Below are 56046 nucleotides of genomic sequence, written 5' to 3'. Positions count from 1 at the left end.
CATGAAGCGAGCTTTCGACGCTTATCCGAACCACTGGGGATTGCGCCGTCCCGATCCCAATATCGATCACCGGCGAGTGCCCAATCTGCAAACGTTCTTCGAACGTCAGGGGGCGGCGCTGCCGGTCTCCGACCGGGCCGAAGCCTATCGCCCTGGTGATCTGGTCACCTGGATGCTGCCCGGAAATCTTCCGCATATCGGCGTGGTGACCGGGCAACGTTCCACCGATAGCGGCCGTCCCTTGATCGTTCATAACATCGGGCGCGGACCGCAATTGGAGAATCTGCTGTTCTCTTATCCCATCACCGGGCATTACCGTTATATCCGGCTTCCCAGCCAGGAGGCCTTGAATGGGGATGCCCGCTGAGGTGACGTCTCAGCGGCCCTGTCGTCGCTCAATGGCGGCCTGAATCAACGGCATCCGGTCATTGCCGAAGTACATGTCATCACCATCGACGAAAATCGTCGGTGAACCGAAGCCTCCCCGTCGCATGGCGGCCTCCGTATTCTCGCGCAGCTGGTCCTTGATGCCGGGTTCCTGGATGCCGGCGAAGAAAGCCTCCCGGTCCACGCCCAGCTGGTCCAGAATCGGAATCAACTGGTCGTCCTGAGCGATGTCCTTGCCGTCACGCCAATAGCTCTGGAACATAGCCCGGGCGAACGGCACCAGTTTGCCCTGAGGGGCGAGCCAGAGGCAGCCGCGCATGGCCTTGACGCTGTTCACTGGAAAGACCTCCGGCCAATTGATCTCCAGCCCCTGATAGCGCGCCCAGTCCTGCAGATCCTTACGCATATAGCTCGCTTTCTGCGGTACTGGTTTTTCCCGCGAAGCGTACACGGAGGGATTGATGGTATTGAAGATGCCGCCCACCAGAATGGGTTTCCATTCGATGCTGGTGCCGGTGGCCTTGGCGACGGTCTGAATGCTCTCGAAGCCCAGATAAGTCCAGGGGCTGGAGCAGTCGAAGTAAAACTCGATCATGGCGAAATCCTTGTGGTGTTATTCGTTGGTCGCGGTTTGGTTCTGGCCGAACAGGACTCGTTTGGCGTCGTCGGACATGGTGCTCTGGCGCAGCGCCTTGTCCACCGCCAGGCCTTTTTGCAGGGCTTCGCGGCCCCGCAACTGTGAGAACCAGCGTGCTACGTTGGGAAAGTCGTCCAGCGTGATGCCCTGGGCTTTGTGGGTCATCACCCAGGGAAAGATAGCCATGTCGGCTATGGAATAGTCGCCGGCCACGCAAGGAGTGTCAGAAAGAGCGTGATCCAGCACGCCGTAGAGACGTCGGGCTTCGCGGCCGTAGCGGTCAATGGCATAGGGGACTTTTTCCGGTGCGTATAACAGGAAATGACCGTTTTGACCCAGCATCGGGCCCAAGCCGCCCATTTGCCACATCAGCCACTGTTTGACCCGATAGCGTCCACGCAGGTCCGCGGGCAGGAAGCGGCCACTCTTCTCGGCCAGATACTCCAGGATGGCTCCGCTTTCGAAAAGGGAAACCGGCTCGCCGCCATCCTCCGGAGCGTGATCCACCAGTGCCGGCATCCGGCCATTGGGGCTGAGGGCGAGAAACGTGGGATCGAATTGCTCTCCCGCGCCGATATTGACCGGCACGATGCGGTAGGGCAGCCCGCACTCCTCCAGCATGATGGTGATTTTCCAGCCGTTGGGGGTGGGCCAGTAGTACAGATCAAGCACGAGCGTCTCCCGCAGTTGTTGTCATGGTTATGGGCGGCATGCCGCCGGGACCAAACCAATCTAAAACATTCCCACCGGTTTCGCGAAAGCAACGGACCGAAGGATGGTCGTCATGAGAGGAGCGGGTTGACGATTGAGAACGATCGTTCTACTCTCTTGGTCATGACCACTTCAGCACGGCAATCAACCAGAGAGTCTCCGGAAACAGTGAGAGCAAAGTTGCTTGCTGTCACCGAGCAGTTGATCTATAGCGGCGGGATTCACGCCACCGGCATGGATCGCATCGTGCGTGAATCCGGCGTGGCGAGGAAAAGTATTTACCGGTACTTCCCCACCAAGGAAGCCCTGGTGGCCGAGGCGCTGCGTGAGCGGGACGAGCGTTGGATGCGCTGGCTCGTCTCGGAATGCGAAACGGCGCCGCCGGGACCGCCACGTTTGCAGAGGATCTTCGACGCATTGACGGGCTGGTTTGCCCGGGATGATTTCAATGGCTGTGCTTTTATTAACGCTGCCGGCGAAGTCGCAGCCGGTCCCATTCATGACGTGGCCCGGGCCCATAAGCAGCGATTACGAGACTATCTTCGTTCGGTGCTGGCGGAGTGCGGGGTGACCGACGTGGAAACAGCGTCCGCGGACCTGTTGATTCTGCTCGACGGCGCGATTACCTGCGCTCGGGTCGGGGGAGATTACCGGGCGGCGCAACGGGCCGCGCGCATGGCGCGCCAGTTGATTCAGGATTGAGACGTTTTATAAGCCACTGGAGACCGATCATGACCACCGCACCACGCCCACCATTGCCCCCCTTTACCCGTGACAGCGCCCTTGAGAAGGTGCGTTTGGCGGAAGACGGCTGGAACAGCCGGGATGCCGATAAGGTCGCGATGGCCTACAGCCTGGATACCCGTTGGCGAAATCGGGCCGAGTTCGTGCATGGCCGGGATGAGGCGCGCGCTTTCCTTGAGCGCAAATGGAGCAAAGAGCTGGAATACCGTCTGATCAAGGAGCTATGGGCGTTCTCGGAGAGTCGCATCGCCGTGCGCTATGCCTATGAATGGCGGGATGATTCCGGCAACTGGTTCAGATCCTACGGTAACGAGAATTGGGAGTTCGACGATGATGGTCTGATGCGCCATCGATACTCCAGTATCAACGACCTGCCGATTGGCGAGCAGGAGCGTAAATTCCACTGGCCATTGGGACGGCGCCCCGACGACCATCCCGGCTTGTCGGATCTGGGTCTATAGCCGAAAAGTCAGGGCAGATTGAGTTGCCAGGACACACCGAAGCGGTCGGCGACCCAGGCAAAACGAGTACTGAATCCATAATCGTCCAAAGGCATCATGACCTCACCTTGTTCGGACAAATGATTATAAAGGGAGGTCAGCTCTTCTTCGCTGTCGCAGTCGATGAAGAAGGAAAACGACGGCGTGAAATCGAAATCATGAGGGACTGGTGAGTCGATGCAACGGACCACCTGCTGTCCCAGACGAAACATGGCCTGATACACCCTTCCGGCGGCCTCCGGCTGTGTCTCGTCATAATGTGACAGGCTGATGATCTCGCTATCGTCGATCAGAGAGACATAAAAGCGCAACGCCGCTTCGGCATTGCCCTGGAACATCAAAAAGGGAGTGATTGCCTGTGCCATGGCGCGCTCCGATAAAAAAGGCAAAAATCAGGAGCATCAGTCTAGTCATCATTGAAGGATGGAGACAATGCCGGAGACCGTGATTCGAGATGCTCGCCCCGCTGATGCCGAAGCCATGGCGTCCTTGTACAACCATTACGTTCGCGAAAGCATCGCGACCTTTGAAACGGAACCGGTAGCGGCGGTGGAAATGGCCCGGCGCATCCAGAAAGTAAAGGCATCGTCATTGCCCTGGCGGGTGGCGGAAACCACGGGTGGATTATCGGGATACGCCTACGCCACCCGTTGGCATGATCGTCACGCCTACCGGTTCAGCGTTGAATCCACGGTATACATTGATGCCGGGGTGGTTGGCCAGGGTCTGGGAGAGCGTCTGTACCTGTCTTTACTGTCGCAACTTCGTCATCAGGGGTTGCATGCGGTGATGGCGGTTATCGCCTTGCCGAACGCCGCCAGTGTGGCGCTGCACGAGAAAGTCGGGTTCCGGCAAAGCGGCTGTTTGCGTGCGGTGGGCCGCAAATTCGAGCGCTGGATCGATGTCGGATACTGGCAGTGTTTCCTGACGGACGTGCCGGAGCCATAGTCACCGCTCATGACAGGAACGGCGCAAATAGTATGTGTCCCCTTTTGCTGACGAGACGCCGTTCCCCTTCCGGTTGTTGACACCAGCCCGGCGGCTGCTTAAAAGGGGAAAAGGAAACAGTCTGTTTCTTGATGATGGAACAACAGAATAACTAAGGGATGAGAACCATGGAATTCAGTGATGGGCAAGACCCCTATACCCGCGACGATTTCAAAACGGAAATTGAAGAAGCCATTACTCGTCTGGAAAAGGCCAATGATGTGGCGCAGGAGGCGGTGAGCTTTCATCTGGCCCGGGCCTCCGGTTTGTTCTTCAGCCGCTTCGGCACCATGGATGAGTTCATGATGGCCTCGGAAGAGGTGAAGATGGGGTATATCGAGGAACTGAATCGCCGCGAGGATGAATACGCGGAAACGGACCGCTTTGCTTCCTACGCTTTTGCCCTGTTCAAGATGTGGGTGGGAACGGTGATCGAATGCGACCGCGAATTAATGGTTCTTTTCGTGGAACGACTGGGGCCGTTCATGAACCGGGGAGAGAAACTCATCCTGGAGTTGCTGGATGAGGAGGAGAATGAGAACACACACTAGTTCTCGGTTGCCCGCCGTCCGGGAGGCTCCCCAAGCCTGTTTGCGGGCCTAGGAGAAATGAATTCAGAAATTGCTACAACGCCGCTGTGGGAGCTAGCCTGCTGGCGAATGCGGTGTATGGTGTCGGGTATTCGCTTGCAGCGGCCCGGACAAGCTCCCACAGCGGCTTCGTAATCCAGTCTCACTGTCACGACACGCTCGCATACGCCTCTTCCTGCCTTGCTTGCCGCAGGGCACTCGCCCACCACCACAATTGTGCCAGCAGTTTGCAGAGATTGCGTGATGCCCGCTCCGGGTCTCGCGGATGTCCCTGTTTATCGAATTGCTCCGGCGCATTGGGGAAGCTCACCACCTGACGAATGGTGGTGGCGTGCAGTTCGGCGAACACCAATCGCAATTGCTCCACGGCCCGCAAGCCGCCGGATACGCCGCCATAGCTGATGAACGCTACCGGTTTGGCCTGCCAGACGCCATAAATACTGTCCAGCAAGTGCTTAAGAGGCGCGCTGAAGCTGTGATTGTACTCCGGGGTGGCTACCACAAAGGCGTCGGCACGATGCAGGCGCTGCTGCAGATCATTGGCGGCGGAGTCGTTCGGCGGCGCGTTGGTTGGGGCCGGAAACAAAGGCGAGGGATCGATGACGTCCAGTTCGAAGGCTTCGTGGCCGTCGATCTCGCGGGCTGCCCAGCGAACGATCGTGTCGCAGAATCGGCCTTCCCGAATGCTGCCGTAGATCAAGGCGATGCGAACTGGTTTGGCCATGTTGTTACTCCAGTGGGTTGGTGTGATGGGTATCGTGGTTGTGACTCTAAAACCTGAAGCAAGGTTTAGATCAAGGCAGGCCTCGCCTCTTGTAGTGATAGGCGCAAAAAATCGAGGTGTTGGAGTGGCATGACAGCGGTGAATGAAGACAAGGGATGCCGATGCCTCCGATGGTACTGGCATGCAACTTGCCTCCACTGATTCATGCTTTGGACAGTGGAACTCAACAAAGGGGGGGGAGATGGGATATCAAAGTACCATGCAGGAAAGAGTGGAAGCGGTCCGCCAGGCGTTGGCCGTGGACGTCTGTAGTCTATATCTCGCTTTTCCGGAAGCGGGTGAGCTGGAATTGGTGGCCAGCGGCGGGCTGGACCCGCAGGCCCTGGGGGCGCGGATGACGTTCTCGCAGGGTCTGACCGGTAAGGTGGCGCGTACCGGTCAGCCGGTGGTGGCAAGGCAGGTAGCCGATCATCCGGATTACCACCATGTGGCCAACTCCGGCGAGGAGCGCTTCAAGAGTTACCTGGGGATCCCTTTGCGCAATGAGGATCAACTGATCGGTGTGCTGGTGATCCAGACTGTGATCGCCAAGAGCTTTTTTCATAACGATATCCGTGAGTTACATCGCGCCGGTAGAGATGTTCGCGAGGCGCTGCTGGCGCGACAGGGAGTAGCGGGGATAACGGGTTGAGTACCTTGGGAGGGCGGAGGAGAATGTGGGGCCGTTGTCATCAATAACCATAACAGGAGGACATCATGCTCAGAGAACAACTTCCTTATCCAAAACATGAGAAGGTTATCCACGGCAAACGCCTGGCCTATGTGGATGAAGGCGAGGGTGATCCGATTGTTTTCCTCCACGGTAACCCCACATCATCCTTTCTCTGGCGTAATGTCATGCCGGAATTGGCCGGACAGGGCCGCCTGATCGCCCCGGATCTGATCGGGCAGGGCGACTCGGAAAAGCTGCCCGCCGGAGACGGGGCCGAAGTCTACGGCTTTGACACCGCTTATCACTATCTGGAAGGCTTGCTGGAGGCGCTGGGATGTCATCAGCGGGTCACGTTGGTGGTGCACGATTGGGGCAGTGCACTGGGGTTTCATTGGGCCCGCTGTCATCCGGGTGCGGTGAAAGGCATTGCCTATATGGAAGCCATCGTCATGCCGGTGACCTGGGAGGACTGGCCGGAGTCGGCACGGGGCATCTTCAAGGGGTTTCGCTCCGACAAGGGCGAGGATCTGATCCTCAATCGGAACCTGTTTGTCGAGGCGGTGTTGCCGGGCTCGGTCATTCGTGACCTGAGCGAAGTGGAAATGGCGGAATACCGGCGGCCGTTCCAGAAAGCCGAAGATCGCCAGCCCACTCTGAACTGGCCCCGGGATATTCCTATTGACGGCGAACCCGCGGAGATGGTTCGAGTGGTGGGGGATTACGCCGACTGGCTGGCGGCATCGCCACTACCGAAGCTGTTCGTCAACGCGGATCCGGGCTCCATTTTGATTGGCCGGCAGCGTGAATTTTGCCGCACCTGGCCGAATCAGACCGAGGTGACGGTGCGCGGCAATCACTTTCTTCAGGAAGACTCGCCGGTGGAGATCGGGCAGGCGGTGGCTCGCTGGTTGGAGGCCCTATCCAGTTCGTAAGCGGCGCCCGCCGGTGGATCGACATGCCGTTTTATGGTGATCGGAGTATCATGGCCCTCCCGGGAAGCATGCCGGCTGAACCATAATTCGCCGTTCCTTCTTCCCTTCAGACTGAACAGGATGCGCCAGTGAGTACTTTACCTTCCTGCCCGCAATGTGGCTCCGAATACACTTATGAGGACGGTGCGTTTTTTGTCTGTCCGGAATGCGCTCATGAATGGAATACCGAGAGCGAAAGCGCGGATGTGGAATCGATGGTCCGGGATGCCAATGGAACGGTCCTTGAGGACGGAGACACCGTGACCGTGATCAAGGACCTTAAGATCAAAGGTTCCTCCTCGGTGGTGAAAGTCGGTACCAAGGTGAGGAATATCCGCCTGGTGGACGGTGATCACAACATCGATTGCAAGATCGACGGTATCGGGGCAATGAAACTGAAATCCGAGTTCGTCAAGAAAGCCTGATTCCTTTGTTTACCCCCCCCCGCCGAGGGGGGTGTTTCCGTTTTTTAGTCAAAGGTCGAATTGAGGTAGGCGGCTGTTTGTAGGTTCCCTATTCTGTTGTTTAATCCGCCGCTGGCGGAATAACGATAACAACTGGGAGACCCTCATGTTGAATGCTGTCGCCAAACCCTTCGTACGTCTGGTGGAACGCTATCTGCCGGACCCTTATATATTTGTACTGATTCTGACGCTGGTGGCGTTTGCCGCCGCGATGCTGGTTGAAGGCAACTCCCCGCATGCCGTTATGGTGATGTGGGGAGACGGCTTCTGGGGCCTGCTGACGTTCTCCATGCAGATGTTGCTGGTGCTGGTCACCGGCTTCATGCTCGCCAGTACCCCTCTGGTAAAAGGCATTCTCAATCGATTGGCATCACTGGCCCGCACACCGGGGCAGGCTATCTTGTTGGTGACCTACGTGGCCCTGGCGGCCAGCTGGATCAACTGGGGCTTTGGCCTGGTGGTGGGCGGATTGTTCGCCAAGGCATTAGCCCGGCAGGTCCGGGTGCATTACCCGTTGTTGATTGCCGCCGCCTATTCCGGCTTTATCGTCTGGCATGGTGGTCTGGCGGGGTCCATTCCCCTGACCATCGCCACCGAAGGGCACTTCACCCAGGAGCAGATCGGTATCATCGGCACCGGCCAGACGATTTTCTCCTTCTTCAATCTGGCGATCGTGGTGATGTTGTTTATCGCCGTACCGCTGGTGAATCGATGGATGTTGCCACCGGAGGAGGAAAGCCATTACGTCGACGCTGAAACCCTGAAGGACGGTACCGAGGCGGACGTGGTGGTGACGCGGCCAGCCGAGCATCTGGAAAACAGCCGGATTCTGGCCTGGCTGATCGGCTTCAGCGGTATTGCCTACGCCATCAACTACTTTGCCGGTGGCGGTGGCCTTAACCTGAACATCGTCAACTTCATGTTCCTGTTCCTGGCCATCGTGCTGCACCAGACGCCGCGGCGCCTGCTCAACAGCCTCCAGGAGGCGATCAAGGGTGGTGCCGGCATCGTCATTCAGTTCCCGTTTTACGCCGGCATCATGGCGGTGATGACGCAATCCGGGCTGGCCGCCACCATCTCCAACGGCTTCGTTTCCATTGCCAGTGCCGACTCCTTGCCGTTCTGGAGCTTTATCAGCGCCGGCGTGGTGAATATTTTCGTGCCTTCCGGCGGCGGGCAGTGGGCGGTACAGGCGCCGGTGATGATCCCCGCTGCCCAGGAACTGGGCGCCGATCTGCCCCGGGTGGCCATGGCGGTGGGCTGGGGCGATGCCTGGACCAATCTGCTGCAGCCGTTCTGGGCGCTGCCGGTGTTGGCCATCGCCGGTCTCAAGGCGAAGGACATCATGGGCTTCTGTCTGGTGCAGCTGATCATTACCGGGGCACTGATCAGTATCGGTCTGACCTGGTTCTAGATGTCGTGGTATGGCTGGCCGGTCTTCGGGCGGGCCAGCCATTGTTCAAGGGCCCGAAGCACGGCGTCCGGTGCTTCCTCCACGGCGAAATGGCCGACTCCGGGCAGGATCGTCAATTCGGCATTGGGAATTCGTGCCGCCAGATCCCGGGCAATGGTGGTATCGCAGAAGCGGTCCGCGTCCCCCCAGATCACTGCCGTGGGCAGACGCAGGTTCGCCAGTCCTTCCTCCAGTTCCCGGCGTGGCGCGACCTCATAGTGGCGGAAGAAGCTTGTCCACCAGCGCCGTCCTGAGCGATGCCGAAGCCAGCCGATGTAATCTTCCAGTTCCGCCTCATTGAAACAGCCAGGCACATAGTTCCGCAGTGTCCGGCGATGCAAGTGGTACAGCGGTCCATAGGTGAACAGGAGCGCGAGAAGGGCGCGGCGCGCGCAATAGCATTGAAAGGCGGTGAGCCGATAGAAGGCCGGTGTGAACGACCGGTGTGCCCGGGAATTGATGATCGCCAGCCGTTTCAGGTTTCGTGGATAGCGTTGAGCGAAGCCCAGGGCCAGGAAGCCGCCATAGTCGTGGCCGGCCAGATTGAAGTGATCCAGCCCCAACGTCTGTGTCAGTTGGCGCAGGCGCTCCACCTCGGTGTAGTAATCGGCTTGATGATTCGAAGAGCGTTCGGACTGGCCCCAGCCAAACCAATCCGGCGCCACAACCCGGTGGCGCCTGGCCAGCGCCTCAATCTGATGCCGCCAGCAACGATGATTCTGCGGGTAGCCGTGCAAAAGCAGCAAAGGTTCACCCTGACCGCGCTCCAGATAGTGCAGCCGGAGACCGCCAACGGTAATGAAATGTTGCTGTACCGCCATCGCCTCACCATTTGTCAGTATGCGAAGCAAGGTTAAGCCGGTTCGAGGGATGGAGGCGATTACCTGGGAGGTAAAGAGCGGCGGTGACTTGCGGATCTTGGTGACTCTGGCGCTTGGTCTGTGAATCCGGGATGGTCCATTGCCGACTTGTGAATTCAGCGATGGCTACGAAGTCGCTGTAGGAGCTTGCCTGCAAGCGAATGTTTGGGGAGCGCCCCCAATTTGCAGGCAAACTCCTACAGCAACATCGTAGCCCCTCTGTGGGAAACTGCCCGGAAAGCCCGGGGGCAGCGCGATGTTACTCGTCCCAGAGATTTTCCAGGGTATAGGGGCTGCCTGGCTGCGCCCAGTTGGCGCCGGATACGTAACGACGGTGTTTATCCAGGGCGGCGATACGATCCATATCGCTGCCGTCCAGTTCCAGGTCCGCGGCGGCGAGGTTCTGGCGCAGGCGCTCGGGATTCACGGATTTGGGAATCACCGCGGTACCGCGTTGCGCGGCCCAGCGAATCAACACCTGAGCGGGGCTGGCCTGATGCCGTTCGGCGATCTCCACAATCACCGGATCTTCCAGCAACACCGGTTCATCGGCGGCCTTGAACGCCTCCGGGCGGTCAAAGGATCCCAGCGGCGAATAGGCGGTCAGATGAACGCCGTTGGCGTGGCAAAACGCCAGCATGCTGTTTTGTTGCAGGTAGGGGTGCAGTTCAATCTGGTTCATGGCCGGTTTGATCCGCGCTGTTTCAAGCAGCGTTTGCAGCTTCCTTATGCTGAAGTTGGACACGCCGATGTGACGTGTCAGACCCTCATCGACCAGGGCCTCCAGGGCAGCCCAGGTGACGGCTATCGGGCGCTCTTCCAGCGACAACAGATCTTCTCCGCTATTGGGGAAAACCACGCCGGGTTTATGCGCCACCGGCCAGTGGATCAGGTACAGATCCAGATAATCCAGCCCCAGGTCGGATAGGGTTTGCCGCAACGCCGGAGCCACGTCTTCCGGAGCATGAGCGCTGTTCCATAATTTCGAGGTGATCCATAATTCCTCGCGGCGCACTTCGCCGGCGCTCAGCGCCTCGTTCAGTGCCTGGCCCACTTCTTTTTCATTGCCATAAATGTGGGCGCAATCGATATGGCGATAACCGGCACGGATGGCTTCGCGCACCGCCTGATGGACCTCTCCGGGCTGAGACTTCCAGGTACCCAGACCGATAATGGGCAGGGTGTCGCCGTTCTCAAAAGCAAGCGTTTGCATGGAGTGACTCCTTGGCCTGTGTGTTGTCGTCCCGTTGGTTGGGAGCACGCCCGCTGCTGGCGGGTGGTGAAAGGTAAAAAAGGAAGGTGTTCCAGGTTAGACGAGAGACGTTGGTTTTTGAATGTGGCTTTATGGGGAATCGTTGCCTGATTCTGCTTGATGGCGTCCGGCCGATTGTGATGCGAGGAGAATGACCTTTGACCAGATTTACGGGGCCCGGAGTGATGGCGGGTCATTGGCTACGGGGCCTGATGCTGATCACTATGTTGTCGGCCCTGAGCGGGTGTGCCGGTTTGCCTTCCCTGGAAGGGCGCACCGCCACCGTGGCGCTGTCATCGGAATATGCGCGAACTTCCGCCATGGGGAAGGTTGTGACGCCGCTGGCGGATGCCCACCCTGGCAAGAGTGGTATCCATGCCCTGGTTGATGCGCGAGAGGCCTTTGCCGCCCGCATGCTGTTGGCGGACGCCGCCGAGCACACTCTGGATATCCAGTATTACATATGGCACGCCGACATCACCGGGACACTGCTGTTCGAGGCGCTGCACCGGGCCGCCGATCGTGGCGTGCGGGTCCGGTTACTGCTGGATGACAATAACACGGTCGGTCTGGATGAGATTTTGTCGGCTCTGGATGCCCATCCCAACATCGAGGTGCGGCTGTTCAACCCCTTTGTTTTGCGTTGGCCGCGGGCCTTCGGTTTTATTACGGACTTCTCCAGGGCCAACCGGCGCATGCATAACAAGTCCTTCACGGTGGACAATCAGGTGACGGTGGTGGGCGGGCGCAATGTGGGGGACGAGTACTTTGGTGCCACCGACGGCCCACTGTTCGCGGATCTGGACGTGCTCGCCATCGGGCCGGTGGTAAACGATGTTTCCGTTGATTTTGATCGCTACTGGGCCAGCCGTTCCTCTTATCCCGCCGACCGTATTCTGCCGGATAAGTCGGTCCCCGACCTGCAGGCGTTGGCGGCGTCGGCATCGCGCATGGAACAAACCCGTAAGGCTGACGCTTACATGCGCGTCTTGAAGCAATCCGAGCTGGTTACTCAACTGCGTAATGGCAACCTGCCGTTCGAGTGGGCGGCAACCCGGATGGTCTCGGACGATCCCGCCAAGGGTCTGGGTGAGGCGGCGCCGGAAGGGCTGCTGATGGCGCAACTGTCGGAGATCATTGGTACTCCCGCCGCCAGCCTGGAATTGGTTTCACCGTATTTCGTGCCCACCGCCGCCGGGGTGGAGGCGTTTACCGCTCTGGCCGAGAGCGGCGTTGATGTCCGGGTGCTTACCAACTCTCTGGAAGCCACGGACGTATCGGCGGTGCACGCCGGGTACGCAAAGAGGCGCGGGGATCTGTTGTCCGCCGGTATTCAGTTGTATGAGATGCGTGCCACGGTGGACGGTGTGGAGCGAAATAAAAGCGCGGGACCGTTTGGCAGCTCCGGCTCCAGCCTGCACGCCAAGACTTTCGCCGTGGATCGGGAACGGGTGTTCGTTGGCTCCTTTAACTTCGATCCGCGCTCCGCCAATCTCAACACCGAGCTGGGATTTGTCATTGAAAGTCCGGTGTTGGCCAAGGCGGTGGCACACGTCTTTGAAACGCGGGTGCCGGAAGGCGCCTACCAGGTCAAACTGGATGAAAGCGGTGAGCTGTACTGGGTGGAGAAATCCGCAGATGGTGAAAGGCTTTATCGCAAGGAGCCCGGGGCCGGGGCGATCAAACGATGGGGGGTGTCGTTGCTGTCCTGGCTGCCGATCGAATGGCTACTATGACAACGGTAGTGCTGTTTGCCATAGGCCGCGGCAACCCATACTTAAAGATAACATTCAAAAAAGGTTCATCGCGGAATGACGGGAATGAGTGTCTCCATCGGGGCACGGGTCTGCACGGAGGCCTTCCGGGATCGCTGTAAATACATCCCTGTAAGCTCCCGGTTTGACGTCCCTGTCAAACAGGGTCCGGAAGGCCTCCGTGCAGACCCGCTTCGAGTGAACCGCCGCGTTCCGGACTCCAACAACGACGAACCTTTCTGGAGAGGGGAGAGGATGCCCTCCATCCCGGTGTGGTGGTATGGTCGCGGTCGAAAGGACATCCTTTTCCTTTCCAGAAACGGCTGTCGGTCACCTCGAAGCGGAGCCGTGTTACGCCTTTGCGGGACCCTGCTTCACGGCGTTCCCGCAAAGGCGTAACACGGCTTCGCTGTCCCTGATGGAGGGTAAGGCCGTTTCCCGCTAAACCGCGATGAGCTTAAAAAAAGAGGGGCCATCGGGCCCCTCTTTGTTCTCCTCTTCCTGTTGCCAATCGTCGTAGTCCTCCAGGGCATCCCGCCAGTCCAGGCGCGGGCGCATCGTCTGCCGGCCGGGCTGGTGGGGACCGCCCTTGCGCATCAGCGGATTGCAGGCCGCGGGATTGCGCATCGGTTTACGCATCTTCTTCATATCGTTCTCCTGTCGCGGGTTTTCAGCCTTTTACACATAGCACTTGTTTCAACGTGTGCACGATGTCGACCAGGTCGGTTTGATCCGCCATAACCTGATCGATGTCCTTGTAGGCGCCGGGGATCTCATCCAGCACGCCTTTGTCCTTGCGGCATTCCACGCCCCGAGTCTGGGCTTCCAGGTCGGAGCGGTTGAATCGCCGCTTCGCCTCGCTCCGGCTCATGGTGCGACCGGCACCATGGGAGCAGGAGCAGAACGATTCGGCATTGCCCTTGCCACGAACAATATAGGAGCGGGTGCCCATGCTGCCCGGAATGATCCCGAGCTGATCCCGAGCGGCGGCAATGGCGCCTTTGCGGGTCAGAAACAGGTCCTGACCGAAATGCGTCTCCCGCGCCACATAATTATGGTGGCAATTAATCGCCTCCTTGCTGACCTGAAATGGCGGCAGCAAAGGGCGCAGCGCTTCCACCACCAGCCGCATCATCTCCCGGCGGTTGGCCAGCGCATAATCCTGTGCCCATTCCACTGCGTGCACGTAGTCATCGAAATGCTCCGCGCCCTCCTGAAAGTAGGCCAGGTCTCGATCCGGCAAATGCAGCTGGTGCCGTTGCGCGTCCTTGCGCGCCAGGCTGATGAAGTAACGGCCGATTACATTGCCGATACCCCGGCTGCCGGAGTGCAGCATCACCCACACCGCCTGATTCTCATCCAGGCAGAGTTCGATGAAGTGGTTGCCGCCGCCCAGGGTGCCCAACTGGCGCGCCCAGACATGAGGCTTCTGCATCTTGGCGATGCCCGGGTGGCGGCCGATGATTCGGTCCAGCCCCGCATCGAGCTGATTCACCGCCTTGCGCTGCACGGTGGGCTTGTCGTGATGATTGAAGCCCACCGGTACCGCCTTCTCAACGGCGCCGCGCAGCCGGCGAAGATCATCCGGCAGATCAGCGGCTTTCAATGTCAGGCGTACCGCGTTCATGCCACAGCCGATGTCCACCCCGACGGCGGCGGGAATGATGGCCCCGGCGGTGGGGATCACCGAACCCACGGTGGCGCCGATGCCGGCGTGCACATCGGGCATGGCGGCAACGTGGTGATGAATGATCGGCAGCTGTGCGATATTGATTAATTGGTTCAAGGCACCGTGCTCGATCTGATCGGTGTAGATCTTGATCGGCACCCGGCCTTTGTTGATCACTTGTTTGACTGGCATGGTGTCCTTCCAGTGTTGCTTCGCGGTCTGTGTCCGCTTCCTTGTCGCGTCTTCCACCATGCCATAACGAAAAAACCCTGGTGAACAGGGTCCACCAGGGTTTTCGGCAGGCCGCTGGAAGACGTTGTCGCGCCTTCCAGTGGTCTCAGGAAGGCGTATTAGCGCTGTGAGCTCTTAAACTGTGATTTCATGGGGCCTCCCTGTTAATGTCGGGTTGATAGCAATGAGGATGCGAATAATACGCCGCCTGGGCGGCGACGCAACCCCCCTTATCCTTGATTCGTGAAGAGGCCCAAAAAGTGTATCAGCCCCGTGCCTTCCGGCAGACCGAAACCGCCGCCCTGGACGATCTGATCCGGGAATTTCCGTTCGCTACTCTGGTGATTGAACAAGAGGGGCTGGCCGCCAATCATTTGCCGCTGCTGTTGCGGCGGCGTGGCGATGGCCGGGCCACACTGGTGGGACATCTGGCTCGAGCCAATCCAATGTGCGATACAGAGTTCGAGCCGGTTTCGGCTCTGGCGATCTTTCATGGCCCACAAGGCTATGTCTCGCCCAACTGGTATCCCAGCAAGTCCCGGGATGGCCGGGTGGCGCCGACATGGAATTACGCGGTGGTGCATGTGCGCGGCACGCTGACACTGGAGCACGATCCGCGCTGGCTGAGGGCTCTGTTGAATCAACTGACTGATCGCATGGAATCGAGCTTTGACACCCCCTGGCGATTGCAGGATGCACCGGAAGATTATTTAGAGCGAATGATTGCCGCCACTGTTGGTGTGCGTCTGGAGGTGCGGGAGATCGAAGGCAAATGGAAGCTAAGTCAGAACCAGCCGGAGGAGAACCAGAACGGCGTGATCTCCGGGCTCGGGCGGGACCGCCAGCCGGAGCTGGCGGCCTGGGTAGAGAAGGCGACGGCTGGTCGCTGAGCCGTTTCCCAAGACCTTCTGGCAGCGAAAAGGTTTGGGTCAACTGACCCGACATACCATGAGGTTTGTCCGCGATTGAATTTTGCCGAGCCTGGGTTCTCGGTATAAGCTGGGTGGACAAAATTTGAATGCTATTTCGCTATGCGGAATGCATAAGCCGTTTTATTACAACAACAGCGAAACGGGAGAGCACACTGATGGGTGTTTTGAAGTCGACCTCCATTCTTTTTTCCGCCCTCGTCACAGGGTCCTTGATGATTTCCGGCAGCGCTTTGGCCGCCGAGGACGTCAATCTACCCAAAACCATCGCCATGACCGCCTACGGTACCGGCTCCGCTGGCTACACTCAGATGGTGTCGATCGGCAATCTGTTGCAGAACGAATACGGCGTGTCCGTCCGTATCCTGCCCGGTGAGAACGACGTATCCCGCATGACGCCGCTGCGTACTGGCCGGGTACCGATGTGTGCCTGTGGCATCGCCAGCTATTACGGCTCCGAAGGCGTGCTGATGTTCGCCGGCAAGGAGTGGGGGCCACAGCCGATCCGGGTGATCGCGACCTCCACCGCCAGCTTCGGGTTGGGTGTGGCGGTGGCTGGCGATCTGGATGTGAAAAGGCCAGCCGATCTGAAGGGAAAAAGGGTTTCCTATGTGCGCGGTGATGATGCGCTCAATATCGGCACCGAGGCGTTCCTGGCTTTTGGCGGCCTGACCTGGGATGACGTCAAGAAAGTGGAATTCCCCGGTTACGGCCGTTCCTTCGATGGCGTCATCGCCGGGCAAAGCGATACCGGCTTCACCATGAGCGTGGCACCGCCGGCGCAACAACTGGCGGCGAGCCCGCGCGGTATTACCTGGCCGACCCTGGATCCGAACGACAAGGAAGGTTGGAAGCGGTTGCAAGCGGTGGCGCCTTATTTCCAGCCTCATAAAGTGACCTCCGCCGCCGGGATCGAGAAGGGAAGCGCCTGGCAGGGCGCCACTTATCCCTATCCGATTCTGGTGATCAACGCCAACGAAAAGTCCGGTCTTGCCGATGGACTGATCAAGGTCCTGATCGAGGATTACGACAAATTCAAGGATGCGGCGCCGGGCAATGCCGGTTACGCCCTGGAACAGCAAAATACCCAGTGGGTGATTCCGTTCCACGATGAGGTGGTGGCCTACTACAAGGAAATCGGTCACTGGACCGATGAAATGCAAGCGCATCAGGATCAACTGGTGCAACGTCAGGAAGTGCTGCAGAAAGCCTGGAAAGGGTATAAAGGCGGCAACCCGCCGGAAGACGATGATGCGTTCCGCAAAGGATGGATGGAAGCCCGGGCCAAGGCATTGGAAGCAGCAGGTATGAACCCGGTATTCCGTTAACCGACGCATAGGTAGTAAACGGTGAAATTCGAAGCGGAAACCGAACCTTCCACGGGCCAGGTATCCGGTGTGCGGGACTTGCCAGGGCAGTGGCCCTGGCTGCCGCGACTGGCGACACTGGTTCTGACTCTTCTGACCCTGGATTACGTCCTTAATCTCGGGTTTTTCAAACTGATCACCGCGGTGGAAAGCCAGTTCCTCTATACCGTGGTGGCGTTGATGTTACCTCTGGTCTTCATTCTCTGGCCGATCAAAGCCGGCATCGCCTCCAAGCGTGTTCCCTGGTACGACCTGCTGCTGTTTCTATTGGCGGCGGCGGTTTGCGGATACTTCGTCTACAACGCGGAGCGGATTCTCGATAACGGCTGGGAGTACGCCGCGCCGCAAACCGCCATGGTGATGAGCTTCTTGCTATGGGTGATCGTGGTGGAGGCGGTGCGGCGCGCCGGTGGCTGGCCGCTGGCTCTGATCTGCGGTCTCGCCAGTATCTACCCGATAGTGGCGGACAAGATGCCGGGGCCGATTCAGGGCTTTCCATCGTCGCCGGATCAGACCGCGATTTATCACGCCATGAGCCGGGAAAGCATGTTGGGGATTCCCTTGCAGGCGTTCGCCAACCTGGTGATCGGCTTTTTGCTGTTCGGTGTGGCATTGCAGAAGACCGGTGGCGGCAAGTTCTTCATCAATCTGGCTTTCGCCCTGCTCGGTCATGTTCGTGGTGGTCCGGCCAAGGTGTCGATCTTTTCCAGCGGCCTGATGGGGTCCATGAGCGGCAGTGTCATCACCAATGTGCTCACCACCGGGGTGCTGACCATTCCGGCCATGCGCCGGGTCGGTATTGGCCGATCCTACGCGGCGGGTGTGGAGGCGTGCGCTTCCACCGGCGGGGTTTTGATGCCGCCGGTGATGGGGGCCACGGCGTTCGTGATGGCCAGCTTCCTGAATATTCCCTACGCTACCATCGCGTTGGCGGCGGTGGTGCCGTCGTTGCTGTTTTATTTGGGCCTGTTCGTGCAGATCGACGCTTACGCCGCCAAATATCAGCTCAAGGGCTTGCCCCAGGAAGAGTTGCCATCCCTGCGGCAGACCTTGAAGGAAGGATGGTATTTCATCTTTGTTTTCGTGCTGCTGATCTGGATGCTGTTTTATCTGCGCCGTGAAGCCATTGCGCCGTTTTATGCCACGGCCTTGCTGTTGGTGATCAATCAGATCCTGCCGTATCACCGCTGGGGTTGGGCCGAATGCAAGGACTTCTTTTCCAGCGCGGGCAAGCTGTTCGCCGAGCTGATCACGATCCTGGCCGGGGTCGGGCTATTGGTGGGCGCTTTGTCGGTAACCGGTCTGTCCGGCACCATCGCCAACGATCTGATCTACATCGCCGGCGGTAATCCTCTGGTGTTGCTGATCATGGGAGCGGTGACCAGCTTCATTCTCGGTATCGGCATGACGGTGACCGCCGCTTACATTTTCCTGGCGGTGGCACTGGCCCCGGCTCTGGTGCAGGGCGGTGGCATGAATCCATTGGCGGTGCACTTGTTCATTCTCTATTGGGGCATGCTCAGTTTCATCACGCCACCGGTGGCTTTGGGCGCTTTCGCGGCTGCCACCGTGGCCGGTGCGAGGCCGATGGAAACCGGTTTGAAGGCGATGCGGTTGGGTAGCGTGATCTACTTCATCCCGTTCCTGTTCGTGCTTAATCCGGCGCTGATTCTGCAGGGCCAGTGGCAGGATATCGTGATTGTGCTATGCCAGGCGTTGGTGGGTGTGGTGCTGATCGCTGGTGCCATGCAGGGCTATCTGATCGGCATTGGAGACCTGACCGTGCACCGGGCGCTGCAATGGCCGATCCGGGTGATGCTGGTCATCGGCGGTCTGGCTTTCGCTATCCCTGGCGGGGGCGCCATGCCGCTGGATCATGGTGAATTATTCATGCTCAGTCTTGCCCTCACTCTGCCGGCGCTGATTGTCGCCTGGCTTCTGGTCCGCAACGTACAGCGGGCGCGCCCTCACGGGGCTTAAGCGGTGCCCCTCACCGGGCCTCCCGGCCCGGTGATTCCTCCTCTGTTCTCACCCTGTCGCCGTCAGTGATCCACTGAAAGCCGGCGTTTCGCTTCTGTGCATTTGATTTCATATGTTGCCTCGTGGTTTCGGACTAATGGGTCACGAAGCTTGACGCCGTGCCGTTGTTTTTCTTAAATGGAAAAGACTTTCGGAGAAAGAAAAATGGCGAACAGCTACCAACTACAAACACTGGCCCGGGCCCTGGATGTCCTGGAGCTGCTGGAGCGGACTTCCAAGCCGATGTCTCTGACCGAGATCGCCGAAGTCCTGGGGGAAGCGACCGCCATTGTCTATCGGATCCTGCATACCCTTGAAAACAGGGGGTATCTCTATCGGCGCCCGGAGGACAAGCGATACAGCTACACCGGACGGTCCACCGGAGCCGGGGCGGTGTCCCGGGCGGTGGATTTGCTGCTGGCCGCGGCCGAAAACGTGCCCGGAGGGGCGTCGGCGGAGCAACTGGCGCGGCGAGTGGGGCTGGATTCGAGAGTGACTGAAGAGATTTTGATTCCGCTGAGAGAAAAAGGTTGGGTTCAGCAGGAAGATGGCAGCGATCAATGGCACCTGTCCCATACGGTGATGGCATTGAGCCGGCCTTTTCTGAACCGCGACGATACGCTGTTACGTATCCGCCCTCTGATGGAGCGGCTCCATGCCGATACCAGGGAAACCGTGTCTCTGTTTCACCGGGCCGGTGACAGCCAGGTTGTCACCTCCGTGCTGCCCAGCCCTCACCCGGTCCGCTATGCGCTGGATATGGGTAGCACCCTTCCGCTTTATCTGGGTGCCGCGGGTAAGGCGATGATGGCTTTTCTGCCGGAGTCCGAGGCGGAAGCGTTGATCAGGAACCACCAGATCACCGCTCTGACCCGCTATGTCCCCAAAACCGGTGCCTTACGAAAGGAACTCAAAACCATTCGCCGTAGAGGTTATGCCATTTCCAATGGCGAAAGGGTGGAAGGCGCCAGCGCCGCGGCTGTGCCGGTACTGCGCGAGGATGGTTACCCGGTCGCCGTGCTGGGTCTGATGATGCCCAGCTTCCGCACTTCCGACGGCGAACTGCATGGTCTCGGCGAGCGGCTGGTGAAGGAACTCAATCTGTTGCGGATCCCCCCGGTACAGCCGCAAAGCTCGTGCTCCAACGCTAACTAGATCAAAGGTGAATGGCCGGGCAACCGGCATAAGGAGAACAAGATGATTCGTGACCCAGAGGGTTTTCAGGCGTTCCTGAATGAAACCCGCCAGTGGGTGAAGGAAGTGGCGATCCCCGCCGAGGAGCGGGTGGAAGCCGCCGATGAGATTCCCGAGGAACTGGTGGAGGAAATGCGACGCCGTGGCTTTTTCGGTTGGAGCATTCCTGAGCAGTTCGGCGGCGCGGGCCTGACCACCGAGGAACTGGTGCTGGCGGCCATGGAGCTGTCGCAAAGCGCCACCGCCTTCCGCGCCCGGGTAGGCACCAACACCGGTATCGGCTCCGAAGCTTTGGTGGCCGATGGCACGGACGAGCAGAAAGCAAAATATCTTCCGGCTTTGGCCCGGGGGGAGGTGACCGGCTGCTTCGCACTGACCGAGCCGGATGCCGGCTCCGACGCCACCGCCTTACGTACCAGCGCGGTACGTGATGGTGACGACTACCTACTCAACGGCACCAAGTGCTTTATCACCAATGCCCCTATAGCCGGGCTGTTCACCGTCATGGCAAGGACCGACGCGGACGATCTCTCAGCCAAAGGAATCAGCGCCTTCGTGGTGGAAGGGGACACGCCGGGACTGTCGGTGGGCAAGGCCTATAAAAAAATGGGCCAGGCCGGATCGCCGGTGTCGGAGGTGTATTTCCAGGATTGCCGGGTGCCCGCGGCCAATCTGATCGGCGGGGTGGAAGGCAAGGGGTTCGTTACCGCCATGAAGGTGCTGAACAAGCAGCGTCTGCATCTGAGTGCCTTGTGTACCGGGCCGGCCATGCGCATGCGCGATGAAGCCCTGGCGCATGCGTTGAAACGCCGCCAGTTCGGTCAGCCAATCGCGGATTTTCAACTGGTGCAAGCAATGATCGCCGACATCCAGACGGAGATCCACGCGGCCCGCGCACTCATTATGGAAACTGCTCGCAAGCGTGACCATGGAGAGGACATAAAGCTGGAGGCATCGATGTGTAAATACTTCGCGTCGGAGATGTGTGGTCGGGTGGCGGACAAGGCGGTACAGATTTTCGGCGGTGCCGGTTACGTGGCCGACTACAGTTGCATCGAGAGGCTCTATCGCGATGCTCGCTTGTTCCGCCTGTATGAAGGCACCAGCCAGATCCATCAGTTGAATATCGCCAAGCTGACTTTACGTGCGGCTTCTTGAAAACCTTTGACATTCATTGACCCGGAAGGAAAGGCGACATGCTTACAACAACCACACGTCGAATCCTGAAACTGATCACGCCCGCGCTGATGATGGTGGCGGCATCGTGGTCTCAGGCGGCCGACTATCCCGAGCAACCACTCACCGCCATGGTGCCGTTTCCCGCTGGCGGCAGCACCGACCTGATGGCCCGCGCCATCGCCAGGGAACTGACCGATTCTCTCGGTACCAATGTGGTGGTGGACAATCGTGCCGGCGGGGCCGGCACGGTGGGAATGGCCGCTCTGGCCCGTGCTCGCAAGGACGGTTATACCATCGGTGTGGTGCCGGCCGCGCCTCTGGTGAATCAGCCGCACATGCGGCGCACGCCTTATAATCTCGACTCCTTTGACTACATTTGTCAGTTCTTTCTTAGCCCTCAGGCGCTGGCGGTAAAGCCGCAATCGCCATTCTCCAGCCTTGATGAGATGGTACTTTATGCCAAGGCGCATCCCGGAGAGCTCACCTATGGCAGCCCCGGTCCGGGTTCTCTGCCAAATCTGTCCATGGAGCAGTTCCTGGAGAAGGCCGGGGTAAAAGTCACTCATGTCCCGTTCGCCGGCGACGGCCCCGGTGTCACCGCTTTGATAGGCGGGCACGTGGACATGTACATGACCATGTCCAATGTGATCGCCGATCGGGAACTGAAGGCCATTGGCATTTTCAGTGAGGCGCCTTTGGACACTTTACCCGGCGTGGAAACGGCGATAAGTCAGGGCTACGACTTGACCGCGTCCTGGTGGGGTGGGGTGATCGCACCCAAGGGCATCCCCGACGAGGCCCGGAATACGCTGGAAAAAGCCTGCCAAAAAGCCACGGAGTCCGAGCGCCTTGATCAGGTCCTGGGGCGACTGGGGACCCAGGCTGCCTATCTGGGCTCAGGTGACTTTCTCAAGCAAGTAAACCGCATCTCGGAAACCAACGGACGGTTGATCGATAAGGTGCTCAAGAAACAACAGTAATCCGATGGCTCCGGAAATCGGGGCCAAACCGCGCTTATCTGATATTCAGGAGAACAACATGAAGATAACAAAACTATTGTCTCTTGCTCTGACCGCCGCTCTGCCGTCTCTGCTGGTGTCCCCATTGGCGTTGGCGGAGGATTTTCCCACCAGACCAATAACGGAAATCGTGCCGTATCCCGCCGGTGGCAGTAGTGATCTGGCCGGTCGGGCTCTCGCCAATGCCCTTGCCGATCATCTTGGTGTCAACGTGGTTGTCGATAACCGTTCCGGTGGTGGTGGCAGCGTCGGCATCAGCGCTCTGGCCCGGGCCCGGACGGACGGCTACACCATCGGCGTGGCACCAATAGGCACCATCGCCAATCAGCCTCACATGCATCGCACTCCCTACAACACGGAATCGTTCGACTACTTGTGCCAGTTCTACTACGGCCCTGAAGTCCTGGTAGTGAAACCGGATTCGCCGTTCAACACTCTGAATGAGGTGATCGATTACGCCAAGGCCCATCCCGGCAAGTTGTCCTTTGGCAGCCCTGGGCCGGGCACTTTGCCGCACCTGGACATGCTCAGATTCCAGCAGGTGGCGGGTATCGAGCTGACCCACGTTCCCTTTGCCGGCGACGGCCCGGGTTTGACCGCGTTGATGGGTGGACATGTGGATCTGTATATGGCGATGCCGAACACGGTTACCGACCGCAATCTTGATGCGGTGGCGGTATTCAGTGATGAACCCATGGCCTCCCTGCCCGGTATCAAGACCGTGATGGAACAGGGCCACAACATGACCGCTTCCGTTTCCGGCGGCCTGGTCGCCCCCAAAGGGCTGCCGCAGGACATTAAACAGAAGTTGGTAAAGGGCTGTGAGCAGGCCACTGAATCCGAAGAGCTGAAAAAGGTACTGGCCCGTGTCGGCTTCGAGGCTCGCTATCAGGGTCCGGATGAATTCCGTCAATTGGTGGAGCATACGTCCGAGGTGAATGGTCGCTTGATCAATGATGTGATCAAAAAAGCCGGAGGCCGGTAATTATGAAAGCACGTGTCCTTGACGCTGGCTATGGCGTTGCCGTGCTGGTCGCGGCATTGGCGGTGTATTTCGCCGGCGGTGGCGACGACAGCGTGCAGCAGGTGGCCAATGATCCGTTCTGGTATCCGAAGGTGCTGCTGGTCTTGATCGGCGTGTGTTCGGTGTGGCTGCTGGTGAAAAGCGCGTTGGGGCGTTCCGGGACGCCGCCCTCGAGCATTCAGTGGCGGGCCTTGGCGGCAACGGCGATGATCAGCGGTGCTTACCTGCTGGCCTATGAGGCGCTGGGCTTCGTGCCCAGCACCCTGGCTCTGATGTTGGTGATGAGCGGGGTGCTGGGGTTCCGGCGCCCATTATGGCTGGTGGTTATCTCGGTATTGTTCACCGCGATGATCTGGTATGGCTTCGCCGATTTGTTGAATCGGACGCCCCCGGGGCCAGCGCTGCCTTCCTTGAGTTCATTGTTCCAATAATCTTTCCAAAAAAATACATACCGGATAACCGGAGGCTATCGAAATGGATGCCTTTTTAAGCGCCCTCAGTATGCTCACCTCGATGGATGCCCTGTTGGCCGTGGTGGCGGGTACGCTGGTGGGTATCATCATCGGCGCCTTGCCCGGCCTGGGGTCGTTACTCGCGATCACCATGGCCCTGCCATTGACCTTCGTCCTGGGGCAAGGTGCCAGTATCGCGTTGCTGCTTGGCATTTACTGTGGATCGATCTACGGCGGCTCGCTATCCGCGATTCTCATCAATACACCCGGTACGCCGCAGTCCGCGGCGACGGTGCTGGATGGCTTTCCCATGGCGCGGCGTGGCGATGCCGGTTTGGCATTGGGCTGGTCGACCACGGCGTCCGCCTTTGGCGGTATCCTGGCCACGATCATTCTGGCGGTGGCCTCGCCGTTGCTGGCGAAGATCGGTATTCGCTTCGGGCCGGTGGAGTATTTCGCGCTGGGCCTGTTCGCGTTGACCTGTATCGTGACGGTGTCACGGGACAATCTGGTGAAGGGGCTGCTCGCCGGTCTGCTTGGCTTGTTCGTGGCGGTGGTGGGGCAGGATCCCGTGACCGGCTATCTGCGTTATGACTTTGGTGTCTTCGACCTCTCCGCCGGTATCGGTCTGGTGCCGTTTCTGGTTGGCTTGTTCGCCTTGTCCGAGGTGTTCTGGCGTGCGGCGGAGAAAAAGGAGGAAATCGGACCGGTTATCCGCTCCGCCTTCCAACTGCCGACACTGTCGGAGCTGCGCCGACGTTCCGCCGTGTTGATCAAGTCATCACTGATCGGAACCTGGATTGGTACTTTGCCGGGTGTCGGGGCCGCCTCCGCTTCCATGGTCAGCTATGCGGAAGCCAAGCGAAGCTCACCGAACAAGGACAAATTTGGCACCGGTGAGCCGGATGGCCTGATTGCTTCCGAGGCGGCCAATAACGCGGTCAGCTCAGGTGCCATGGTGCCGACTTTGTCTCTCGGTGTGCCCGGTGATCCGATCACCGCGGTGATGCTCGGTGCCTTGGTGCTGCAGGGCGTCACACCGGGCCCTCGTTTGTTCCTCGAGAATCAGTCGCTGGTGCTGTTCATCTTCATGATGCTGTTCGTGGCGAATATCTGCATGTTTCTCGGCGGGATGCTGATGTCGCCATTGTTTTCGCGGATTCTGCGTCTCCCCGAGCCGCTACTGATGGCCTGCGTGGTGGTGCTGGTCGCCACCGGTACTTACAGCATCAATGCCAACCCTTTTGATTTGCTGGTGGTTCTGATTGCCGGCATCGCCGGTTTCCTGCTGCGCTACAACGGCTTCCCTCTGGCACCGATGGTGATCGGGTTCGTGCTGAGTCCGATGATTGAGCAAAGCCTGCGGCAGGGCCTGATTCTGAATCAGGGCAATTTCATTGCTTTTGCCGCCAGTCCGATTGCCGCGGTGCTGTTTGCGTTAACCGCGCTGTTTCTACTGTGGCCTGTGATCCGGCTTATTCAGCGGCGCGTGCTACAAGGGCGGAAGAGTCAGCCGTCGACTAATTCGAATTAATCAGGAAGTGCAGGGAGAAGAATAGTTATGACGGAGAATAAAAAAGCTCTGGATGGTGTCCGGGTGGTGGAGTTCGGCCAGTTCATCGCGGGCCCCGGCGCCACGCAGATCCTGGCGGATCTGGGCGCCGACGTGATCAAGATTGAAAGCTTCAACGGCGATAACAGCCGGAAGTTCGGTGTTAGTGAGAAAAGCGGTTATCGCAGCGGCATGTTCATGGCCTATAACCGTGGCAAGAAGTCCATAACCCTGGATCTGCGCAACCCCGAAGGCGTGGAAATCGCCCGCAAGCTGGCCCTGCGGGCCGATGTGGTGGTGCAAAACACCCGTGTGGGCGTGATGGAAAGTATCGGTCTGGACGCGGCCACGCTGCGCGCCGAAAAGCCGGGCCTGATCTACGCTTCTATTTCCGGATTCGGCACTGGCGGCCCTTCCCGGGAACGCCCCGGGCTGGATATCGCCGCGCAAGCGGAAAGCGGCATGATGTCGCTGACCGGTGAGCCGGGAGGCACACCGCTGAAAACCGGGTTCGCCGTGGTCGACGCGGCCACCGCCACGGCCACCGCCAACGCCGTTCTCGCGGCTTTGTTCCGTTGTGCCCGGACCGGCGAAGGAGAAACCATCGAAGCCTCCCTGCTGGCCACGGCAATCGGACTGCAGTCACAGATCTGGGCGGAGTACGCCTGCTCCGGCAGTTTGCCGCAGCGGGCCGGCAACGCTCAGCCACTGGTGGCGCCGGCGGCGGATCTGATCGCCGTGCAAGACGGCTACATCGTCATCTCCGCCTATATGGAGGATCATTGGCAACGGCTGTGCCGCTCCGTGGAGCTGCCGGATCTGGCGAAAGACGAACGCTTCGCCACCAGCAACGACCGTGTCAGAAATCGGCCGGCGATGATCGATATTCTGAGTACCGCTCTGGGGCGCTACACGGGTGAAGAGGCGCGCGCCCAACTGGAAAAGTTTGGTGTGGTTTGTGGGGTGGTGCGGGATTACCGCCAGGTCCGGGCCAGTGCCGATGTCCAGGCGACCGGTATTTTCAAGCGCGTGAACGATGGCCGGGGCCAAGAGGTGGAGATCCCCGGGCTGCCTTTCACTTTCGCCGACGCCGGCGAGATGGAGAAACCCTATACGTTGCCCGAACTGGGGGAACATACCCTGGAGGTTCTGGCGCAGGCCGGCTTTACGCCGGAACAATGCCAGGCGCTTCTGGACAGGAAGGTGATTTCGGCTGGCGGCATAGGGTAACAATCGCTGCATCGTGTTTGTGCTCGGCGGCAATCCGTTCGCGGGCCTCTGTTGTCTCTTGGTGAACCCGGGTATCGTCAAAGTATTCCAGCGGGGCCATCGGGGAGAACGAAGTGCGAGCACAGCCGGGCGTCAATCTGAATCTTAATGTGCGTGGTCTCGGTGTGTCCGCGACCCTGGCCATCAACGAGTTGAGCAACGATCTGCTGCGTCAGGGCAGGGAGGTGTTCAAGCTGGGGTTGGGGCAATCGCCGTTCCCGGTGCCCGAATGGGTGGTGGACGCACTGCGTCAACACGCCGCCGAGAAAGATTATCTGCCGGTGCTGGGACTGCCTGAACTGCGCCGGGCGGTGGCCGGCTATTGGCAGCGCTGGCAAGGCTCCGAATTCAGTGCGGACGATGTCATGATCGGTCCGGGTTCCAAGGAGCTGATGTTCATTCTGCAACTGGTGTTTTACGGCGACCTGGTCATCCCCACGCCGAGCTGGGTGTCCTATGCACCGCAGGCACGCATCGTTGGTCGCCCGGTACATTGGTTGCCGACCCGCCGGGAGGATCACTGGAAGCCCCGCGCCGAAGCTCTGGATGCGCTTTGCCGGCAGGATCCGGACCGGCCACGCCTGGTGATTCTCAACTCGCCGGCCAATCCCCATGGCTATGCGTTCACGGAGACGGAATTGCGGGCGCTGGCGGATGTGGCGCGCCGTTACCGTCTGATTCTGCTTAGCGACGAGATATACGGGCAATTGCAATTCAATGGCGGCCACCAGTCGATTTCCCGCTACTACCCGGAAGGCACCATAGTCAGTGGCGGTTTGAGTAAATGGTGCGGCGCTGGCGGCTGGCGGCTGGGCGTCTTCGCTTTTCCGGAGACCTTGCAGTGGTTGCGTCGTGCCATGGCCACCGTGGCCAGTGAAACCTATACCTCGGTGTCGGCGCCGATCCAGTACGCGGCGGTGACGGCGTTTCAGGGCGGGACGGCCATGGACGGTTACCTGCATCAATCCCGCCGGATTCTGGCCGCTCTGGCCGAGCACCACGTCGATCTTTTAAGAGGCGCCGGTGTGCCGATGGCCTCCACCGATGGCGCTTTTTACCTGTTTCCGGACCTGTCGCCACTGACCGATACCCTGCGCCGACGTGGCATCGAGGGCAGCGTGGAATTGTGCGCGTCGTTGTTGGAGGACACCGGCGTGGCCACCTTGCCGGGAGAGGCGTTCGGCAGGCCGCCTTCGGAGCCGAGTCTGCGGCTGGCGTTCGTGGATTTCGACGGGGGTCAGGCCCTGGAGGCGGCGGCCGGGCTGGAGGGGCCCCTCGAGGATGCCTTTTTGCGCCGTTATTGCGGCCGTTGTGTTACCGCCATGGAAAAATTGGCGAACTGGATTGCCGCCTAGTCGCAAATAAAAGCAACGTGCTGTCACGCGTCTGCTGTGGACAGTTTCCGGTGAATTGGGTATTGCTGAATCCATAACCGAGCCGGTTTACCGTGAGCCCCGGGGCCGGCGAATCCGAAGAATCACGACAAGAATAAGGATGCGACAACTTGCCGAACCGGTCCGAGCCTCAGTCCCCGGTGGGGGCCCGCGTGCTGGCGATACTGCGGCGCCTGCCGCCGGTACGCCGTGCCGAAGCCCGTTTCCAGCATGTGGAAGAAGAAGTGCTCCGTGGTCTCAGGGAGCGCATGGATGCCCTGGACCCGGGGGCTTCCCATCACGCCGAGTCGTTCCAGAACCGCCTGACCGTCAGCCTGGAGCAGGATACCGACACTCTTGAGCTGGAGATTGTCCAGGGCCTCGCCGGCCATCTGGTTTCCGATGAATGGCGTCTGCTGGCGGCGTTGTCCGACGGCTCCGGTTATCCGCTGCTGACCCTGCGACGCGCCCGCTGGCGTGATAGTGGCGAAGCGCTGCACCGCTATTCCAGTATCGGCCGCAGTGCCGGCGTGTACGCCCAGGAATACGTACCGTTGTATCTGGCCCGGCTGATCAATAATGGTTTGGCGGCGGCGTTGCCGGAACGAGCATCGCTACGCATGGATTACGAGCTGTGCGAGGGCGATGCCACGTTCCGGGAAGCCCTGCGCCGCTGGGACGGGGAGCGGCCGCCGCTCAAGAGCTGCCGCGAGACCCTGGTGATCAGCCCTGCCGGCCAGCGCCTCTGGGATGCGGTGATGCAATTGGGTGAGGAGGAAAGGTGAGATGGATTGGTCCCTGATCCTGGCCGACGTACGCGCCAACTGGATTCTCTATCTCTCCATGCCGGTGGTGGCGGCCTTGATTGGCTATGTCACCAAGCTGGTGGCGATCCGTATGATGTTCCAGCCGCTGGAGTTCGTCGGTAAACCACCGTTGCTGGGCTGGCAGGGGATCGTGCCGCGCCGGGCCGCCACCATGGCCAGCATTGCCTGTGATCTGATGATGGAGCGGCTGTTGAAGCCGGAGGATGTGTTCGACCGTCTGGACCCGCAACGGGTGGCGGCGGAAATCCGCGATCCGCTCATCGACGTGGTGGAAGACATTACCCGCGAGGTGGCCGCGGAGTATCAGCCCGGCCTTTGGGAAACCCTGCCCGAGGGGATCAAGCGGCGGGTGATTCAGCGCATTCAGAAAGAAGCGCCGCACATGGTCGAGCAGATCATGGAGGACATAAAATCCAACATCCATCGGGTGTTCGATCTCAAGCACATGGTGGTGAACGCGCTGGTACGGGACAAGGAACTGCTTAACCGGGTGTTTCTGGAAGCGGGCCATGTGGAGTTCAAGTTCATTGCCCGCTCCGGCATTTATTTTGGTTTCGCCATCGGCTGTGTGCAGGCGGTGGTCTGGGCGTTTACCCACAATGTCTGGGTGATCCCCCTGTTCGGGCTGTTCACCGGCTGGTTCACTGACTGGCTGGCGCTGAAGATGATCTTCAACCCGAAGCAGCCGGTGCGCTACTTCGGTATTTTCGAATGGCAGGGGTTGTTCCTGCGCCGGCGCAAACAGGTGGCGGCCCGCTATGGCGAACTGGTGGCCCAGGAAATCGTTACTCCGCAGGCGATCATCGAGGAAATCCTCAAGGGGCCGTTATCGGACCGTCTGTTCGCGCTGGTTCAGCGCCAGGTGCAACGCACCCTGGACGAACAGGCCGGGCTGGCCAAGCCCCTGGTGGTGTTCGCGGTGGGTACCAGCCGCTACCAACAGATGAAAAAAGTGGTGGCGGAAAAGGTGATGGCGGCTTTGCCGGAGGCGCTTGGCCATGTGGAAGCCTATGCGCAGGAAGCCATGGATCTGAAGAATCTGCTGGTCACCAAGATGCAGGAACTGACCGAGGAGGAATTCGAGGGTCTGTTGCGGCCGGCTTTCCAGCAGGACGAGTGGATTCTGATCGCGGTGGGTGCTCTGCTGGGCTTCCTGGTGGGGGAGGTCCAGGTGCATGTCATGCTGCATTTCGCGGTGATGCCGGTGGGGTAGCGGGCCGTGAGCGCACGGCCCGCCGGGGCCCTAATCCACCGCGCCGTCCTGTAACGGTGCCAGCGCCTCGTCCACACAGCCTTGCCAGCTGAGCGCGTCCTCGAAACGGCGATAGCCGCCGCCGGCGCCGAAAGCGCTGGAGATCACCAGATCCGGAGACAGAGTGCGAAGGAAATGCAGACTCTCGATCAACGCTTCACGGTCGCTCATGGAAGGCAGGAAACCGTTGCGGCCCTGGCCCCCTTCATCGAAGTACAGCGTATCACCGGTGAACAGGTAGCGGTCGCCGGTGGGTGAGCGCACCCAAAAGCAGGTACTGCCGGGAGTGTGTCCCGGTGTCGGCAGGATTTCGATATCACGCGGGTGGAGTTCCCGTTGTGCCAGCACCACATCCACCGGGCAGTATTTCTGGATGTCCTCCAACTCCCGTTGGTGGCCGCACAGTTGACTGTTGAAGCGGGTCCGGATCACCGCCAGGCTGGCACCGACCTCGTCGCGGTGACTCAGATACTGGCGATGCACGCCGCCGTGATCGGCGAAAGCGGATAACTCATCATCATGACTGGTGTTGTAGAACAACACATTACCCGCCGGATGGGCATAGAGGTAGGCGTGGGTTTGCAAACCTGGGGCGGGGTATTCCGGCTCTGTCTCCCACAGGTCGTCGGCGATCTGTTTCATGGGGCGCTCCAGCGGTTAGCGTTGGCGCCCATGCTAAGACCTCAACCACGGTGGAGAGCAACCCCCCGGCGCTGAAGATGTGACCTCGCTTTGGGCCACCGGTGTCCAGCTGTCCTTACCAACTGCCGGTATTCTCCATGGAAGCCCAGGGCTCCCGCGCCGGCAGGGCATCGCCTTTTTGCAGCAGTTCCACGGAAATCAGATCCGGTGAGCGGACGAACGCCATGTGGCCGTCCCGGGGCGGGCGGTTGATGGTGTAGCCCATGTCCTGAAGGTGTTGGCATAACGCATAAATGTCATCCACCCGGAAGGCCAGATGGCCGAAGTTGCGCGCCGAGCCCATGTCCTCTTCCGGGTCCCAGTTCCAGGTCAATTCGACTTCCGCCTCCGGGCTTTCTGGCGCGGCCAGGAACACCAGGGTGAAACGCCCGGCGGGCACTTCCTTGCGGCGGACTTCCTTCAGTCCCAGTCCCTCGCAATAGAAACGCAGGGAGGCATCCAGGTCAGTGATGCGGACCATGGTGTGCAGGTACTTCATTGGCTGATCTCCGTGAATCAGGACACTTTGGCAGGCAGGGCGCCCATTTTGTCACGGTGGCCCGGCGGGCTCCAGGGAAGAGGTCCGGGTGAGTCACCGCTTGACCCGGCGCCATGGAGGGGGTTCGATTATGAAAATGAAACCAGATTCCATAACAAAGATAGGGAGAAGCTGTGATGGCGTTGCATCGTCTGAGCACCACCGAACTGGCCCGGCGTATCCGTGAGGGCGAACTGACTTCCAGCGAGGCGCTGGAATACTTCATAGCCCGTGTGGAGAAGCTGGATCCGCCGCTTAACGCGGTGGTGGTGCGGCGCTTCGACGAGGCGCGGCAGCGGGCACGGGAGGCGGACGAGGCGCTGGCACGGGGCGAACACTGGGGCCCGTTGCACGGGGTGCCAATGACGGTGAAGGAAACCTTCGAAGTGGCGGGTTGGCCCACCACCGCCGGGGTGACGGATCTGGCCGGACATGTTCCACGGCAGGACGCCGATGCCATTGAGCGGTTGCGCGCCGCCGGCGCGGTGTTGTTCGGCAAGACCAACATACCGGCCTACGCCGGCGATCTGCAGAGCTTCAACGAGATCTATGGCACCACCAACAATCCGTGGGACCCGGAATTGACTCCGGGCGGGTCCTCCGGCGGTGCCGCCGCCGCGCTGGCCGCCGGCATGACGCCGCTGGAACTGGGCAGTGATATCGGCGGCTCCATTCGTACTCCGGCGGCGTTCTGCGGCGTGGCCGGTCTGAAGCCGAGCTGGCGGCTGATTCCCACCCGCGGTCATATCCCCGGGCCACCGGGGGCCCTGTCCACCCGGGACATCTCCGTGGCCGGTCCGATGTCACGGCATGTGGAGGATCTGGAACTGGCCATGGAGATTCTGGCGGGGCCGGATCAGGACGAAGGCCCCGGTTGGCGCTTGCAACTGCCGGAACCGCGCCACCAGCAGCTCGAGTCGTTCCGGGTGGCGGCCTGGCTGGATGACCCCCGTTGCCCGGTGGACCGGCGTATCGTCGAGGCCCTGGAGCAATTAACCGGACAATTGGGCCAATGGGGCGTGGCGGTGGACCATGAGGCGCGGCCCGAGGGGATCGGCCTGTCCGAGGCATACGATGTTTACTATCAGTTGCTTGCCGGCACCATGGGGGTGGGGTTGCCGCCGTCGCTGTACCAGCAGATGGAAGAAGGGGCCGCCGAGGCCGCTCCGGATGATCAAGGCTACCGGGCCCGCTTCGCTCGCGGCACCACTCAGAGCCATGCGGACTGGCTGCGCGCCAATGAGCGGAGGACGGTGATGCGGCGTCAATGGCGCCAGTTCTTCCAGGACCACGACGTGTTGCTGTGTCCGGTGGTACAGACGTTGCCGTTCAGCCACCGGCAGACGCCGGGCCCGGATCAGCGTACGCTGACCGTGAACGGAGTGGACCAGCCTTATATGGACATCCTGGTCTGGGTGGGGTTGGCCGGGGCGGTCTATTTGCCGGCGGCGACGCTGCCCATCGGCGTTTCCGCGGAGGGGTTGCCGCTGGCCGTGCAGATCATCGGCCCCTACCTGGAAGATCGTACCGTGCTGCGTTTCGCCCGGTTGCTGCAGGAACGGCTGGAAGCCTTGCCAGAACCGCCTTTGGGCGGCTAAACCGGCCTGATTCCATTAAAAATGACCCAGTAGTCGTGGAAACGAAATAAGACAAAAGTGGGTATGGCGATGAGGGATCCTGTGTTAAATTTGCGCGGAATCTCATTATTTTGAGCACCTATTTCGCTATGCGGAATAGGTGTCGCTTTGACCCAAACCGGTGGCGCTCACCACCCGAGAAGAAAAAGCAGGAGAACTAGAATGGTTCTATTAGCACAACTCCGTAAGCATCTGGTCACGGCCGCCGCCGCGGTGGCGGTGGCGACCAGCGCTGTTTTGCCCTCCCTGGCCTCCGCCGACGATGTCATCAAATGGAAGGTTCAGTCCCACTGGCCTGGTGCCAGCAGCTCCTACAAGGACAGTCTGGAACGCATCAAGCGGGTGCTGGAAGAACGCACCGATGGCCGTCTGCAACTGCAATTGTTTGAGTCCGGCGCCCTGTTCAAGCCCAACGAGACCTTCAACGCGGTCAGCCGTGGCATCATTCAGATGGGCACCATCTCCCCGGGCTACGCTCAGGACAAGCTGAGCCTGGGTGGCATCGCCTCCGGCCTGCCCTTCGCTTTCCACAACGTGTGGGAAGCGGTGTACTTCCACAAAAACATGGGGTTCGAGGACAAGCTGCGGGCGGAAGCCGCCAAGTACGGCGTGTACTACTCCACCGACAAGATCTACCCCACTGAAATGGTGATCAAGAAGCCGGTGGAAAGCTGGGACGACTTCACCAAGCTGAAGATCCGCTCTTCCGGCGCGTTGCAGAAATTCCTCACCGAAGCCGGTGCCGCTGGCTCCTACATCCCCGGCGGTGAGCTGTATCAGGCGCTGTCCACCGGCGTGGTCGACGGTGCTCACTGGGGCGCCTCCCAGGGTGCGAAGAGCATGGGCCTGTATGAAGTAGCCAAGTACCACGTCAAACCGGCTCTGAACATCGCCGGCACCGACGTCTTCATCGTCAGCCAGAAAGCCCTGGACAAACTGCCGGAAGGCATGGCCAAAATCGTCAAGGATGCGTTGGAAGAACAGTTCTGGCTGCGCACCAACGAGTATCTGTACCAGGAGCGGGTTTCCCTGGCCACGGCAATGCGTGACGAAGGCGTGCAGATCAACACGCTGCCCGACGACGTACAAAAGCGCCTGACCGCCACCGCCCAGAAGACTTGGGATAAAGAAGCCGAGCGCAGCCCCGAGGCGAAAGCCATCGTGGAAGAACTGCGTGGCTTCCTGAAGGACCTCGGTTACCTGTAACGGATGACCGTCAGGATGATGAGGGCGCCCATCGTGGCGCCCTTTTCTCGTTCCCGCCCTTCACTCGACCTATTGGAGGAATCCCATGTCCGCGGTTCGAGCGTTTATTAATGGGATCACCTGGCTGAACGACCATGTCGGTCGCTGGGTTTCCTATCTGGTGTTCGCGATGTTCGCGTTCCTGATACTGGAGGTGTTCCTCCGCTACGTGTTCGGTGCCCCCACCGTATGGACCAACGAGCTGACGCAGATGCTCTTCGGGGTCTACGGCGTGCTTGCCGGCGGTTATGTCATGGCGCATAAAGGCCACGTCAACGTGGACCTGTTCCATTCCGCGTTGCCGGTACGGGTGCGCGCCGGCCTGGATGTGATCACTTCCGCGGTGTTCTTTATTTTCGTCGGGGCACTGCTGTATTTCGGCAGCTCCATGGCGTTGGAATCGATCGAGGGTCTGGAAACCTCCTATTCCGCCTGGAACCCGCCGATCTGGCCGATCAAGGCCTGTATCCCGCTGGGGGCCTTGTTGCTGCTGTTGCAGGGTCTGGCCAAGTTGCTGCAGGACCTGGGCGTGGCCTTCAATCTGATCGATCCGTCGGAGATCAAGACTCTGGGTGACGAGGAGGAAGACCACCTATGAGTATCGAAATGCTCACCTTGCTGTTCTTCGGCACCCTGCTGCTTTTCGTTTTTCTGGGTGTGCCGCTGACTTTCGTACTGGGCGGTGTCTCGGTGGTGTTCCTGTATTTCACCTGGGGGGCCGACGCTTTCTATATGGTCGCCTCGCAGATCTGGGGCACGATGGAAAGTTCCACCCTGGTGGCGATCCCGCTGTTCGTGTTCATGGCCATGGTGCTGGAACGCACCGGGGTGGCCAAGGATCTCTATCATATGATGCACCTGTGGTGGGGCGGCCTGCGCGGCGGTCTGGCCATCGGCACTCTTGGCATCTGCGCGCTGTTCGCGGCCATGTGCGGCATCAGCGGTGCCGCGGTGGTGGCCATGGGCACCATTGCCTTGCCATCGATGCTGGAACGCGGCTATGACAAGAAACTGGCGCTGGGGGTCATCAACACCGGCGGCGGTTGGGGGATTCTGATCCCACCCAGCATCCTGATGATCCTGTACTCGCTGATCACCGGCGTTTCGGTGGGCCAGATGTTTGCCGCCGGGGTGTTGCCGGGCGTGTTGTTGATGGTGCTGACGGTGCTGTACATCGTCGTGCGGTGCGCCTTCCAGCCGAATCTGGCGCCGGCCTTGCCCAAGGAAGAACGGGGCAATATGGCGGAGAAAATGCGTGCGCTGCGGGCGGTGATCCTGCCGATTCTGATCGTGGTGATGGTGCTGGGCTCCATCATCAAGGGTATCACCACCCCCACCGAAGCGGCCGCTGTGGGTGTGCTCGGCTCCCTGCTTTCCGCTATCGTCTACCGCAAGCTGACCTGGGGTTTGATGCGTGAAGCGTCCCTGCGCACCTTCAAGCTCACCGGCATGATCATGTGGATTCTGTTCGCCGCCCACGCCTTCAGCGCCGCATATCAGAGCATGGGGGCCCAGGCCTTGATCGAAGGGCTGATGACGTCGATCCCCGGTGGCCCCTGGGCGATCATTATTTCCATGATGGTGATTGTGTTCCTGCTGGCGATGGTGCTGGACCCGGTGGGCATCATGCTGATCACGCTGCCGGTGTTCATGCCGATCGTGCAGAGCCTGGGCTTTGATCCAATCTGGTTCGGCATTCTGTTCGTGATCAACATGGAAATCGGCTATATGACTCCGCCGTTCGGTTTCAACCTCTTCTATCTGAAAGGGGTGGCGCCGCCGGATGTGAGCATGCGTGATATCTACTCCTCGGTGATTCCGTTCGTGCTCGTGGAGATCGTTGGTCTGGCGCTGATCATGATCTTCCCGGAAATCGCCACTTACCTGCCCAAAGCCCTGTTCTGACGGCGGCTCCCGACTGGCTCCCGGCCCCGTCCGATGACGGAATGCCGGGGGCTTGTCGAATTATCCTCTTCCCGATCGACTCTCTGGTGACGTTAACCCACAAGGAGAGTCACCCGTGAACGTAAATCCCTATCTTTTTTTCCAAGGACAGTGCGAGGAAGCACTGCGCTTCTACGCCGAGCTGCTGGGCGGCGAGATCCTGGCGTTGCTGCCGTACGGGCCAGAGGGCTGCCAGGACATGCCCGAGGCGAAGCAGGACTGGATCATGCACGGCTGTGTGAAACTGGACGGCACCGTGCTGATGGGCTCGGACAGCCCTCCGGACCGGTATCAGGCGCCCACCGGGTTGTCAGTATCGCTGGAGGTGAACGATCCGGGGCAGGCCGAGAAAATCTTCGAGGCGCTGTGCAGCGGCGGCAGTGTGACCATGCCCATGGAGGAGACGTTCTGGGCGTTGCGCTTCGGCATGGCCACGGATCGCTTTGGTATCCCCTGGATGGTGAATTGCCCCAACCCGGAGGCCGGCTGCCCGGAATAAAGGCGGCCGGTGGCCCTTGCTCAGTCCCGGCCCGCGCTCTCCTTCCAGCGCGCCATCAGCGTGTTGGAAGGCAGTGATTCGTCCAGCAGCTTACGGGCCGTCTCCACGCCGGCCACCGGCAGGCCTTCCGGGTCCAGCAGGCCGATCTGCACCAGCACACTGGCCTGGTCCCAATAGATGTGTTCGTGGCACAGCTTGTCACCACGGAAGCGCACCACGCCGAGCATGGGGATTTCCACTTTCCTGCCGGTGGCGGCCACGCCGGGCAGCAGCCAGTCGATTTCCCGGTCGTGGGTGAAGCTGAGCACGAACTCGTCGACGATCTGGCAGGCGCCGATGGTGCGGGAGATCGGTGTCAGCATCATGTCCTCGGGATTACCGTGGACGAAGTGGTGCTGGTAGAAGCGGCTCAGCTGTTGATAACCGACGCCGCCGGTCATGGTGGGAATGTGGTTCACATAGGGTTCGGACACCATGGTGGCCATGGTCGCCGGGACATCGCGCGCCTCGAATTCGTAGCGCACGTGCTCTTCCCACAGGGCGGACAAATCGTATTCGGGGCCGATCTCCCTTTTCAGGGCGGCGATGGTGCGTTCATGCGCCATCTGCGCGGAGGGTTTGTGATAGTGGTCGCCCTTGGGCCGGGCAAAGGCATGATCCACTCCCGGATAGACGAAGGTTTCCAGGCGTGACACGGTGCCGCCCAGGGTGGTGATGATGCGGTTGCGGGCCGCGTCGTCGCAGAAGCCGTCCAACTCAGCGAAATGCAGCACCAGCCGCCCCCGGATCGACCCGGCCTCTTGCAGATGGTTCTCGATACCGACTCCGTAGTAGCCGACGCTGCACGCCACATCGGTGCGGCAGGCGGTCAGATAGGCCAACTTGCCGCCCAGGCAATAGCCGACGAAGCCCAAACCGTCTCCGCTCACCTCCGGCCGTTGCCGCAGGGCATCCAGCGTGGCGGCGATGTCGTCGATGGCCAGATCCAGATCAATGGTCTGAAACAGTTCGAAAGCGCGACCGAAATCCTGTTCGGTGTAGCCCAGTTCGATACCGGGTTCGATGCGCCAGAACAAATCCGGAACCAGGGTGACATAGCCTTCCTCGGCGTAATACTCCGCCAGCTCGCGCATGGTGCCGTTGACACCGAAAATCTCCTGACCCAGCACCAGCCCGGGCCCCTTGCCCCCTTCCGGTACGGCCAGATAGGCGCGGAAATGGCCGCCGTCGCGGGCCTCGATATCAATGAACTGTCCCATGCTATGCTCCCTGTCGGACCGGCCTGTCCGGTCTTTCTGATGATGCCAAATGTACGCTACGAAATTCCGAATAGTATGAAACCGCAATCCACATAAGGAGAACAAGCCATGGGGTTCATCGATTCCCGCGCCAACATTCACGACAGTGCCTACGTCCACGAATCCGCTTACCTGTATGGCGACATCACCATCGCCGAAGGGGCATCGGTGTGGATCAACGCGGCGGCGCGGGCGGAAGCCTATGACATCCACATCGGCCGTTACAGCAACATTCAGGATTTCGTCATGATTCACATTGGCAGCGGCTGTGGTACTCGGGTGGGTGAGTACTGTTCCATTACCCACCATGTGACGCTGCATGGCTGCACCATTGGTGATAACTGCCTGATCGGCATCAACAGCACCATCATGGACGGTTGCGTGATTGGCGATAACTGCATCGTTGCCGGCCATACCTTCCTCAAGGAAGGCACCGTGATTCCCGATAACTCCATCGTCATGGGTTCCCCCGGCGAAGTGCGCCGCCAGCGCGACAACCGCATCGCCAACCGGGTCAACGCCCTGGCCTATCACCACAATGCCCGCGCCTATGCCAAGGGCGACCATCGCGCCTGGGAGGATATGGCGTTATTCCAGAGATTGGCCCGGGAAGTGGCGGAAGACGGGCGGTAACCGGAAATGAAGCTGGTGCTGTTGCCGGGCATGGATGGAACCGGTCTGCTTTTTCGTGACGTGCTGGCGCATCTGACCTGGTTGGAATGCGAGGTGATTCCGTTGCCGCACACCGGGCCGCAGGATATCGACAGCCTTGCCCGGCATGTCGCCACCCGGTTGCCCCAAAGCGACTATGTGGTGCTGGCGGAGTCCTTTTCCGGGAAGATCGCGGAAACCCTCCTGTTACGGGAGGATCCTAATCTCAAGGCGGTTATTTTCGTGGCGTCTTTTCTTTCCAGGCCTGGCCGGTTGCTTCCCGGGCTGGCGGCTGCCTTGCCGGTCAAGGCACTGCTGGCGTTGCCTGCTTCATCGTTGGCAATCCGGTGGTTCCTGATGGGACGGCAAGCGTCTGATGAAACGATTGCGCGGTTCAGGCAGGCGGTAATCTCGGTGCCGCAAAAGGTGCTTGGGCAAAGGCTCAGGCAGATAGCGGGTATGCGCTTTGAAAGGCGCCGGTTCACGTTGCCGGCGCTGTACCTTCGACCCCGGAATGATGTTCTGGTAAACAACGCGACGGCGCAGTTCAGGGAATCCTTTGCGAATCTGGACGTTGTCGAAATCGGCGGACCTCACTTTATTCTTCAGGCGAGGCCGGAGCGGTGCGCGGACATAATCGTGGAAGCCGTCAGGGAGTGGTTCCCAGCTTGCGGTTAGCGAGGAAAGAACAACATGAAGCGGGCGCCGCCGAGCGGTGAGTCGTCCAGGGTCAGCGTCGATGAGTAGCTGTCGAGAATGTCCTTGACCACCGCCAGGCCCAACCCTTGACCGGGATGGCGGGTGTCCAGTCGCTCGCCCCGTCGCAGGATGCGTTCGCGCTGATCCTCGGCGACGCCGGGGCCGTCGTCTTCCACCACCAGGAGGTCGCCGTCGCTGAGCCGCCGGGCGCTGACGCGCACTCGGCTGAGACAGAGGCGATAGCCGTTTTCCAGAAGATTGCCGAGGACTTCCAGCAAGGCGCCTTGCTCCAGGGGCAGAGTGAAGTGATCGGGAAGGGTCCGTTCCAAAGCGACCTGCTTGCCGTGGTGCACCTTGTCCAGCGCGGTTTCCAGGGTATCCAGTAATGGCGCCAGCGCCACCTGGTGACGAATCAGACCGCTGCGGCGCAGCGAGGCCCGCTGCAGTTGAAAACCGATCTGTTGATTCATGCGCTCGATCTGATTGCCCATGATTTCCACCTGCTCCCGGTTTTGCTGACGGGAGGACAGCGTTTCGCCCACCGCCTGGAGCAGGCTCAGCGGTGTTTTCAGGCCGTGCGCCAGATCCGCCAGGGAATCCCGATAGCGCTCCCGCTGCAGCCGTTCGCTGTCGAGCAAACGGTTCAGCGAGCGGGTCAAACGCAGCAACTCCCGGGGATGGTCCTCGCTGAGACGCTCCCGTTCGCCGTTTTCCACCTGGTCCAATTCCTTTTTCATGCCACGCAGAGTACGGAAACCCCAGGTCAGGCCCAGCCACAGCAACACCAGCAATACCAGCAGGCCGCCGCCGAGCCAGACGTAGAGCTGTTTGCGCAGGCCGGACAGCATGGCGTCGTAGTCCCGGGACGGTTGCACGGTGACGATGCTGTAAGCGGCGTCCTCGCCGCGCAGCAGATCGATTTCCATATCGTAGACGAACAGTTTGACGCCGTTGGCGTCGCGAACGCGGTGCAATTCGCGGTTCTTGTCGCCGTCGTAGCGGGGCAGATAATCGATGTTCAGATCGTGGGTGGAGGCGGAGCGCCAGAGCAGATGGCCATCGCGGTCGTAGATATAACCGAACAGTTTGTTATCGAGGAGGGTGAATTCCTCGTCGGGCAAATGATCGGGCATGTGCAAACGGCCATTTTCCACCCGGGCGGCGGAAATAAGGGTGCTGACGTCCGCGGCCAACCGCTGTTCGATGGTGTCTTCCAGTGCCAGGCTGAACGCCTGCTGCAGAGCCTGTTGCAGAGCGATGATGAACAGCACCGCCAGGGTGGCGGCGCCGAGCATCAATCGCAGGCGTAGCGACCGCCTCACCGGCAGCGCTCGATGAACAGGTAACCTTGGCCGCGCACCGTCTCGATCGGGCGGAAGTCTCCGGACTGGTCCAGCTTGCGGCGCAGGCGCCCGACCAGCACTTCGATCACATTGGGGTCACGGTCCTGATCGTCGGGGTATAACTGTTCCATCAGCCTGTCCTTGCTGACCACTTGTTGATGATGGCGCATCAGATACTCGAGGATACGGTATTCGTAAGCGGTCAGCGCCAGGCTGTGTTCGCCGACACGAGCCTGGCGCCGATTCAGATCCAGCACCAACGGGCCGGCCTCGATGGTCGATTGCACAAACCCGGAAGCGCGGCGCAACAATGCGTTCAGACGTGCTTCCAGTTCCTCGAACTGGAAGGGTTTGACCACGTAGTCGTCGGCGCCGGCGGCCAGCCCTTCCACCTTGTCCTGCCAGTTGCCGCGGGCGGTAAGAATCAGAATGGGGAAATTCCAGCCCTGATGGCGAATCTCGCGAATCAGGTCCAGACCACCCATGCCGGGCAATCCGAGATCGACGATGGCCAGGTCATGATGGTATTCCCTGGCCCGATACAGCGCCTCTTCGGCGTCGGCCACCGCATCCACCACGTGACCCTGCTCGCCCAGACGGCTGTACAGATGGTGGCGCAGTAACGCCTCGTCTTCCACCACCAGCAGTTTCATGGGGCCTCCGATAATGCCTCGCCGGCGCGGGGCCGGCGAGAGGGGGGGACTGGGCGGCACGGCAGCGAGCGGTGCCGCCCTTCAGGGGGCATTGCCCCGGTGTTCGATGTCGATCAGAACCGATAGTTTACGCCGACATAGAACTGTTCGCTGCTGTGCAGATCGGCACGACCGGCATTGCCCACGCCGCGTTCCTTCAATTGCACGTCGGCGCTGGTGCGCAGGTAGCGGTAGCCGCCTTCCAGCGCCACGTTGTAGCCGAGATTCTGAATGATACCGGCCTGCACACCGCCGGCCAGGCCCACGTCACGATCCCGGTGGAAACCACGGCTTTCCTGTTCCAGGCTGACCAGACCGGCGCTCACGCCGCCGAACAGCCGGGTGCCGTGGTCGCCCACTGGCAGCAGGGCGTCATAGCTGCCCAGCAGGTTCTGCTGACGCAGTTTGTACTGGTGCCGGGTATCGGAGGCATAGTCATAGGTGGCGTAGAAGCGGGCGTTATCTTCCACGGTGCCCAGACGCACGCCCCAGGTGCCGCTGTTCTTGATGGCGCCGTCCAGGTCAGGATCATTCAACTGCGCGTTCAGTGAGTGGGATTTCTGCATGTTGTTACTGGTTTCACCCCAGGTGACACCGCCGAAATGGTCGGCGGCCTGAGCCAGGCCGATAGCACCGATCAGTGTGCTGCCCAATACCAGTTTCCCGAATGTTTTCATGGCTTTGATCCTTTGTTGCTGACACTGTTTAACGATGAAGTCAGCATAAAGAGGTCATCCTGAACCGAGCCTGTCGCCTTCCTGAACGGGACTTGAACGGAAGGTAAAAAGTGAAACGGATTCCGTTCGCGCGAACCGGCTGGCAAGGCGATGGGAATCACGGAGACCGGATCTCCTGTGATGGAGGGAACAGCCATGAAGTTTATTTTCGAAGTGAGAATGAAGCCGGGCTATACGGTGGCGGAATACGCCGCGGCCTGGATCGAGGCCAGTGAAATTATCCAGCAGGCTCCCGGGGCCCGCGGCACCTACCTGCACCGCAAGATCGGTGAGCCGGACACCTTGCTGGCCATTGCCCACTGGGAATCCAAAGCCCACCGGGACGCCAAGGATGACCGCCGTAGCGAGATTGTGCGCGGTATCCTGGAAAAACACGCCCGTACCTGCGAGATCACCGTGATCGGTGAGTTCGAGGAGCCGGAGTGGCAGGTGCCGCCGCCCCGGCGGGATTAGAGCAGGAGCGGTTCAGCCCTGATTCAGCAGGGTATCGCCAAACTCATCACGGAGCTTGTTCTTAAGCACCTTGCCGGTGGCGTTACGAGGCAGTTGCTCCACGAACACCACCGCGTCGGGAAGTTGCCAGGAGGCCACTTTGCCTTCAAAGCCAGCGAGGATGTCCTGTTCCGAGGGGTTCTGGCCTTCCGCCTTGACCGCGATCAGCAAGGGGCGCTCATCCCATTTGGCGTGACGGGCGGCGATCACCGCGGCGTCGGCCAGTTCGTCCATGCCCATGGCCAGGTTTTCCAGCTCCACCGAACTGATCCACTCGCCGCCGGATTTGATCACGTCCTTGGAGCGGTCCTTGATGGTGAGAATACCGTTGCCATCGAGGGTGGCGATATCTCCGGTGGGGAACCAGCCGCCCTGATGCGGCGCCGGCGTGTCAACGTTGAAATAGGCGTCAATGACCCAGTGTCCCTGAGCGTACAGATTGCCCTGGGCCTCGCCGTCGTTGGGCAGGTCATTGCCGTCGTCGTCCATGATTTTCAACGCCACGCCGAACGGCGGCCGGCCCTGCTTGGCGCGCACCGCGGCCTGTTCGTCCGCCGACAGGCTCAGGTGCTTGTGCAGCAGAGTACTGACCGAGCCGATCGGGCTCATTTCGGTCATGCCCCAGGCGTGCAGGGTATCGACGTCGTAGTCGTCGCGGAACGTGGCGATCATCGAAGGCGGACAGGCGGAGCCGCCGATGACGGTGCGGTTCAGGCTGGGGACTTTCTCGCCGCTCTTCTTCAGCGCGCCGATCAGGCCCTGCCACAGAGTCGGTACACCGGCGGCCAGGGTCACCTGATGCTCGTTGATCAGGTTTTTCAGGCTGTCGCCGTCCAGGTTCGGCCCGGGTAGCACCAGTTTGGCGCCGACCATGGCGGCGGCGTAGGGGATCCCCCAGGCGTTCACATGGAACATCGGAACCACCGGCATGATGCAGTCCCGCCCGCTGAGCCCCAGGCTGTCGGGCATCACCACGGCGTAGGAATGCAGCACCGTGGAGCGGTGGGAATAGAGCGCGCCCTTGGGGTTGCCGGTGGTGCCGGAGGTGTAGCACAGGCTGGAAGCGGTGTTCTCATCGAACTCCGGCCAGCGGAAATCCTGCTCGCCCCGGGCCACCAGGTCGTCATAGCCGATGATGCCGGGAACCTGTTTCTCCGCTTCCTCGTCCACCGGTCCCATCAGCACGATATGCTTCAGATGATCCAGCTTGTCGCGGATGGCGGCGATCAGCGGCAGGAAGGTCTTGTCGATGAACAGGACCTTGTCCTCGGCGTGATTGAAGATATACACCAGCTGTTCAGGGAACAGCCTGGGATTGATGGTATGGCAGACCAGACCGGCGCCGGAGACACCAAAATACACTTCCAGGTGGCGATAGTTGTTCCAGGCCAGGGTGGCGGCCCGGTCGCAACGCTCCAATCCCAGTTGCAGCAGCGCGGAAGCCAGTTGACGTGAACGTTGTTCCACTTCGCCCCAGGTGGTGCGGTGCACGCCGCCGGTGGTCTCCACCGAGACGATCTCGGCGTCGCCATGGTAACGGGCGGCGTGGGTGATCTGGCTGCTGATCAGCAGCGGCTGTTGCATCATTTGGCCAAGCATTTTTGTTCTCCCGGAGCTGGCTTGTTGTTTTTACGGTTCATTGGTTCTTTGACGGTTCGTTGCGTCAGGGCGCAGGCATTTAGGCGCGATTCGGCCCGTTATTTGAATAAGCCGGGTTGACCTTTTGCCGTAATAGACAAAACCAGACAGTCGCCGCTTTACCTTAAGCATGGTTGAGGTCCTAGCCTTGGCCCTTCCATATCTTGATGCCTTATCAGACCAAGAGGAAGGAGAGGACGCAATGACCAATCGGGTGGATCTCAATGCCTATCTGGAGCGAATCGACTATCGCGGCCCGCGCACGGCGGGGCTGTCGCTGCTGGCGGAGCTGCAACGGCGGCATATCGCCACCATCCCCTTCGAGAATTTGTCGCCGTTTCTCGGCCTGGAGGTGGCGCTGTCCCCGCCGGGGCTGGAGCGCAAGCTGATCCATCAGCACCGTGGTGGCTATTGCTATGAGCACAACCTGCTGTTCAAGAACATCCTGGAACAGTTGGGATTCCAGGTCAGCGGCCTGGGGGCCCGGGTGCTGTGGGAGCAGCCCTACACGGCGCGGCCGGCGGTGTCCCATATGCTGCTGCGGGTCACCCTGGACGAGGTGGATTATCTGGTGGACACCGGATTCGGCGCCCTGACGCCCACCGCGCCTCTGCGCCTGGACCGTGTAGGACCGCAGGAGACTGCCCATGAGCCCTATCGCGTGCTGCACCTGAAGGATCATTTCCTGCTCGAGGCCTACGCGGGGAATGGCTGGAAAACACTGTATCGGTTCGATCTGCGTGAGCTGTGGCAGGCGGACTACGAAATGGCCAGTTGGTATCTGTCGCACCATCCGCGGTCCCACTTCGTCACCAACCTGGTGGCTTGCCGGGCGGATGCCGATGGCCGCCGGAACCTGAATAACCAGCGTCTGTCGATCTACCCGCCGGGAGGAGAGCGTCAGCGGCGGATGCTGAGCAGCGTGGCGGAAATGCTGGCGGTGCTGGAACAGGAAATCGGTCTGCGGCTCCCGGATCACCCGGCGTTGGAGCGGCGGGTGGCGGACTTGCTGGCGGCCGGGGCGGGCTGATGTCTCGCTGGCGACTATCCGTGCTTGAGGCCGTGGCGTCCGTTGGTTAGTGTTGCCGGTTTCCCCCAAAGGTCGCCCCGAGAGTAGAACGTTATGTGGATCAAGAATCTGACGGTGTTTAGCGCCAAGGACCCTTTTACCTGGCCGGTGTCGGAGCTGGAGGCCCAGCTGGAGAGCGCCCGTTGTCAGCCCTGCGGCAGCCAGGCTCCCAGTAGCGAGGGCTTTGTGCCGCCGTTGAAGGGCGAGGAGCGGATGGTGTTCGCGGTGGAAGGGTTCGTCTACTGCGTGCACCAGGAGATTACCCGCCTGTTACCCGGCCCGGTGATCAAGGAGGAGCTGGATGAGCGGGTGGAGCAGATCCAGGAGCGGGATGATCGGCGCGTGGGCCGTAAGGAGCGGGCGGAACTCAAGGAACAGATTACCTTTGAGCTGCTGCCGAGGGCGTTCACCCGCTCCCGCCGCACCGGCGTGTTGATCGATCTGGAGCGCGGCCGGATTCTGGTGGACAGTTCCTCCTCCACCCGTGCCGAGCAGGTGGTGTCGGCGCTGCGTGAGGCGCTGGGCTCGCTGCCGGTGACCCATGCCGGCGGTGAAAGCGCGCCGACCACTGCGTTCGCGGGCTGGTTGCGGGATCACCGGCAATTGCCGGAGGACTTCGGTCTTGGTGATCGCTGCGAGCTGAAGGATGTGAAAGGCGAGGGTGCCAGCGTGCGTTTCACCGCGGTGGATCTGGGCCGCGAGGAGATCCTGGCCCACCTGGACACCGACATGGTGCCGGTGCGGGTGAACCTGTCCTGGAATGACCAACTGGAGTTCGATCTGACCGACGGACTGGATCTGAAACGCATCAAGGCGCTGGATCAGTTCCAGGAGAATCTGGACGGCATGGAGGCGGACGATGCGGTGGCGGAGTTGATGGCACGCATCAGTTTGCAGGGTAATGCCTTGCGCAATTTGCTGGATGGCATCTACCAATACTTTCAGGTAAAAGCCGACGCGGCCTGATACGGCGCCCGCAATGGCCCGAGCGGACCTGTGCTTACCTGCGTTGGGTCACAACAATGGAACGCTTTGAACCAGGGCGACGACACCCATGCCGTCGTCCTCGGGGGGCTTCTTTTTGATAAGGGTGGGTGCCATGCAACGTATTGAGATTAACCGGAGCTTTCCGTTTCCGGTGGAGAAACTGTTCGACTTCCTCAGTGATCACGAAAACCTGGAACTGATTTTCGCGCCGGCCAGAATCCGGCGGATCAAGGACGGTGTGGATACCCCCAACGGCGTCGGTTCCGTGCGTCGTATGCGTATCCTGCTGGCGCCGCCGTTCGAGGAAACCGTGACCGAAGTGGTGCCCAATGAGCGGATCGCCTACCGCATCAGCAAGGGCAGCCCGCTGAAAAACCACCAGGGAGTGATGAGCTTCTCCGCGCAACCGGACGGTGGCAGCCAGCTGCACTACGTGATTACCTTCCAGGGCAAATTGCCGCTGGTGGGGCCGCTCGTAAAGGCCGGGCTGCAACGCGGCATCGAGCGCGGTCTGAGCCGGCTGCGGCTTTAATCAGGGTTGCAGCTGCCGTACCGGCCGCACCTCCACGCAACCCACCCGCGCCGCGGGAATCCGTGCCGCGAGCTGGATCGCTTGATTCAGGTCGCGGGCGTCGATCAGGTAGAACCCCGCCAGTTGCTCCTTGGTTTCAGCGAAGGGGCCGTCGGTCACCGAGGTGGTGCCTTGATGCATGCGCACGGTGACCGCGGTATTGACCGGTTCCAGGGCTTCGGCGGCCACCAACTGGCCGCTGGCCTCCACGGTCTCGCAGTACGCCTCGCATTCAGCGTCTTCCGGACTCTCCGGCAGGCCGTGCAGTTTTTCTTCCTCGCAGTAGACCAGGCACAGGTATTTCATCGATTGATCCTCAACAGGGGGTTATAACGAAGATGGGATGACAGAGGACAGCTCCGCCACCCGTTTTTCCAACAGGCGCCGTTCCGCCCCTTGGCGGCTCAGCGTCAGAGCCTCCTGGTAGACCCGCAGCGCTTCTTGATGGTGGCCCAGTCGCCGCAGCAGATCGGCGCGGGCGGCCCGGGCTGGCAGATAGCCGTCCAGTTGACCGTCGGCCAGCAGCTCGTCCACCAGTTTCAGGCCCGCTTCCCAACCGTCTCGCATGGCCACCGCCACCGCCCGGTTCAATTCGATCACCGGCGACGGGCTGGTGCGCAACAAAACATCGTAGAGGCCGACGATCTGCGGCCAGTCGGTCTGGTCGGCGCTGGCGGCTTCGCCGTGCACCGCGGCGATGGCGGCCTGCAATGTATAGGCACCGAATCGACCCTCGCCCAGGGCGCGCTCCACCAGGGCGGTGCCCTGTTGAATCAGGTCCTGATCCCACAACGAGCGGTCCTGGTCTTCCAGCAAGATCAGATCGCCCTGGTGATCCAGGCGGGCCGGGCGCCGGGCCTCGATCAACAGCATCAGCGCCAGCAGGCCGCGCGCTTCGGATTCGGGCAGCAACTCCACCAGCAAGGCGCCGAGACGGATGGCCTCACGGGACAGATCCGGGCGTGTCAGATTATCGCCGGAGGAGGCGAAATAGCCTTCGTTGAAGACCAGATAAACCACCTGCAGCACGGAGTCGAGCCGCTCGTTGAGTTCCTGACGTTCCGGTACCTGATAGGGAATGCCGGCCTGGCGGATCTTGTTCTTGGCGCGCACGATGCGTTGTGCCATGGTCGGCGTGGCCACCAGGTAGGCGCTGGCGATTTCCTCGGTGGTGAGATCGCACACCTCCCGCAGGGTCAGCGCCACCCGGGCGTCGGCGGGCAGGGCCGGGTGGCAGCAGGTGAAGATCAGCCGCAGACGGTCATCTTCCAGCTCTTCTTCCTCGCCGGGCGGCGGCACGTCCTTCTCCAGGCGCCGGGCGATCTCCTCCTGGGAGGCGTCGAAGCGGGCTCGCCGGCGCAGGGTGTCGATGGCCTTGAAGCGGCCGGTGGAGACCAGCCAGGCCCGGGGCTGCTCGGGAATACCGTCCCGTGGCCATTGCTCCATGGCGGCGATGAAGGCGTCCTGCAGAGCCTCCTCGGCCAGATCGAAATCGCCCAGCAGACGGATGAGCGTGGCCAGCACCCGGCGGGACTCCGCCTGGTACAGAGAGGCCACCTGACGTTGCAGCGCCGGTGAGGCGGGGCTGTCCATGCGTCGCTCCTGGGCTTGCCGGACCGGTTGGAAGGTTTTCATGCTAACAACAACCGCGGATCGCATCATGGGGTTTCCTCTGCTGTCGTGACCGGCCGCACTTCCACCGCGCCAAGCCGACAGGCGGGCAGATGGGCGGCCAGGGCCAGGGCTTCATCCAGATGGGCCGCTTCCAGCACCAGCCAGCCGGCCAGTTGCACCGGTCCTTCGGTGGCCGGCCCCGGTTCGATCTGTCGCCGTTCATTACGGTATCGCAGAGTGGTGGCGGTGAGGGTGGAGGCCACCGTGCCGCTGGCGTGCAGTCTTTGATGCTGGCGCAATTGCTGGCGTAACGCCCGGGCGCTGTCATGCAGCGCCCGCCGCTCATCCGCCGGCAGGCGTTCCAGAGCGTCTTCGTTCACGTAAATCAGACACAGGTACTTCATCGGCGCTCCCGTTTCCCGCCCGGCTGTCCTTGAGTAATCGTCCGGGGAAAGCAGAATTCGACAGCGATCAAACCACCAGTGGTGTCCCACAATCGCCGTGACGTTAAGTCCCAAGCCTGTCGCGGGCCTTGGAGACATAGATCCGAAGGCCGCTACAACGCCGCTGTGGGAGCTTGCCTGCAAGCGAATGGTGGGAGGCCGGAAGCCTATTCGCTTGCAGGCAAGCTCCCACAATGCTGTTGAGGCCCGGAAGGCCTCCGTACACACCACCGTTATTCCGCGATGAACCGTTCCCTTCGATGGTGACAGCGCGCGCCAGTGTGCTATTGTTGGCCTCTGTTATGTTTACGGTGTAAACAATAAAGCGAAAAGATAATTCCTGACGATAAAATCCAACGAGAGGATCTGGCCGTGATAGAAAAGACCATCGCCGAATGGCATAAGCTGGTGGAGGCTCGGGATGCCGCCGGGCTGGATGCGATTCTGGCCGACAATGTGGTGTTCCACTCGCCGGTGGTGCATACCCCCCAGGAAGGCAAGGCGATCACCTCCCTGTACCTGACCGCCGCCCTGCGTACCCTGAATAACGAGCACTTCCGTTATGAGCGAGAGATTCTTGACGGTAATAACGCGGTGCTGGAATTTTCCACCAATCTGGAAGGGATCCACATCAACGGCATCGACATGATCCACTGCGATGATCAGGGCCGTATCGATGACTTCAAGGTGATGGTCCGCCCGTTGAAGGCGGTGAACAAGATCCATCAGATGATGGCGGCGATGCTGGAGAAGCTGAAATAATAGGACGCCTACACGCAACACGCTTGCACGCGGACCCTCGATTTCTGGAAGGCCGTTCGTATTTTTGCGTGCTGGCGTGTCGCGTGTAAGCGTGCAGGCGCTAGTCGAACAGAATCACCTGCCGGATCGCTTCGCCATCGGCGAGGCGGTCGAAGCCTTCATTGATGTCTTCCAGTTTCAACCGATGGGTGAGCAGCTTGTCCACCGGCAGACGGCCGGCCAAGTATAGGGCCGCGTACTCGGGAATATCCAGGGCCGGCACATGGCCGCCCAAATAAGAGCCCAGCAGGCTGCGCTCTTCCGCCACCAGTTGCACCGGGCTCACCGCCATGCGAGTGCTGGGGTGCGGCAGGCCGGCGGTCACTGTTTTGCCGCCCTTGCCGGTGGCGGCGAAAGCGAACTCCAGCGCCGGGCCGACACCGGCGAACTCCGCGGCGATGTCCACGCCGCCGCCGCTGATCGCTTTGACCTGTTCCACCGCGTCCTCGTCTCTGGAATTCACCACATGAGTGGCGCCCAGGGATTTGGCCATGTCCAGTTTGTCCTGGGCGATGTCGGCGGCGATGATCTGACGGGCGCCGCCGGCCACCGCGCCTAGTACCGCCGACAGCCCGACACCGCCGAGGCCCACCACCAGCACGGACTGGCCGGCGCGCAAACCGGCGGTGTGCACCACCGCACCGACCCCGGTGAGCACGGCGCAGCCGAAGACGGCGGCGATATCGAATGGCAGGTCCTTGTTGACCTTCACCGCGGAGCGCCGTGAGGTCACCGCGTACTCGGCGAAGCCGGATACGCCCAGGTGGTGATTCACGGTGTGTTCGTTCTGGTGCAGGCGCAGGCCGCCGCCGAGCAGGGTGCCTTCGTTGTTGGCGGCGGCGCCCGGCGCGCACAGAGCGGCACGGCCATCAAGGCAGTAATCGCAGGTGCCGCAGCTGGGGACGAAGGAGAACACTACATGATCGCCGATTTCCAGATCGGTGACGCCATCACCCACTTCCATCACTTCGCCGGCGGCTTCGTGACCCAGTGCCATGGGCAGAGGGCGCGGACGGTTGCCGTCGATCACCGACAGATCCGAGTGGCACAGGCCGGCGGCGCGTACCCGCACCAGAATCTCGCCGTGTCCGGGGGCATCCAGTTCCAGCTCTTCGATCTTCAGCGGCTGGGATGTTTTGTAGGGGCGCTGGGCGCCCATTTCGCGCAATACCGCGGCACGTGTTTTCATCGCTCTCCCCTTACTCTTCCGGAGCCTTTTGCTCCAGATCCTTCGTGAAGGTCTGATCATTTTCACCAGTGAAGAACTGGCGGCCGTAAATCAAAAAACACAGGGCCACGCCAACGGCGAAAGCCCAGGTGGCGCCCTGGGTGGCAAGGACCGCGGCGGTGACGCCGGCGATACCCAGGTCCCGCTGACTGCGGGCTTCCAGAATGCCAATGCGCACGCTGACGTAGCCCTGGATCAGCAGGGTCAGCGCCAGCGCCACGCCGAGAATCGGTTCCACCAGGCTGACGATGGGCATCAGCAGAAGGCCGGTGTTGGTGCCCCAACGGAACGAGCCGGCGCCGCCGAAAATGGAGTCCATGGCCTTGCGGCCTTCCTTGAAACGCTCGGTAATGACCACGTGCATGGCCGCCCACAGCGGGCCGCACATGGCCACATCGGGGCCGATGATGCTCATGGTGGCATTGCGGCCGCCAAAAATCATATGCGCCCGGTCGGGATCGTAGTCGATCTTCTCGTCCTTGCGGGCTTCGTCCGCCTCGGTGAGCAGCGCCTTGCCCTGCAGCACATCGCCGAACAGCACGATATAAGCCGCCAGCATGGTCGGGATCGCCTGCAGGAACATACCCGCCGAGGGCAGTCCCAGGCCGAACACGGTGTACTCATTCCAGAGCGTGGCGAAATCCGGTTTGGTGAAGCCCCACTCGATGGTGGGCCAGGGCGCTTCAGCAAAGATCGGCGCCACCACGATGGCCAGGGCGATGATCGGGAAAATACCCAATTTGCCGAGCGTGGCCCAGAACGCATTGCGCTTCTTCAGGACATTGAAGTGGCGGGAAAAGATCAAATAGAAGGCGATGCCAATGGCAATGGAAATGGTCCAGGGGAAGCTTTCAAAGCGGCCGCCGACCTTGAACACGGTGATCACCGCGGCGATGCCGGCGCCCATGATGATGCCGGCCTTGATGGCCGGCGGCACCACGTTGACCACCTTGCGAGACAAGCCGGTGAGGCCCAGGAAAATACAAAAGCCACCCAGTAACAGCTGGAAAGCGATCAGCGCATGCACACGCTCCGGGCCTTCCGGGAAGCCGCTGCAGTAGGCCATCAGCAACGGGATCGCCGGAGTGATCCAGCCCGGCACCACGGGGTCGCCCAGCAGGTGGTGAGTCAGATACAGAATGCCATTGAGCAATACCACGGCGAGGGCCGCCTCGAAGGGCATGCCCAGTAGCTCGGTCATCAGCGGAATGGCCGCCAGGTCCACCGCGCACATCAACAGCCCTTGCAGATAATCGGGCCACTCAAAACGATAGTGGATAAAAGGCAGACGCAGCTTAAATGGGCCGAGAGGCCAATAGAGAGTTTCGCCGTCCGGGCGTCGGTAGTCACGCATAGTGAGGGCCGTACCTACTGGTGGGAATGACAGGGGTCAGTTTAGGCCGCAGCCCTCCCGGGTCAAGCGCCGTTGCCCAGCGTGGTCACCAGATAGCGAGCCAGCATGGCGACGCAGATCACCACGATCAAGGGCCGGATCAGTCGGGCGCCGCCGCCGATCACGGCGTGAGCGCCGAGGCGCGCGCCGAGCAATTGGCCGGCCACCATCACCGCGCCGGTGGCCCAGAGCACCTTGCCGCCGGCGATGAACAGGGCGAGCGAGGCGATGTTGCTGGCGAAGTTGAGCGCCTTGGCGCGGGCGGTGGCGGTAATCAGGTCGCGGCCGCGCAGTGCCACTTCCACCAGGGCGAAAAAGGAACCGGTGCCGGGGCCGAAGAAGCCGTCATAAAAGCCGATGCCTGGCACCAGGGTGCGTTCGTAGGTCTTGTCGCTGATCCGGGGCGCCCGTTCCACCTGGCCGGCGCCCTTTGAGAACAGGAAATAAAGGGCGATGACCACCAACACCACCGGAACCAGAATCTCCAGAACGTCGGTGTGCATGACCTGCACCAGGACAGTGCCGAGGGCACTGCCGATCAGGGAGGCAAGGAATGCCCGGCGCACGTCGGCAATGCGGAAGCGCCGTCGGCGCCATAACGTGAACGCGGCCATGCCGGAGCCGAAAGTGCCCTGCAGCTTATTGGTGGCCAGTGCCTGCACGGGCGACAGGCCGGCCAGCATCAAGGCGGGTAAGGTCAGCAAGCCGCCGCCGCCGGCCAGGGTGTCGATGAAACCGGCGAGCAGCGACACCGCCGCCAATATCAGCAATATGGAGAGGTCTAATTCCACGATGTCCCTTCCTGGCGAGGGCCTACTTTACCCCGGCCGATGGGGGGCTGGCGATGGCCGTCACTATGTTGCAGCATGATCTGCGTTACCATCGCGGAAAGGGAAAGGATGGAGCGGCGTCGCCGGGGCCTCCGGCGTGGACGATTGAGGGCATTATTGATGGTGGTGTCGGGACAAGGAAGGCTGGAGGGCTGGCTCACGGCGCTGCTGGCGTTGTGGTTGCTGACGCTGAACGGATGCCAGCTGTTACCGCGGGAGCCGCTGCCCGAGCCGGGCGTGGCCGGCGATGCCGGGCGGGATCAGCCTGGTACCCTGCATTTCCAGATTTCGCCCGGGCATACCGGATCCTATTACGGCTGGCAGGTGGAAGTGGCCGCCGCCGAGCATAACAAGGGCTTCATCTCATTCACCTCCCGGCCAATGGAAGCGGGCCAGCGCCTGGACGCGCACCTCTGGGCGGATCGATATCAGGTGCGGGTGTTGCATTTGGGGCGGGTGCGGTTTCAGGAATGGGTGCCGGTGTCCGCCGGTGGCGATACGCTGATCTCGGTGAAACTGAGCTTTCTGCGGAGCACCGTTACGCCCCATGTGGGCGCGGAAGCTCGCGGGCGCCTGTATGGCAAGCCTTCCCGGATACGCGACCTTTCCAGCAACTACCAGCCGTTTACCGTGCATGCCGGTGACGGTCTGCGGGTGATTTTCGATGGGCCCCAATACCGTGGCGAACTGGCTGGCCCGGGGCGGCTCGAGTTCATCCAGAATGGCGCCACGCTGGCCACCATGGAGCAGGCGCGCATCGCCGCCAATGAGATCATCGGCGAGTTGCGCTTCAAGGACGAGCGTAAAGTGGATCAGGCGCTGAACGGCGCTTTCTCTTTTCCCGATGGTACCGTTTCCGAATGGTCCGACGGGCGCCGCTTCGAAGGGGCTTACCGGGGGCTGCAGCCGGATCAGGGCAAATTGCAATTGCCCGACGGCGATCTCTGGTACGGCTCGGTGGAGTTGTTGATGCCGAGGGGGCCGGGTGTGCTCAAGCGTCGCGATGGCAGCTGGCTGGAATTACCGGCGGGCAGTGATTTGCTTACCCTTACCGGAACCGTGCCTTGTGGACGGAGCAGTGGTGGCAGCCGACAATGCCATTACCTGGACGGCCAGCGTCTGTCCTCGGAAGCGGATTTGAAACGGCGTCTGGCCAGTCGCCAGACCTCTTCCTCCGGCCCCGCCGCCGGTTGCCAACTGGCCCAGGGCCATTTCAGCCGTGGCCTCGGCCGCAGCCGGTTGTTGCTGGGGCCCGGTGGCGAAGGGGAGTTTGAGCAGTACTCCGGCAGCCGCCGGTTCCGTTTTTATTCCGCGTTCGAATACCAGGCGCAGCCCGAGCGGTTGGATGTGAAGTACGGTGAGGGCAGTTACATCCACGTGGAGAGCGGACAAGTCCTGCACCGTACCGGTATCAGTGAGGTGGCCTTGCCGTGCCGTTTCGACGGCCACACCCTGTGGCTGGAAGGAAAGCCCTACCAGCGTGATTGACGCGTAAGCGCGATTGGGAAGTCCCTGAATAAGTATGACGATGTTTCAGTTCCAGAGACGTCGTCATACTTATTCAGAGACCAGGTGGGTGCCATCATGCGTTGGCGAGGAAGACGGCAAAGCAGCAATGTGGAGGATCGCCGGGGCCAGCCGCTCAGCGCCGGCAGTGGCGGTGGGGGCGCGGCTCTGTTGCTGCTCCGGGTGGTGCCCTGGCTGTTGCGCAGCAAGACCGGCCGGGTGCTGCTTCTGGTGGGCGCCGTGGGGTATGTCGGAGCCCGTTTGCTGGGAATCGACGTGCTGTCGATGGGGCAGGGAAACATGACAGCGGAGCGGGGGCAGCCGTTGTCCGCCGAACAGCAGGAACTGGCGGAATTTTCCGCCGTGGTGCTGGCGGAAACGGAAGACACCTGGCGGCGTATCTTTGCCGGTATGGGGAAACAATACCGTGAACCGACCCTGGTGTTGTTCAGCAATGGCGTGCGTTCCGCCTGCGGCACCGCCAGTTCGGCGGTCGGCCCTTTCTATTGCCCCGGCGACCAGCAGCTTTATCTGGATCTGACCTTCTTTAACGAGCTGCGCCGGCGCCATGGCGCGCCCGGCGATTTCGCCCAGGCCTATGTGATCGCTCACGAGGTGGGCCATCATGTACAGACCCTGCTGGGCATCAGCCAGCGGGTGCGCCAGGCCCAGTCCGGCCTTTCCCAAGCCGACGCCAATGCCCTGTCGGTGCGGCAGGAATTACAGGCGGATTGCTTTGCCGGGGTGTGGGGACATGAAGCCGGACAAAAGCAACTGCTGGAGGAAGGGGACCTGGAAGAAGCCCTGACCGCCGCCAACGCCATCGGTGACGATACTTTGCAGAAGCAGGCGGGGCGCGCCGCGGTGCCGGACAGCTTCACCCATGGCAGCTCGGCCCAGCGAATGAAATGGTTCCGGCGCGGATGCGACAGTGGTGATATCAGCGCCTGCGATACGTTCGCGGGTTGAAGCAAAAGGGTTCATTGCGGAATGACGGCAATGCGTGTCTCCATCGGGGGTACGGGTCTGCCCGGAGGCCTTCCGGGATCGCCGTGAATACGTCCATGTAGGCTCCCGGTTTGACGTCCCTGTCAAACAGGGTCCCGGAAGGCCTCCGTGCAGACCCGCTTCGAGTGAACCGCCGTGTTTCGGACTCCAACAACGACGAACCTTTCTGGAAAGGGAGGAGAATGCCCTCCATCCCGGCGTGGTGGTTTCGTCCCGGTCGAAAGGACACCCTCACTTGCCGATCGCCTCGAAGCGGAGCCGCGTTACGTCTTTGCGGGACCCTGCTTTACGGGGTTCCGCAAAGGCGCAACGCGGCTCCGCTGTCCCTGATGGAGGGCAATTCCTGTTCCCGCCAAACCGCGATGAACCAAAAAAAGGTTCATCGCGGAATGACGGGAAT

General features: G+C 60.8%; 58 protein-coding genes (1 of these 58 only partly in view). 37 read left to right on the top strand and 21 right to left on the bottom strand.

Annotated elements, in window-relative coordinates:
* Positions 1–367, top strand: partial view of a DUF1287 domain-containing protein gene (locus tag MA04_RS12310; protein WP_262460720.1) — the 3' portion only. It extends 269 nt beyond the left edge of the window; the window shows 367 of its 636 coding nt (coding positions 270–636); its start codon lies beyond the left edge, outside the window; it ends in the stop codon at positions 365–367.
* A gap of 9 nt (positions 368–376) precedes the next feature.
* Here the strand turns inward: MA04_RS12310 and MA04_RS12305 are convergent, their stop codons facing one another.
* Both MA04_RS12305 and MA04_RS12300 read right to left on the bottom strand, forming a co-directional pair.
* Positions 377–982: a 2-hydroxychromene-2-carboxylate isomerase gene (locus MA04_RS12305; RefSeq protein WP_262460719.1), complete on the bottom strand. Its 606-nt coding sequence runs from the start codon at positions 980–982 to the stop codon at positions 377–379.
* An 18-nt stretch (positions 983–1000) separates the two neighbouring features.
* Positions 1001–1696: a glutathione S-transferase N-terminal domain-containing protein gene (locus MA04_RS12300; protein ID WP_262460717.1), complete on the bottom strand. Its 696-nt coding sequence runs from the start codon at positions 1694–1696 to the stop codon at positions 1001–1003.
* 219 nt (positions 1697–1915) lie between these two features.
* Here MA04_RS12300 and MA04_RS12295 point away from each other — a divergent pair, with 219 nt between their 5' ends.
* Together MA04_RS12295 and MA04_RS12290 are read left to right on the top strand one after the other, a co-directional pair.
* Positions 1916–2437 (top strand): TetR/AcrR family transcriptional regulator, encoded by a 522-nt coding sequence (locus MA04_RS12295; RefSeq protein ID WP_262460715.1) that lies wholly within the window; start codon positions 1916–1918, stop codon positions 2435–2437.
* A gap of 29 nt (positions 2438–2466) precedes the next feature.
* Positions 2467–2940: a nuclear transport factor 2 family protein gene (locus tag MA04_RS12290; RefSeq protein ID WP_163127055.1), complete on the top strand. Its 474-nt coding sequence runs from the start codon at positions 2467–2469 to the stop codon at positions 2938–2940.
* 8 nt (positions 2941–2948) lie between these two features.
* On the opposite strand, the gene MA04_RS12285 is transcribed toward MA04_RS12290, so the two are convergent.
* Positions 2949–3344: a VOC family protein gene (locus MA04_RS12285; protein ID WP_262460713.1), complete on the bottom strand. Its 396-nt coding sequence runs from the start codon at positions 3342–3344 to the stop codon at positions 2949–2951.
* A gap of 67 nt (positions 3345–3411) precedes the next feature.
* On the opposite strand from MA04_RS12285, the gene MA04_RS12280 reads away from it, so the two are divergent.
* Positions 3412–3927: a GNAT family N-acetyltransferase gene (locus MA04_RS12280; RefSeq protein WP_262460711.1), complete on the top strand. Its 516-nt coding sequence runs from the start codon at positions 3412–3414 to the stop codon at positions 3925–3927.
* A gap of 167 nt (positions 3928–4094) precedes the next feature.
* Positions 4095–4517, top strand: coding sequence for a hypothetical protein (locus MA04_RS12275; RefSeq protein WP_262460710.1), 423 nt, complete (start codon positions 4095–4097; stop codon positions 4515–4517).
* Between the two features lie 187 nt (positions 4518–4704).
* Here MA04_RS12275 and MA04_RS12270 read toward each other — a convergent pair whose 3' ends face one another.
* Positions 4705–5280, bottom strand: a complete 576-nt coding sequence (locus tag MA04_RS12270; protein WP_163127058.1) for an NADPH-dependent FMN reductase — start codon at positions 5278–5280, stop codon at positions 4705–4707.
* Between the two features lie 241 nt (positions 5281–5521).
* On the opposite strand from MA04_RS12270, the gene MA04_RS12265 reads away from it, so the two are divergent.
* From MA04_RS12265 to MA04_RS12250, 4 genes are all read left to right on the top strand, one after another.
* Entirely contained in the window at positions 5522–5971 is a 450-nt protein-coding gene (locus MA04_RS12265; RefSeq protein ID WP_240342807.1) for a GAF domain-containing protein, read from the top strand.
* Positions 5972–6036: 65 nt separating this feature from the next.
* Positions 6037–6924 (top strand): haloalkane dehalogenase, encoded by an 888-nt coding sequence (locus MA04_RS12260; protein WP_262460708.1) that lies wholly within the window; start codon positions 6037–6039, stop codon positions 6922–6924.
* Between the two features lie 128 nt (positions 6925–7052).
* A complete protein-coding gene (locus MA04_RS12255) occupies positions 7053–7388 on the top strand; it encodes a zinc ribbon domain-containing protein YjdM (protein WP_163127060.1) in 336 nt (111 codons plus the stop codon).
* Positions 7389–7533: 145 nt separating this feature from the next.
* Positions 7534–8841 (top strand): short-chain fatty acid transporter, encoded by a 1308-nt coding sequence (locus MA04_RS12250; RefSeq protein ID WP_262460707.1) that lies wholly within the window; start codon positions 7534–7536, stop codon positions 8839–8841.
* Here the strand turns inward: MA04_RS12250 and MA04_RS12245 are convergent.
* Positions 8838–9701, bottom strand: a complete 864-nt coding sequence (locus tag MA04_RS12245; protein ID WP_262460705.1) for an alpha/beta fold hydrolase — start codon at positions 9699–9701, stop codon at positions 8838–8840. The genes MA04_RS12250 and MA04_RS12245 overlap by 4 nt on opposite strands.
* Positions 9702–9999: 298 nt before the next feature.
* Positions 10000–10953, bottom strand: coding sequence for an aldo/keto reductase (locus tag MA04_RS12240; protein WP_262460703.1), 954 nt, complete (start codon positions 10951–10953; stop codon positions 10000–10002).
* A 197-nt stretch (positions 10954–11150) separates the two neighbouring features.
* On the opposite strand from MA04_RS12240, the gene MA04_RS12235 reads away from it, so the two are divergent.
* Positions 11151–12728, top strand: a complete 1578-nt coding sequence (locus MA04_RS12235) for a phospholipase D family protein (protein WP_262460701.1) — start codon at positions 11151–11153, stop codon at positions 12726–12728.
* Between the two features lie 459 nt (positions 12729–13187).
* Here the strand turns inward: MA04_RS12235 and MA04_RS12230 are convergent, their stop codons facing one another.
* Positions 13188–13394 (bottom strand): hypothetical protein, encoded by a 207-nt coding sequence (locus MA04_RS12230; protein WP_063142148.1) that lies wholly within the window; start codon positions 13392–13394, stop codon positions 13188–13190.
* Positions 13395–13416: 22 nt separating this feature from the next.
* The gene (locus MA04_RS12225; protein ID WP_022996946.1) at positions 13417–14607 is read right to left on the bottom strand and encodes an RtcB family protein; all 1191 of its coding nucleotides are present in this window, start codon (positions 14605–14607) and stop codon (positions 13417–13419) included.
* 299 nt (positions 14608–14906) lie between these two features.
* Between MA04_RS12225 and MA04_RS12220 the strand changes: the two genes are divergently transcribed.
* From MA04_RS12220 to MA04_RS12160, 13 genes are all read left to right on the top strand, one after another.
* The gene (locus MA04_RS12220; RefSeq protein ID WP_262460699.1) at positions 14907–15536 is read left to right on the top strand and encodes an FMN-binding negative transcriptional regulator; all 630 of its coding nucleotides are present in this window, start codon (positions 14907–14909) and stop codon (positions 15534–15536) included.
* A 254-nt stretch (positions 15537–15790) separates the two neighbouring features.
* Complete coding sequence (locus MA04_RS12215; RefSeq protein WP_262460698.1) at positions 15791–16903, top strand: TAXI family TRAP transporter solute-binding subunit; 1113 nt, start codon at positions 15791–15793, stop codon at positions 16901–16903.
* Between the two features lie 21 nt (positions 16904–16924).
* Positions 16925–18922, top strand: coding sequence for a TRAP transporter permease (locus MA04_RS12210; protein ID WP_262460697.1), 1998 nt, complete (start codon positions 16925–16927; stop codon positions 18920–18922).
* Positions 18923–19126: 204 nt separating this feature from the next.
* Complete coding sequence (locus tag MA04_RS12205) at positions 19127–20116, top strand: IclR family transcriptional regulator domain-containing protein (protein ID WP_262460696.1); 990 nt, start codon at positions 19127–19129, stop codon at positions 20114–20116.
* A gap of 42 nt (positions 20117–20158) precedes the next feature.
* Positions 20159–21313 carry an acyl-CoA dehydrogenase family protein gene (locus MA04_RS12200; RefSeq protein WP_233925764.1) on the top strand — a complete coding sequence of 385 codons (1155 nt, stop codon included), beginning with the start codon at positions 20159–20161 and terminating at the stop codon, positions 21311–21313.
* 38 nt (positions 21314–21351) lie between these two features.
* The gene (locus tag MA04_RS12195; RefSeq protein ID WP_163127069.1) at positions 21352–22314 is read left to right on the top strand and encodes a Bug family tripartite tricarboxylate transporter substrate binding protein; all 963 of its coding nucleotides are present in this window, start codon (positions 21352–21354) and stop codon (positions 22312–22314) included.
* A 58-nt stretch (positions 22315–22372) separates the two neighbouring features.
* Positions 22373–23338, top strand: coding sequence for a tripartite tricarboxylate transporter substrate binding protein (locus MA04_RS12190; protein WP_163127070.1), 966 nt, complete (start codon positions 22373–22375; stop codon positions 23336–23338).
* A gap of 2 nt (positions 23339–23340) precedes the next feature.
* Complete coding sequence (locus MA04_RS12185; protein ID WP_063142164.1) at positions 23341–23808, top strand: tripartite tricarboxylate transporter TctB family protein; 468 nt, start codon at positions 23341–23343, stop codon at positions 23806–23808.
* A 43-nt stretch (positions 23809–23851) separates the two neighbouring features.
* Entirely contained in the window at positions 23852–25363 is a 1512-nt protein-coding gene (locus MA04_RS12180; RefSeq protein ID WP_163127072.1) for a tripartite tricarboxylate transporter permease, read from the top strand.
* Positions 25364–25390: 27 nt separating this feature from the next.
* A complete protein-coding gene (locus MA04_RS12175) occupies positions 25391–26611 on the top strand; it encodes a CaiB/BaiF CoA transferase family protein (RefSeq protein ID WP_163127073.1) in 1221 nt (406 codons plus the stop codon).
* 113 nt (positions 26612–26724) lie between these two features.
* Positions 26725–28005, top strand: a complete 1281-nt coding sequence (locus MA04_RS12170; RefSeq protein WP_163127074.1) for a pyridoxal phosphate-dependent aminotransferase — start codon at positions 26725–26727, stop codon at positions 28003–28005.
* A gap of 149 nt (positions 28006–28154) precedes the next feature.
* Positions 28155–28808, top strand: coding sequence for an Abi-alpha family protein (locus MA04_RS12165; protein WP_163127075.1), 654 nt, complete (start codon positions 28155–28157; stop codon positions 28806–28808).
* Position 28809: 1 nt separating this feature from the next.
* Positions 28810–30063 carry a hypothetical protein gene (locus MA04_RS12160; RefSeq protein WP_014992777.1) on the top strand — a complete coding sequence of 418 codons (1254 nt, stop codon included), beginning with the start codon at positions 28810–28812 and terminating at the stop codon, positions 30061–30063.
* 30 nt (positions 30064–30093) lie between these two features.
* Here the strand turns inward: MA04_RS12160 and MA04_RS12155 are convergent, their stop codons facing one another.
* Both MA04_RS12155 and MA04_RS12150 read right to left on the bottom strand, forming a co-directional pair.
* Complete coding sequence (locus tag MA04_RS12155) at positions 30094–30744, bottom strand: MBL fold metallo-hydrolase (RefSeq protein ID WP_163127076.1); 651 nt, start codon at positions 30742–30744, stop codon at positions 30094–30096.
* Between the two features lie 115 nt (positions 30745–30859).
* Entirely contained in the window at positions 30860–31282 is a 423-nt protein-coding gene (locus tag MA04_RS12150) for a VOC family protein (RefSeq protein ID WP_014992779.1), read from the bottom strand.
* 176 nt (positions 31283–31458) lie between these two features.
* On the opposite strand from MA04_RS12150, the gene MA04_RS12145 reads away from it, so the two are divergent.
* The 5 genes from MA04_RS12145 to MA04_RS12125 all read left to right on the top strand — a co-directional run bounded on the left by MA04_RS12145 (position 31459) and on the right by MA04_RS12125 (position 36646).
* Positions 31459–32919, top strand: a complete 1461-nt coding sequence (locus MA04_RS12145) for an amidase (RefSeq protein ID WP_163127077.1) — start codon at positions 31459–31461, stop codon at positions 32917–32919.
* Between the two features lie 201 nt (positions 32920–33120).
* Positions 33121–34164: a TRAP transporter substrate-binding protein DctP gene (gene dctP, locus MA04_RS12140; protein WP_163127078.1), complete on the top strand. Its 1044-nt coding sequence runs from the start codon at positions 33121–33123 to the stop codon at positions 34162–34164.
* Positions 34165–34249: 85 nt separating this feature from the next.
* The gene (locus MA04_RS12135; protein WP_080530298.1) at positions 34250–34801 is read left to right on the top strand and encodes a TRAP transporter small permease subunit; all 552 of its coding nucleotides are present in this window, start codon (positions 34250–34252) and stop codon (positions 34799–34801) included.
* Positions 34798–36108, top strand: a complete 1311-nt coding sequence (locus MA04_RS12130) for a TRAP transporter large permease (RefSeq protein WP_063142172.1) — start codon at positions 34798–34800, stop codon at positions 36106–36108. Before MA04_RS12135 ends, MA04_RS12130 begins: the two co-directional genes overlap by 4 nt.
* Positions 36109–36223: 115 nt before the next feature.
* Positions 36224–36646 (top strand): VOC family protein, encoded by a 423-nt coding sequence (locus MA04_RS12125; RefSeq protein WP_262460692.1) that lies wholly within the window; start codon positions 36224–36226, stop codon positions 36644–36646.
* A gap of 20 nt (positions 36647–36666) precedes the next feature.
* Here MA04_RS12125 and MA04_RS12120 read toward each other — a convergent pair whose 3' ends face one another.
* A complete protein-coding gene (locus MA04_RS12120) occupies positions 36667–37905 on the bottom strand; it encodes a dienelactone hydrolase family protein (RefSeq protein ID WP_262460691.1) in 1239 nt (412 codons plus the stop codon).
* Positions 37906–38013: 108 nt separating this feature from the next.
* On the opposite strand from MA04_RS12120, the gene MA04_RS12115 reads away from it, so the two are divergent.
* Together MA04_RS12115 and MA04_RS12110 are read left to right on the top strand one after the other, a co-directional pair.
* Positions 38014–38577: a gamma carbonic anhydrase family protein gene (locus tag MA04_RS12115; RefSeq protein ID WP_163127081.1), complete on the top strand. Its 564-nt coding sequence runs from the start codon at positions 38014–38016 to the stop codon at positions 38575–38577.
* 6 nt (positions 38578–38583) lie between these two features.
* Entirely contained in the window at positions 38584–39273 is a 690-nt protein-coding gene (locus tag MA04_RS12110; protein WP_262460689.1) for an alpha/beta fold hydrolase, read from the top strand.
* Here the strand turns inward: MA04_RS12110 and MA04_RS12105 are convergent.
* The 3 genes from MA04_RS12105 to MA04_RS12095 form a co-directional block, all read right to left on the bottom strand.
* Positions 39270–40616 carry an ATP-binding protein gene (locus MA04_RS12105; RefSeq protein ID WP_205475458.1) on the bottom strand — a complete coding sequence of 449 codons (1347 nt, stop codon included), beginning with the start codon at positions 40614–40616 and terminating at the stop codon, positions 39270–39272. The genes MA04_RS12110 and MA04_RS12105 overlap by 4 nt on opposite strands.
* The gene (locus tag MA04_RS12100; RefSeq protein WP_022996921.1) at positions 40613–41290 is read right to left on the bottom strand and encodes a response regulator; all 678 of its coding nucleotides are present in this window, start codon (positions 41288–41290) and stop codon (positions 40613–40615) included. Before MA04_RS12100 ends, MA04_RS12105 begins: the two co-directional genes overlap by 4 nt.
* A 113-nt stretch (positions 41291–41403) precedes the next feature.
* A complete protein-coding gene (locus tag MA04_RS12095; RefSeq protein WP_163127083.1) occupies positions 41404–42006 on the bottom strand; it encodes an outer membrane beta-barrel protein in 603 nt (200 codons plus the stop codon).
* Positions 42007–42201: 195 nt separating this feature from the next.
* Between MA04_RS12095 and MA04_RS12090 the strand changes: the two genes are divergently transcribed.
* Complete coding sequence (locus MA04_RS12090; RefSeq protein WP_163127084.1) at positions 42202–42519, top strand: antibiotic biosynthesis monooxygenase family protein; 318 nt, start codon at positions 42202–42204, stop codon at positions 42517–42519.
* A gap of 12 nt (positions 42520–42531) precedes the next feature.
* On the opposite strand, the gene MA04_RS12085 is transcribed toward MA04_RS12090, so the two are convergent.
* Positions 42532–44157: a long-chain-fatty-acid--CoA ligase gene (locus MA04_RS12085; RefSeq protein WP_262460685.1), complete on the bottom strand. Its 1626-nt coding sequence runs from the start codon at positions 44155–44157 to the stop codon at positions 42532–42534.
* A 241-nt stretch (positions 44158–44398) separates the two neighbouring features.
* On the opposite strand from MA04_RS12085, the gene MA04_RS12080 reads away from it, so the two are divergent.
* From MA04_RS12080 to MA04_RS12070, 3 genes are all read left to right on the top strand, one after another.
* Positions 44399–45226: an arylamine N-acetyltransferase family protein gene (locus MA04_RS12080; protein WP_262460683.1), complete on the top strand. Its 828-nt coding sequence runs from the start codon at positions 44399–44401 to the stop codon at positions 45224–45226.
* A gap of 93 nt (positions 45227–45319) precedes the next feature.
* A complete protein-coding gene (locus tag MA04_RS12075; protein WP_163127087.1) occupies positions 45320–46231 on the top strand; it encodes a recombination-associated protein RdgC in 912 nt (303 codons plus the stop codon).
* 133 nt (positions 46232–46364) lie between these two features.
* Positions 46365–46784, top strand: coding sequence for an SRPBCC family protein (locus MA04_RS12070; RefSeq protein WP_080530307.1), 420 nt, complete (start codon positions 46365–46367; stop codon positions 46782–46784).
* Here MA04_RS12070 and MA04_RS12065 read toward each other — a convergent pair whose 3' ends face one another.
* From MA04_RS12065 to MA04_RS12055, 3 genes are all read right to left on the bottom strand, one after another.
* Entirely contained in the window at positions 46785–47129 is a 345-nt protein-coding gene (locus tag MA04_RS12065; protein ID WP_022996914.1) for a YciI family protein, read from the bottom strand.
* A 21-nt stretch (positions 47130–47150) separates the two neighbouring features.
* Positions 47151–48416, bottom strand: a complete 1266-nt coding sequence (locus MA04_RS12060; protein ID WP_262460681.1) for an RNA polymerase sigma factor — start codon at positions 48414–48416, stop codon at positions 47151–47153.
* Positions 48417–48481: 65 nt separating this feature from the next.
* Positions 48482–48841 carry a YciI family protein gene (locus tag MA04_RS12055; protein ID WP_022996912.1) on the bottom strand — a complete coding sequence of 120 codons (360 nt, stop codon included), beginning with the start codon at positions 48839–48841 and terminating at the stop codon, positions 48482–48484.
* Positions 48842–49252: 411 nt separating this feature from the next.
* On the opposite strand from MA04_RS12055, the gene MA04_RS12050 reads away from it, so the two are divergent.
* A complete protein-coding gene (locus MA04_RS12050; protein WP_014992799.1) occupies positions 49253–49642 on the top strand; it encodes a nuclear transport factor 2 family protein in 390 nt (129 codons plus the stop codon).
* A 100-nt stretch (positions 49643–49742) separates the two neighbouring features.
* Here the strand turns inward: MA04_RS12050 and MA04_RS12045 are convergent, their stop codons facing one another.
* The 3 genes from MA04_RS12045 to MA04_RS12035 all read right to left on the bottom strand — a co-directional run bounded on the left by MA04_RS12045 (position 49743) and on the right by MA04_RS12035 (position 53093).
* Positions 49743–50870 carry a zinc-dependent alcohol dehydrogenase family protein gene (locus MA04_RS12045; RefSeq protein ID WP_262460678.1) on the bottom strand — a complete coding sequence of 376 codons (1128 nt, stop codon included), beginning with the start codon at positions 50868–50870 and terminating at the stop codon, positions 49743–49745.
* 10 nt (positions 50871–50880) lie between these two features.
* Complete coding sequence (locus tag MA04_RS12040) at positions 50881–52263, bottom strand: DUF3360 domain-containing protein (protein WP_262460676.1); 1383 nt, start codon at positions 52261–52263, stop codon at positions 50881–50883.
* Between the two features lie 62 nt (positions 52264–52325).
* Positions 52326–53093 (bottom strand): TSUP family transporter, encoded by a 768-nt coding sequence (locus MA04_RS12035; protein WP_163127092.1) that lies wholly within the window; start codon positions 53091–53093, stop codon positions 52326–52328.
* 108 nt (positions 53094–53201) lie between these two features.
* Between MA04_RS12035 and MA04_RS12030 the strand changes: the two genes are divergently transcribed.
* Positions 53202–54620, top strand: coding sequence for a hypothetical protein (locus MA04_RS12030; RefSeq protein ID WP_262460673.1), 1419 nt, complete (start codon positions 53202–53204; stop codon positions 54618–54620).
* Positions 54621–54716: 96 nt separating this feature from the next.
* Positions 54717–55607 carry a KPN_02809 family neutral zinc metallopeptidase gene (ypfJ, locus tag MA04_RS12025; protein WP_262460672.1) on the top strand — a complete coding sequence of 297 codons (891 nt, stop codon included), beginning with the start codon at positions 54717–54719 and terminating at the stop codon, positions 55605–55607.
* Positions 55608–56046 lie beyond the last annotated feature (439 nt).

It is taken from the genome of Alloalcanivorax balearicus MACL04 (assembly GCF_025532145.1).
GTDB lineage: Bacteria > Pseudomonadota > Gammaproteobacteria > Pseudomonadales > Alcanivoracaceae > Alloalcanivorax > Alloalcanivorax balearicus.
The sequence above is the reverse complement of the archived record's forward strand: the minus strand, read 5'-3'. Positions and strand labels throughout refer to the sequence as shown.

Bases quoted from the DNA above. Each gene is read 5' to 3' on its own strand.
- MA04_RS12305 (WP_262460719.1), bottom strand. From the start codon at position 982: ATGATCGAGTTTTACTTCGACTGCTCCAGCCCCTGGACTTATCTGGGC.
- MA04_RS12290 (WP_163127055.1), top strand. From the start codon at position 2,467: ATGACCACCGCACCACGCCCACCATTGCCCCCCTTTACCCGTGACAGC.
- MA04_RS12285 (WP_262460713.1), bottom strand. From the start codon at position 3,344: ATGGCACAGGCAATCACTCCCTTTTTGATGTTCCAGGGCAATGCCGAA.
- MA04_RS12280 (WP_262460711.1), top strand. From the start codon at position 3,412: ATGCCGGAGACCGTGATTCGAGATGCTCGCCCCGCTGATGCCGAAGCC.
- MA04_RS12275 (WP_262460710.1), top strand. From the start codon at position 4,095: ATGGAATTCAGTGATGGGCAAGACCCCTATACCCGCGACGATTTCAAA.
- MA04_RS12270 (WP_163127058.1), bottom strand. From the start codon at position 5,280: ATGGCCAAACCAGTTCGCATCGCCTTGATCTACGGCAGCATTCGGGAA.
- MA04_RS12265 (WP_240342807.1), top strand. From the start codon at position 5,522: ATGGGATATCAAAGTACCATGCAGGAAAGAGTGGAAGCGGTCCGCCAG.
- MA04_RS12260 (WP_262460708.1), top strand. From the start codon at position 6,037: ATGCTCAGAGAACAACTTCCTTATCCAAAACATGAGAAGGTTATCCAC.
- MA04_RS12250 (WP_262460707.1), top strand. From the start codon at position 7,534: ATGTTGAATGCTGTCGCCAAACCCTTCGTACGTCTGGTGGAACGCTAT.
- MA04_RS12245 (WP_262460705.1), bottom strand. From the start codon at position 9,701: ATGGCGGTACAGCAACATTTCATTACCGTTGGCGGTCTCCGGCTGCAC.
- MA04_RS12240 (WP_262460703.1), bottom strand. From the start codon at position 10,953: ATGCAAACGCTTGCTTTTGAGAACGGCGACACCCTGCCCATTATCGGT.
- MA04_RS12230 (WP_063142148.1), bottom strand. From the start codon at position 13,394: ATGAAGAAGATGCGTAAACCGATGCGCAATCCCGCGGCCTGCAATCCG.
- MA04_RS12225 (WP_022996946.1), bottom strand. From the start codon at position 14,607: ATGCCAGTCAAACAAGTGATCAACAAAGGCCGGGTGCCGATCAAGATC.
- MA04_RS12215 (WP_262460698.1), top strand. From the start codon at position 15,791: ATGATTTCCGGCAGCGCTTTGGCCGCCGAGGACGTCAATCTACCCAAA.
- MA04_RS12205 (WP_262460696.1), top strand. From the start codon at position 19,127: ATGGCGAACAGCTACCAACTACAAACACTGGCCCGGGCCCTGGATGTC.
- MA04_RS12200 (WP_233925764.1), top strand. From the start codon at position 20,159: ATGATTCGTGACCCAGAGGGTTTTCAGGCGTTCCTGAATGAAACCCGC.
- MA04_RS12195 (WP_163127069.1), top strand. From the start codon at position 21,352: ATGCTTACAACAACCACACGTCGAATCCTGAAACTGATCACGCCCGCG.
- MA04_RS12190 (WP_163127070.1), top strand. From the start codon at position 22,373: ATGAAGATAACAAAACTATTGTCTCTTGCTCTGACCGCCGCTCTGCCG.
- MA04_RS12185 (WP_063142164.1), top strand. From the start codon at position 23,341: ATGAAAGCACGTGTCCTTGACGCTGGCTATGGCGTTGCCGTGCTGGTC.
- MA04_RS12180 (WP_163127072.1), top strand. From the start codon at position 23,852: ATGGATGCCTTTTTAAGCGCCCTCAGTATGCTCACCTCGATGGATGCC.
- MA04_RS12175 (WP_163127073.1), top strand. From the start codon at position 25,391: ATGACGGAGAATAAAAAAGCTCTGGATGGTGTCCGGGTGGTGGAGTTC.
- MA04_RS12160 (WP_014992777.1), top strand. From the start codon at position 28,810: ATGGATTGGTCCCTGATCCTGGCCGACGTACGCGCCAACTGGATTCTC.
- MA04_RS12155 (WP_163127076.1), bottom strand. From the start codon at position 30,744: ATGAAACAGATCGCCGACGACCTGTGGGAGACAGAGCCGGAATACCCC.
- MA04_RS12150 (WP_014992779.1), bottom strand. From the start codon at position 31,282: ATGAAGTACCTGCACACCATGGTCCGCATCACTGACCTGGATGCCTCC.
- MA04_RS12145 (WP_163127077.1), top strand. From the start codon at position 31,459: ATGGCGTTGCATCGTCTGAGCACCACCGAACTGGCCCGGCGTATCCGT.
- dctP (WP_163127078.1), top strand. From the start codon at position 33,121: ATGGTTCTATTAGCACAACTCCGTAAGCATCTGGTCACGGCCGCCGCC.
- MA04_RS12135 (WP_080530298.1), top strand. From the start codon at position 34,250: ATGTCCGCGGTTCGAGCGTTTATTAATGGGATCACCTGGCTGAACGAC.
- MA04_RS12130 (WP_063142172.1), top strand. From the start codon at position 34,798: ATGAGTATCGAAATGCTCACCTTGCTGTTCTTCGGCACCCTGCTGCTT.
- MA04_RS12120 (WP_262460691.1), bottom strand. From the start codon at position 37,905: ATGGGACAGTTCATTGATATCGAGGCCCGCGACGGCGGCCATTTCCGC.
- MA04_RS12115 (WP_163127081.1), top strand. From the start codon at position 38,014: ATGGGGTTCATCGATTCCCGCGCCAACATTCACGACAGTGCCTACGTC.
- MA04_RS12110 (WP_262460689.1), top strand. From the start codon at position 38,584: ATGAAGCTGGTGCTGTTGCCGGGCATGGATGGAACCGGTCTGCTTTTT.
- MA04_RS12100 (WP_022996921.1), bottom strand. From the start codon at position 41,290: ATGAAACTGCTGGTGGTGGAAGACGAGGCGTTACTGCGCCACCATCTG.
- MA04_RS12095 (WP_163127083.1), bottom strand. From the start codon at position 42,006: ATGAAAACATTCGGGAAACTGGTATTGGGCAGCACACTGATCGGTGCT.
- MA04_RS12090 (WP_163127084.1), top strand. From the start codon at position 42,202: ATGAAGTTTATTTTCGAAGTGAGAATGAAGCCGGGCTATACGGTGGCG.
- MA04_RS12085 (WP_262460685.1), bottom strand. From the start codon at position 44,157: ATGCTTGGCCAAATGATGCAACAGCCGCTGCTGATCAGCAGCCAGATC.
- MA04_RS12080 (WP_262460683.1), top strand. From the start codon at position 44,399: ATGACCAATCGGGTGGATCTCAATGCCTATCTGGAGCGAATCGACTAT.
- MA04_RS12075 (WP_163127087.1), top strand. From the start codon at position 45,320: ATGTGGATCAAGAATCTGACGGTGTTTAGCGCCAAGGACCCTTTTACC.
- MA04_RS12070 (WP_080530307.1), top strand. From the start codon at position 46,365: ATGCAACGTATTGAGATTAACCGGAGCTTTCCGTTTCCGGTGGAGAAA.
- MA04_RS12065 (WP_022996914.1), bottom strand. From the start codon at position 47,129: ATGAAATACCTGTGCCTGGTCTACTGCGAGGAAGAAAAACTGCACGGC.
- MA04_RS12060 (WP_262460681.1), bottom strand. From the start codon at position 48,416: ATGGACAGCCCCGCCTCACCGGCGCTGCAACGTCAGGTGGCCTCTCTG.
- MA04_RS12055 (WP_022996912.1), bottom strand. From the start codon at position 48,841: ATGAAGTACCTGTGTCTGATTTACGTGAACGAAGACGCTCTGGAACGC.
- MA04_RS12045 (WP_262460678.1), bottom strand. From the start codon at position 50,870: ATGAAAACACGTGCCGCGGTATTGCGCGAAATGGGCGCCCAGCGCCCC.
- MA04_RS12040 (WP_262460676.1), bottom strand. From the start codon at position 52,263: ATGCGTGACTACCGACGCCCGGACGGCGAAACTCTCTATTGGCCTCTC.
- MA04_RS12030 (WP_262460673.1), top strand. From the start codon at position 53,202: ATGGAGCGGCGTCGCCGGGGCCTCCGGCGTGGACGATTGAGGGCATTA.
- ypfJ (WP_262460672.1), top strand. From the start codon at position 54,717: ATGCGTTGGCGAGGAAGACGGCAAAGCAGCAATGTGGAGGATCGCCGG.